This is a genomic window from Prosthecomicrobium pneumaticum, assembly GCF_014199915.1.
GTDB classification, from domain to species: domain Bacteria; phylum Pseudomonadota; class Alphaproteobacteria; order Rhizobiales; family Kaistiaceae; genus Prosthecomicrobium; species Prosthecomicrobium pneumaticum.
Genome location: NZ_JACHOO010000008.1, coordinates 108,440 through 163,804, shown reverse-complemented (window position 1 = coordinate 163,804; position 55,365 = coordinate 108,440). Strand labels below are relative to the sequence as shown.

Below are 55,365 nucleotides of genomic sequence, written 5' to 3'. Positions count from 1 at the left end.
CATGGTGACGGGCATGATGTTCCGCTACCACCCGGAGATCTGGTGGCCGCTCGGTTTCCTGCTCTCGGTCGGCATCGGCGCCGGGCTCGGTCTCCTCAACGGCGTGCTGGTGACGGTCTTCCGGCTGCCGGCGATCATCGTCACGCTCGGCACGCTCAATCTCTATCGCGGCCTCACCTATATCGTCTCCGACGCGCGGCAGATCGACCGGCAATATGTGCCCTCGGCGCTGAAGGCGATGTCGCAGACCTCGCCGATCTTCGGCATCCCCTGGATCATCTTCATCAGCTTCGCCGTCGTCTTCGCGACCTGGTGGTTCCTGATGCACACCCGGCTCGGCCGGCAGATCTACGCGCTCGGCTCGAACCCCGTGGCGGCGCCGCTGCGCGGCATCGACGTGACCGGGGTGACGCTGCTCGTCTTCACCATCTCCGGCGCCCTGTCGGGCCTCGCCGGCATCCTCTATGCGAGCCGCTGGGGCTTCGTGAACCCGTCGAACACCGGCGCCGGCTTCGAATTCCAGGTGATCGCCGCGGTCGTCATCGGTGGCGTGTCGATCAATGGCGGCGTCGGCACGGTGCTCGGCACCTTCTTCGGCGTCATCCTGCTCGGCTGTGTCGCCGCGGCGTTGCCGCTCCTCGGCATTGCCGGCACGACGCAGAATGCGATTTACGGCGCCGTCATCATCGTCGCGCTCCTGATCGACCGCACCGTGCGCCGACAGGGCGTCAAGAGCCTCGCGAGGGCCCGCGCATGACGACGGTCGAACGACGCTCGGTCGCCGCGGGCCGCGAATCCGCACCGCCCCGGCCGCTCTGGCACACCGTGCTCGTCCGGCCGGAGACGATGACGCTCGTCCTGCTGGTCGTCGCGGTCTTTGCCGCGAGCGCGCTGTCGCCCTATTTCCTCGATCTCTCCTACATCCTGCGCAGCTTCACCCTTTCCGCCGAGTTCGCGATCGTCGCGCTCGTGCTGACGATGATCATCATTGCCGGCGAGATCGACCTGTCGCCGGCGGCGAACATGGCGCTCTCCGCCTGCCTCTTCGCCTATGCGCAGGCGGCCGGCGTGCCGATGCCGCTCGCCATCCTGATCGGCCTCGGCGCCGGCGTGCTGATGGGTGTGCTGAACGGGCTGATGGTCATCGGCCTGCAACTGCCCTCGATCATCGTGACGATCGGCACGATGATCTTCTACCGCGGCGTCGCGCAGGTGATCGCCGGCGACAAGTCGATCCGTGTGCCGGACTGGTTCATCGGCATCAACAATGTGTTCATCGTCGGCGTGCCGGTCCCGGTCGTCGTCTTCATCGTGCTGTCGATCGTGCTCGGTCTCGTGCTCGGGGTGACCGTCTTCGGCCGGCAGATCTATCAGATCGGCACCAATGAGATCGCCGCCCGGCACGCCGGCATCCGCAGCCGGCGAATCAAGATGATCCTCTTCATCCTGATCGGCTTCGTGAGCGCCGCCGCCGGCCTGATGACCGCCTCGCGGCTCGGTTCGGTGCGCTACGATCTCGGGCTCGGCGGGGAATTGCAGATGGTGCTGATGGCGATGCTCGGCGGCACCTACATCTTCGGCGGCCGCGGCACCATTCTCGGCACGTTCCTCGCCGCCTGGCTGCTCGTCATCGTCTCGACCGGCATGACGGTCGCCAATCTCCTGCCGGCGACGCAGCTCACCGTCCTCGGCATCCTGCTCATCGTGTCGATCATCGCGACCAACGCGATCTATTCCCGCGCCCAGAGGTAGCGGCAAACCAACCGGAAGACCGGACCAACCAGGAGGAAAGCAATGCTCAGGAAGACCCTTCTCGGCCTCGCCGCCGGCGTCGCCATGACGACCGCCGGCTTCGCATCGGCCGCCATGGCGCAGGACGCGCTCAAGATGGTGTTCATCGGCAAGAACACCGGCAATCCCTATTTCGACAGCCTGACCAACGGCTTCGTCGAAGGCTGCAAGGCGCTCGGCTGCGAGTTCGAGTTCGTCGCGCCGGCGACCGCCGAGGCGACCTCGCAGATCCCCTTCATCGAGGCGCAGATCCAGCGCGGCGTCGACGTGATCGCCATTTCGCCGAACAGCCCGGACGCGCTCAACCAGGTGTTCGACGATGCCCGCTCGAAGGGCATTCTGGTGCTGACGGTGAACGGCGACATCACCGGCAATGAGAGCCACCGCGACGCGACCATCCTGCCGACCAATTTCGACAATGTCGGCAAGGACCAGGTCGAGATGGTCGGCTCGCTGATCGGCTATGAGGGCGAGATCGCCATCCTCTCGGCGACCACCGAGGCGCCCGATCAGAACAAGTGGATCGAGGGCATGAAGGCGACCCTCGCCAGCGACGCCAAATATGCGAAGATGAAGCTCGTCGCGACCGTCTATGGCGACGACCAGCCGGAGAAGTCGACGACGGAGATGGAGGCCCTCCTGTCGAACTATCCGGACCTGAAGGGCGTGATTGCTCCGACCACGGTCGGCATCGCCGCCGCCGCTCAGGTCGTGCAGTCGCGCGGCATCGCCGAGCAGGTGAAGGTCACCGGCCTCGGCCTGCCGAGCGAGATGCGCGACTTCGTCAAGGACGGCACGGTGACCGCCTTCCAGCTCTGGTCGCCCTATAACGAGGGCTGGCTCGCCGCCCATTTCGCGAAGGGCGTCAAGGAAGGCACGATCAAGAACGAGGTCGGCTCGACCTTCGAGGTGCCCGACCTCGGCACCATCACGATCAATCCCGGCAATTCGATCAACACCCAGGCCGCGCTGACCACCTTCAACGCCGGCAATATCGACGACTTCAACTTCTGATCCGGACGGGGCGCCGCGCGTCGGCGCCCCGCTCCTGCAATCGCGGCACGGACACCGACCATGAACAGCTACGACTTCGAAAACCGCGTCGCGATCGTCACCGGCGGCGGCCAGGGCATCGGCCTCGCCGTCGCCGAGCGCATGCTCGCGAGCGGCGCCTCCGTCTCGGTCTGGGACCGCGACCAGGCGCTGCTCGATGCGCTCGCCGGCAAGTCGGACCGCCTGCAGACCGTCAATGTCGACATCGGCGATCTCGCCTCGGTCGAGAACGGCGTCGCGGCGGTGAAGGACCGTTTCGGCAAGATCGACGTGCTCGTCAACAATGCGGCGATCGTCGGCCCCAACGCCAACACTTGGGAATACCCGCCGCAGGCCTTCATGGACGTCGTCCATATCGGGCTCGTCGGCATGTTCTTCTGCTGCCGCGCGGTGGTGCCCCACATGATCGCGCAGAATTACGGCCGCATCGTCAATCTCTCCTCGGTCGCGGGCAAGGAGGGCAATCCGAAGGCTCCCGCCTATTCCTCGACCAAGGCGGCGGTGCTCGCGCTTACGAAGTCGCTCGGCAAGGAACTCGCCGCCTATGACATCGCGGTCAATGCGGTGACCCCGGCCGTCGCCAAGACCACGATGGCGCTGAGCCAGGAGCCGGAGTTCCTGAAGATGATCCTCTCCAAGATCCCGCGCAACCGCATGCTCGAGCTGACCGAGGCGGCCTCGATGATCTGCTTCCTCGCCTCGGCGGAGAATTCCTTCACGACCGGCGCCACCTTCGACCTGTCGGGCGGCCGGGCCACCTATTGAGGCCGTTCCGGCCTGCCTCGAAGGGCGGGCGCGAAGCCGCGCCGGCCGTTCAATCGGCCGGTGCGAAGCCTCGTTCGTCCCAGCGATAGAGCGCATAGAAGTCGAGCCGGGCGTCGCCCTTGGCGTCGAACGAGACAGGACCGATCAGGGTCGGCGTCTCCCCCGCCGCGAGCGCCGCGGCGAGAGCCGGACCGTCGCGCGCCGGCGCGGTCGCCGCCGCGGCGGCGAAGAGCTGCACCGCGGCATAGGCGGGCAGGACGTAACCTTCCGGCTCTGTCCCCGAAGCCCGGATCGCCGCGGCGGTCACCGCGGTGCCCGGCGCGGTCCGCCAATCCCTAAAGAACGAGAACAGCGTGCCGGCGACCGCTTCGCCGGCCGCCACCCGGTATTCGCTGGTCGCGAGGGCGTCGCCACCGATCACCACCGCCTTCGAGCCGCGGACCCGCAGCGCTTCCACGATCAGCGCGACATCGTTGTGCCAGCCGCCGATCATGACGGCGTCGATCGCGTCGTCGACGAGGCGTCCGGCGAGCGCCCGATAGTCGCGCGCGCCGGGCTGATAGGTCTCGACGAGCGCCTCGCGCTTGCCCGCAGCGTTCATCGCCGCCCGCGTCGCCTCCGCGAGCCCCTTGCCGTAACTCGATCCGTCGTCGAGCACGGCGACGCGCCCGTCGGCAAAGCGGCGGGCGAGCTCCGCGCCGAGGAAAGCACCCTGGCCGTCATCGCGCGCGGCGAGGCGGAAGACGGTCGGCCCGGCACGCTCGTCGCTGAGGCCGTTCGCCGTCACGCCCGGCGTGATCGCGAGTGTTCCGCTCTTCGCATAGACGGCGGCGGCGGCCTCCGCCGCACCGGCGCAGAGATGGCCGAGCACGAACACATCGCCGCGGCCGATCGCCCGGTTCGCCGCCGCGACCGCGTCGTCCGCCCGGCAGGCGTCGTCCTCGACATCGAGCACCAGCCGATCGCCGCCGATCCCGCCGGTGGCATTGATGTCCGCCACCGCCTTTTCGGCTCCGGCGCGGAGCTGCGCGCCGAGTATGTCATAGGGACCCGTCATCGGCCCGATGACGGCGATGCGGAGATCGGCTGCGGCCGGTCCGGATGCGCAGAGGGCGAGAAGCGGGAGGAGGCGGACGAGGGCAGGGCGCATGCGGATCGGCTTCGGTTTCGACGGCGGCGCCATCATGGCAGAGCCGGGCCGCGCTGTCGCCCGGCGCCGGCCGGCCGAAAAAAGAACGCCCGCCCCGTGGCAACGGGGGCGGGCGTCGCAGCCGGATAGTCCGGGCTTATTCGAGCTCGGTGTAGGTGATCTTGCCGTCGGCGTTCGCCTTCCAGACATACATCACATAGTCCGGACGGGTGATGTCGCCCTTCTCGTCATAGCCGATCTCGCCGATCACGGTCGACCACGGGCCGCCCGACTTGATGGTCTCCGCGACCTTCTGGGCGTCGTTGGTGCCGGCCTTGGCGGCCGCCTGCGCGAGGATCTGCACCGCGGCATAGGAGTAGAGCGTATAGGCCTCCGGCTCGAAGCCGGCGTCACGGAACTTCTTGACGACCTCCTGGGCGGCCGGGTTCCTGCGCGGATCGGGCGCGAAGGTCATCAGCGTGCCTTCGGTCGCCGGCCCGCCGATCGAGGCGAACTCGTCGGAGGTGATGCCGTCACCCGACATCAGCACGGCCTTGAGGCCCTGCTCGGCCGCCTGGCGGACGATCAGGCCGGCCTCGGTGTGCAGGCCGCCATAATAGATGACCTCGACATTCGCGGCCTTCATCTTCGAGATGAGCGCCGAGAAGTCCTTCTCGCCGACATTGATGCCTTCATAGAGCGCCTCGGTAACACCGGCGGCGTTCATCGCCTTCTTGGTCTCGTCGGCGAGGCCCTGGCCGTAGGGGGTCTTGTCGTGGATGACGGCGACCGCCTTGCCCTTCAGATTGTCGACGATGTATTTGCCGGCGACCGCGCCCTGCTGGTCGTCGCGACCGCAGGTGCGGAACGTGTTCCACAGGCCGCGTTCGGTGTAGGTCGGGTTGGTCGAGGCCGGGGTGATCTGGACAATGCCGTTTTCGGCATAGACTTCCGAAGTCGGGATCGAGACACCCGAATTGAAGTGGCCGACCACCCAGGTGACGCCGTCGCCGACGAACTTGTTGGCGACCGAAACGCCCTGCTTCGGATCGGAGACGTCGTCGCCGAGCGACAGCGAGATCTGCTCGCCATTGACGCCGCCCGCCGCGTTGATGTCGGCGATCGCCTGCTCGGCGCCCTTCTGGAGCTGCGCGCCGAAGGCCGCGTTGGCGCCGGTCAGCGGACCCGCGACGCCGAGCTTGATCTCGGCCTGGGCCGTGCCGGCCATCGCCAGACCCGCCACGAGGGCGAGACCGGACAAGAGATGCTTCTTCATGGATCGTCTCCCGTTTGTACTGGAAGGTGGATCTCGATCCCCCGAGATCCCATCGGCGGATGACAGGCTCGCCTTGTCCGGCATCTTGCCGATTTCTGTGAGGCTGTCATCCGGATTCGCATGGTGTCGCCCGGCCTCATCTTCCGCTCAGGCGACGATCTGCTTATCGCGCCAGGAAAACGGACCGGATCTTTCGTAGAGCCAATAATACTGGTCGACCATCTGGTTCGTCCGCGTGAAACGATAGCCGGCGATGCCGATCACGAGCAGGATGACGAGGTCGACGACGAAGTACTGCGGCGCGATCAACGTTCCGCCGAACAGCGAGAAATGGATGAATCGCACCGCGCAGGCGAGGATGACGAGATAGACGAGGAGCGAGCCGAGCGGCCTCCACGTCAGCGCGCAGGCCCGGCCGGTCATCCAGGCACCGAGACCGCCGAGAACGAGGGTGACGAAGAGGAAGACGCCGAACGACGCCTCCTCGTAGAGAACGCCCTGCATCAGTGCCGCCCCCCTTCGAGATAGGCCGCGCGGATCTCCGGCTTCTCGAGCAGTTCCCGCCCCGTGCCGCTCATCGTGATCAAGCCGTTCACCATCACATAGCCGCGATGGGCGAGGCGGAGCGCATGATAGGCATTCTGCTCGACGAGAAAGACCGTCAATCCCTCGGTCCGGTTCAGTTCGTCGATCGCCTCGAAGATCTGCTTGACGATCAGCGGCGCGAGGCCGAGCGACGGCTCGTCGAGCATCAGCAGCTTCGGTCGCGTCATGAGCGCCCGGGCGATGGCGAGCATCTGCTGCTCCCCGCCCGACAGCGTGCCGCCGCGCTGCCCGATGCGCTCCTTGAGCCGCGGGAAGAGGGTGAACACCCGTTCCACGTCCTGGTCGAAATAGGCGAGCTTGTCGAGCGCCGCGCCCATCTGCAGGTTCTCGAGTACGGTCATGCGCGGGAAGATGCGCCGCCCCTCGGGCGACTGGGCGATCCTGAGCCGGGCGATCTCGTGCGTCGGCATGCGCGTGATGTCGCGGCCCTCGAAGGTGATGGAGCCCTCGCGCGCCTGGGGGCTGCCACAGATCGTCATCATCAGCGTCGACTTGCCGGCGCCGTTGGCCCCGATCAGGGTGACGATCTCGCCGCGCTTCACGTCGACGTCGACGCCCTTCAGCGCGATGATCTTGCCGTAATAGGTCTTGACGCCGCGCACCTGCAGCAGCGGCCCTTCCATGGTCGCGCTCACGCCTGCGCCTCCTCGGCGATCTCGTCGAGCGTCTCCTCGACCTTCCCGACCTCTTCGTCGTCGACGCCGAGATAAGCGGCGATGACGCGCGGATCGGCCTTCACCTCGGCCGGTGCCCCATCCGAGATCTTCACCCCATATTCGAGCACCACGACGTGATCCGAAATCTCCATCACCACCGACATGTCGTGCTCGATCAGCAGGATCGAGGTCTTCTCGGTCTCCCGGATCGACAGCAGCAGCGCGTTCAGCTCCGCCGATTCCCGCGGATTGAGGCCGGCCGCCGGCTCGTCGAGGCAGAGCAGTTCGGGCTGGGTACACATTGCGCGGGCGATCTCGAGCCGACGCTGCGCGCCATAGGGCAGGTCGCCGGCCGGGTCGTCGGCGCGGGTGGTGAGGCCGGTCTTGTCGAGCCAGTAGCGGGCGCGATCGATCGCCGCCTTTTCGGCTTGGTGAAAGCTCGGCACGCCGAGAATGCCGAGGATCGACCAGCCCGAGGCGGCCATCAGGCGGTTGTGCTGCGCGACGAGGAGGTTCTCGAGCAGCGTCATGCCGGAGAACAGGCGGATGTTCTGGAACGTGCGCGCGACCTTCGCCTTCGCCGAGATCTTGAAGTCCGGCATGCGCTCGAGAAGGTAGCGGTCGCCGTCGGCATGGGTCAGCGTCAGCATGCCCTGCGTCGGCTTATAGAAGCCGGTGATGCAGTTGAAGACCGTGGTCTTGCCGGCGCCGTTCGGGCCGATCAGCGCGGTGATCTCGCCGCGGCCCGCCTCGAAGGAGAGATCGCGCACGGCGACGAGGCCGCCGAAGCGCATCGAGACGTGGTCGACCCTGAGCACGGGGTCGGCCTGCCATGTCCTGCCGCCCACGGGGGCGGTCGCGAGGGCGTGAGCCATCAGCCGTGCCCCTCCTTCACGAGCGAGCCGGAGATCGCCCTGCGCTCGGTGAGGAAGACGGTCGGCTGGCGGGCGGAGACGAAGCCGCGCGGGCGCCAGATCATGATGGAGACCATGGCGAGGCCGAAGATCAGCATGCGGAATTGATCGGGGTTGAAGTCGTTGCCGAACACCGCCTTCAGGAAGGTGAGCTCGCGCAGCATCTCCGAGCCGCCGATCATCGCCACCGCGGCGACGGCGACGCCGATCAGGGAGCCCATGCCGCCGAGCACGACGATCGCCACGATGATCGCCGATTCCATGAAGATGAAGGATTCGGGGCTGACGAAGCCCTGGCGGGCGGCGAAGAAGGAGCCGGCGAAGCCGCCGAACATGGCGCCGATCGCGAAGGCGGTCAGCTTGGTGATGGTGGTGTTGATGCCGAGCGAGCGGCAGGCGATCTCATCCTCGCGGAGCGCCTCCCAGGCCCGGCCGATCGGCAGCCGCCGCAGCCGGATGGTGACGAAGGCGGTCAACAGAGCGAGCGCCAGGATCAGATAATAGAGGAAGATCTTGTAGTGCGTGCCCGACATCGGCAATCCGAAGGACTTCGCGAAATTGTTCGGCGCGCTGACGTCGAAGGAATAGAGGCCGAACAGGGTCACCTTCGGGATCGAGGAGATGCCCGCGGAGCCATTGGTCAGCTCGCGGAAATTGATGAGCACGAGGCGGATGATCTCACCGAAGGCGAGCGTCACGATGGCGAGATAGTCGCCGCGGAGCCGCAGGACCGGGAAGCCGAGAATGATGCCCCAGAGCGCAGCGAGAATTCCGGCGAGCGGCAGCAGCAGCCAGAAGGACAGGCCGAAATGCGTCGCGAGGAGCGCATAGGCATAGGCGCCCACGGCATAGAAGGCGACATAGCCGAGATCGAGCAGGCCGGCGAGGCCTACGACGATGTTGAGGCCCCAGCCGAGCATCACATAGATGAGGATCTGGATGCCGAAATTGTCGACCCATTTCAGCGAGCCCTGCAGGCCGAAGAGGCTCAGCATCAGGGCCGGATAGACGATGAGGAAGACGAGGCCGGCGGGCGGCAGGAAGCGGCCGACCGTCTGGCGCAGCGCGCCGGGCTCGCCGGCCGCCGGCCGGTCGCGCAGCTTGCGGTCGGCGAGCGCCGGCCAGATCACGGTGCGCAACAGGAAGCGGCCGACGACGACGATGCCGACGATGACCGCCACCGTCACCCAATGCAGCTCGAGCACGACCTCGTTGCGCATGTTCTGCTCGGTCCTGAGGCCGACCAGCGGGCCGAACAGGCCGAGGGCGATGACGCCTGCGAGCAAAGCGTCCTTGACGGCGGCGCCGATGTCGGAGCCGGCCGTGGCACGAGAGGGGGCGCTCATCTCACACCTTCTCGACTTCGGGTCGCCCGAGAATGCCCTGCGGCATGAAGATCAGCACGATCGCGAGGATCGAGAAAGCCGCGACATCCTTGTAATCGATCGAGAAATAGCCCGACCAGAAGGTCTCGATGAGGCCGATCAGCAGGCCGCCGAGCACAGCGCCGGGCAGCGAGCCGATGCCGCCGAGCACCGCCGCCGTGAACGCCTTGACGCCGGGAACGAAGCCGTCGGCGAAATGCACGACGCCGTAATACATCAGATACATGGAGCCGGCGACGGCGGCGAGCGAGGCGCCCATCACGAAGGTGAGCGAGATCGTCCGGTCGACATTGACGCCGAGCAGCGCCGCCATCTTGCGGTCCTGCTCGCAGGCGCGCTGCGCCCGGCCGAGCGGCGTCTTCTGCACCACATACCAGAAGGCGGCGAGCAGCACGGCGGTGACGAGCACGATGATGATCTGCTTGTACGAGACCGTGACCGCGAAGCCGTCGCGCTCCATCAGGTCGATCGTGCCGTTCACCATCGGCGGGACCGGCTTGTTGCGCGGGCCCTGCGCCACCTGGATGAAGTTCGACAGCACGATCGACATGCCGATCGCCGAGATCAGCGGGGCGAGCCGGAACGAACCGCGCAAGGGCCGGTAGGCAACCCGCTCGATGGTCCAGGAGAGCAGGCCGGTCAGCACCATGGCGAGGATCATCGCCAGCAGAAGCGCGATGATCGGCGTGCCGATCCCCAGGATCGTCATGAACAGGAGGAAGAAGATCAGCGCGAAGAAGGCCGAGACCATGAACACATCGCCATGGGAGAAATTCACCATGCCGATGATGCCGAACACCATCGTGTAGCCGATGGCGATCAGGCCATAGATCGAGCCCAGCGTGACCCCATTGATCAATTGCTGGAGAAAGATTTCCATTCAAGATCCCCACGAAGCGGTGGCTTTGCGCCGCTTACCCCGGAGCCCGCTTTTTGTTCGGCTCCTAGTTTGAACCTCTGGCTTAGCAAGTCGCCACGCACAAAACAACAGCATCGAAAGTCGGAGGGGCCGGCGGGGCCGTCGGCATCGCCGCTTCCCCGCCGGTCCGCCGGCGCCTATCTAGGGGTCGGCGGGGCCGCGTCGCGTCCCCTTGCGCGGCCGCGGCCGCCGGTCGCGTTCCCCCGACGCGGCCGGGCCGCCTGAGGAGAGAAGCAGGCCTTGCCGGTCGACAACCGAACAGACGCCCGCGGCGGCGCTCCGAACGATGAGGCGGAGGACGCCGATCTCGATCCCGGCATCTTTCGCGAGGCGATGAGCCGGGTCGGCGCCTCGGTGCACATCGTGACGACCGCCGGCCCGGGCGGGCGGATCGGCGTCACCGTCTCGGCGGTCACCTCGGTGTCCGACCGGCCGCCGCTCGTGCTCGTCTGCCTCAACCGGACGAGCCGGTCGCACGCCGTCTTCGCCGCCAATCCGGTGTTCTGCGTCAACACGCTGTCGGCGGCCGACACCGCGCTCGCCGATCTGTTCGCCGGCAAGGGCGGCGCGTCGATGGACGAGCGCTTTTCCGCCGCCGCCTGGCTGACCCTCGCGACCGGCGCGCCGGCGCTCGAACGGGCGCGCGCGAGCCTCGACTGCCGGGTCGAGCGGATCGTCGAGGCGGGCTCCCATGCCGTTTTCTTCGGCCGTGTGGAAGCCGTCCGCGTCGGCGGCCTCACCCCGCCGCTCTTCTATGTCGACCGGGCGTATCGGAGCTGAGGGGTGTGTGGTCAAGGCGGGACGTAACCTCGACGTGTGGCGGCGTCCCGATACAGCATATGTTGCGCGGGGATTGCCTTCTTCTCCATAATCGTCGCGCTGGAGGGGGCGATGAATGATAGGCTCATAACGACCACAGATCGAGAGGAGCAGCTCTCTAGGATCTATGTCGACGCTGTTGCGGCGGCTGCTGGCTACGTTGTTGCGAAGCAGGACTTCGACAGAGATGGTGTCGATGTCCAGATTCGGGCTGGCGCCCCAATGCGTCCGTCCTTGGATGTCCAGCTGAAGGCAACCATAAACCTCGGTCGTCCGAATGGCGGTGTATTTCGGTATGCTTTGAAGCGGCGGAACTATGATTTTTTGCGAGAACAGACTTTAGTGCCCCGTATCTTGGTCGTCTTGGATCTCCCGCGCGATGAGGTTCAGTGGCTGACCATTACGCCAACCGAACTGATTCTCCGCCGGTGCGCTTATTGGACAAGCCTTCTCGGTGCGCCCGAGACGGAGAACGCGGGAACTGTTACCATTCCAATTAGCCATCAGAATCGCTTCGATATCGAGGGTTTGCGTCGATTGATGGATCTGGCCCGCGTGGGTACGCCAATATGAAAGCACAAATTCTAGACGGAGAGTCTCTGCGGGCCATATCGCCTGCGGCGTTAGCCGCATTCGCTCGCGCCGAAGGGTGGCAGAAGGCGGAGCCCTACGGAATGCATGCCGATGTCTATAGCGCGAATCTGAAGCCAGATATCATTCTTCCAAGAACCGATCGGCTCGCAGATTATGCGTCAATTGTTTCTAGGCTGATACATATATTTTCTGAGGACACAGAGAAGGACGAAATTTCGACCTATAGGGACTTGGTCGGGGCCGACCGAGATATCATTAGAGTGCGTGCTTTGGGCGCGGATGATGATGGCTCCCTACCGCTAGATACTGGCGTGAAGCTCATCGAGAGGGCCCGTGACATGCTGCTCGCAGCAGCGTGCGCTGTTCGAGCGCCTCAGCCGCTCTATAGGGCCGGCGCAAATCGAGAAGCAACGGAGTACATGCGGAGGGTAAAGCTGGGCCAGACGGAGCATGGGAGTTTTATTGTGACTTTACTCTCTCCCGTGCCTCCAAAACTAGGCCAAACTCAGCTGGCCTTTAATTCCGAGTGGACCCCGATCGAGGAGGAGCCCATTGAGCGGCAGGTAACCCGGCGGCTTGTCAACGCTCTGGAAGCCTCCCGGAATGCGGCGGAACTGGCCGCCGCCGGAAACCCTTTGGCATTTGAAGAAGCGGTTGCCGCTGGAGTGAGTGCGAACCTTTGCGAGGCCGTTGCCGATCTGATTGATTTATCGCAGGGGCTTGATGTCAGCGTAGCGTGGGCTCGAACGCGACCTGTGCCCGAGCCTCAGCGCAAGGTTCGCTTTTCACAGAACGATGCGGAAATTCTAAGAGAGGCCAGCAGGACGTTTCGCCTCCGTGTGCCTGAGCCAGACGTTACTCTCTATGGAACTGTTCATAAGCTGAAGCGCGATCATGATGAAGTGGAGGGTATTGTAACCCTGAAAGCGATTGTCAATGATAAAACGCAATCCGTGAAGGCCGTTCTCGATCAGGAGAATTATAGGATTGCAGTTCAAGCTCACGAAAAGAAGGCGCCTGTCATCTTGACAGGCGATCTGGAGCGGGTGGGTGAACGTTGGCAACTTAGCCGTGTTTCAGTTATTCGGCTGATTTCTACAGACCACGACGAGGACGGTGAGTAGCGTCTATTCACCCCCTCACAAAATCGACAAACGCCCTCAACCCCGCCGGCATCAGCCGGCGTTCCGGATAATAGAGATACGGTCCCGGGAACGGTTCGCTCCAGGCGTCGAGCGTGGTTTCGAGGCGGGCGGCGGCGAGGTCTTCGAGGACGTAATCCTCGAAGGTGAACCACAGGCCGAGGCCGGCGAGGCAGGCGGCGCGGGCGGCGGCGGGCTCCGTCGTCGCGAAGGGGCCGCCGCGCGGGTCGAGCGTCACGGCGCGGCCGTCGCGCTCGAGCAGCCAGGCCGCCAGGTTGCCGCGCGGAAAGATGTGGTTGAAGCAGCGGTGGCGGGCGAGATCGGCGGGCGTCTGCGGCCGGCCATGGGCGGCGAAATAGGCCGGCGCGCCGACGATGCGGAAACGCTGCGGCCCGCCGAGCGGCACGGCGATCATGTCCTGGTCGAGATGCTCGCCATAGCGCACCCCGGCGTCGAAGCCGGCGCCGACGATGTCGACGAAGGATTCGTCGGCGACCACTTCCACGCGCATCTCCGGCTGTTCGGCGAGGAAGCCGAGCACATAGGGCATCAGCCGGTGTTCGAGCGCCGGGCGCGGCGCGTTGATGCGGAGCGTCCCCTTCGGCGCGGCGGAATGCGCGCCCACCGCGGCGACCGCATCGCCGATCGCCGCGAGCGCCGGGCCGACGGCATCGAGCAATGCGCGGCCCGCCTCGGTGAGCGCGACGCTGCGCGTCGTCCGGTTGAAGAGGCGGACGCCGAGCCGGGCCTCGAGCGCGCGGATGCGCTCCGACAGCGCCGGTGCGGAGAGGCCGAGCTGATGCGCCGCGCGGCGGAAGTTGAGATGCCGCGCCACCACGGCGAAGAGCTGCAGCCCGTCGAGATCGTCGACACGCATTGTTCGCCTCGGCCGAATGAGCCATGCGGGATTATCGGGATTAATCCTAACAGAGCGAGCGCCTAGTTTCCACGTCATCGGCGGCGGCACGGACCCCGAGCGTCTCTCGGGGCTCCGGCCGGCGCGCAAGGCGAAGGAAGACGATCATGGAACGACGCAGACTGGGGAAGACCGGACCGGAGGTCTCGGCGATCGGCCTCGGCGCGATGGGCATGTCGGGCATGTACGGGCCGTCCGACCGGGCGGAATCGATCGCCACGATCCATGCCGCGCTCGACGCCGGCATCGACCTCATCGACACCGGCGATTTCTACGGCGCGGGCCACAATGAACTGCTGATCCGCGAGGCGCTCGCCGGCCGGCGCCGCGACGAGGTCGTGCTGTCGGTGAAGTTCGGCGCGCTGCGCGATCCCGCCGGCGGCTGGGCGGGGTTCGACGCGCGCCCGGGCCATGTCAAGAACGCGCTCGCGCAGACGCTGCAGAAGCTCGGCACGGATTATGTCGACATCTACCGCCCGGCGCGGCTCGACCCGGACGTGCCGATCGAGGAGACGGTGGGGGCGATCGCCGAGATGGTGGCGGCCGGCTATGTGCGCCATGTCGGCCTCTCCGAGGTGTCGGCCGAGACGGTCGCCCGCGCCGCCGCGGTGGCGCCGATCGTCGACCTGCAGATCGAATATTCGCTCGTCTCGCGCGGGCTCGAGGACCGCATCCTGCCGCGGCTGCGCGATCTCGGCGTCGGCGTCACGGCCTATGGCGTGCTGTCGCGCGGGCTGATCTCGGGCCACTGGTCGAAGGCGCGCGGCGGCGCGGGCGGCGATTTCCGCGATCACAGCCCGCGCTTCCAGGGCGAGAATCTCGACAGGAACCTCGCCCTCGCCGAGGCGCTCGGCCGGCTCGCGGCGGAGAAGGGGGTGACGACGGCGCAACTCGCCATCGCCTGGGTGGCGGCACAAGGGGCCGACATCGTGCCGCTCGTCGGCGCACGCACCCGGCCGCGCCTCGCCGAGGCGCTCGGCGCGCTCGACATCGTGCTCACGGCCGAGGACATGGCCGCCATCGAGGCGGCGGTGCCGAAGGATGCGGCGGCCGGCGACCGCTACAACGCGCACGGCATGGCGACGCTCGACAGCGAGCGCTGACCCGAGCGAGCCGACCCGGACCCTCCCGCGCGCGAAGCGGGGGAGGGGCCGCTCAGGCGGTCGCCTCGGCGATCGCGGCGAACAGGGCGTGCAGCGCGTCGCGGTGGCCGGTGCGGGCCGAAGGGTCGTCGGTCGAGGAGGTCATGGTGACGACGAGGCCGCGCTCCGGCGCGATATAGAGCATCTGTCCGCCGAAGCCCCAGGCATAGCGCACCGGCGTGCCGCCGAGCTCGGTGAGGAACCAGCCATAGCCATAGCCGTCGCCGTTGAAGACGGAGCGGGTGCGCGGCGTCCAGGATTGCGCGATCCAGGCTTCGGACACCAGCCGGACGCCCGCTTCCGTCGTGCCGCCGCGCCGATAGAGCTCGCCGAAGGCGGCGAGCGCGCGCGGGCTCATCGCCATCTGGTTGCCGCCGAAATAGATGCCCTGCGGGTCGCGGTCCCAGCTCGCGATGGAAAACCCTTCGAGGGCCCCGAGCCAGTCGCGGGCGAGCGCGAGCGTCGAGCGGCCGGCCGTCCGCGTCAGGATCGCCGAGAGGAGGTGGGTCGAGCCGGTCGAATAGAGCATGCCGCCGCCGGGCGCATCGACGAAGGGCTGCGCGAGCGCGGCACGCACCCAGTTGCGGCTCGCCACCCAGCGGCCGTAATTCGGGCCGGACGTGCGGGCGAGGCCGGCCTGCATCGACAGGAGATGGCCGATGGTCACGGTGGCGAGAAGCGGATCGGGGTCCTCCGGCAGGTCGGCGGCGAGGAGCGGCGCGATCGGCTGCTCGGTGCCGTCCAGCACGCCCTTGTCGATCGCGATGCCGACCAGCGCCGAGACGATCGATTTCGAGGCCGATTTGATGTTGGTCGGGTCGCCGGGCCGGTGGCCGCGATAGCCGCGCTCGGCGAGCCGCGCGCCATCCTTCGCGACGAGCACGGTTTCGAGGGGGCCGAGCGCCGCGGCGCGGTCGAGCACGGCGTCGAGGTCCGCCGGTTCTTGCGCCCGCGCGATCGCCGGCAGGGCCAGAAGGGCGGGGGCTGCGAGGAGGGCGCGGCGGCTGATCGGTCTGTGCATCGCCGGCAAGTGGGCGCCGCGATCGTCCCCGTCGAGGGCCGGCCGCGACGGCTCGCGACAAAGTGAGCCGCCGCCGCCCTCCCGGGCCGGTCGGGCGGCCGGTCACATGCCCGGATAGTTCGGCCCGCCGCCGCCTTCGGGCGGCACCCAGGTGATGTTGCCGTTCGGATCCTTGATGTCGCAGGTCTTGCAGTGGACGCAGTTCGCCGCGTTGATCTGATAGCGCGGTCCCTCGGGCGTCTCGAGCCATTCATAGACGCCGGCCGGGCAATAGCGGGCGGACGGTCCGCCATAGACGCCGAGCTCGGAGCGGCGCTGCAAGTCCGGATCGGCGACCTTCAGATGGACCGGCTGGTCCTCCTCGTGCGCGGTGTTCGAGATGAACACCGAGGACAGTCGGTCGAAGGTGAGCACGCCGTCCGGCTTCGGGTAGGCGGGCGCCTTGTGGCGGTCGGCCGGTTCGGTCGCCGCGGCGTCGGTCTTCCTGTGAGCGAGCGTGCCGAGCCGCAGGCCGAGCGTCTCGAGCCACATCGCGGCGCCGCCGAGCGGGATGCCGAGGAGCGTGCCGAGCCGCGACCATAGCGGCTTGACGTTGCGCACCGGCGCGAGGTCGCGGCCGATCGGCCCGGAGCGCCATCCGGCCTCATAGGCGGAGAGGCTCGGCGGCGCCGCGCCGGCGAGCGCCTCGACCGCGGCATCCGCCGCCTCGATGCCGGACTGCATCGCGTTGTGGCTGCCCTTGATGCGCGGCACGTTGACGAAGCCGGCCGCGCAGCCGACGAGCGCGCCGCCCGGAAAATCGAGCCGCGGCACGGACTGCCAGCCGCCCTCGGTGATCGCGCGCGCGCCATAGGAGAGCCGCGTGCCGCCCTCGAACACCGGGGCGATCGCCGGATGGGTCTTGAAGCGCTGGAACTCCTCGAAGGGCGAGAGATGCGGGTTGCGGTAGTCGAGATGGACGACGAAGCCGACAACGACCTGGCCGTCCTCGAGGTGGTAGAGGAAGGAGCCGCCGCCGGTCGACGCGCCGAGCGGCCAGCCGAAGGAGTGCTGCACGAGGCCCGGCCGGTGCTTCGCGGGGGCGACGCGCCAGAGCTCCTTGAGGCCGATGCCGAATTTCTGCGGCGAGCGGCCTTCCGACAGGCGGTAGCGGGCGATCGCCTGCTTCGACAGCGAGCCGCGCGCCCCTTCCGCGAGCAAAGTGAGCCGCGCCCGAAGCTCCATGCCGGGCGTGAAGTTCGCGCCCGGGCTTCCGTCGCGCCGCACGCCCATGTCGCCGGTCGCGACGCCGGCGACACGGTCGCCCTCGAAGAGCAGTTCGGCTGCGGCGAAGCCGGGATATATCTCGACGCCGAGCGCCTCCGCCTTCTCGGCCAGCCAGCGGCAGACCTTGCCGAGCGAGACGATGTAATTGCCGTGGTTCGACATCAAGGGCGGCATCAGGACATTCGGCAGCCGCACCGCCCCGGCGGGCCCGAGATAGAGGAAATGGTCCTCCGTCACCCTCGTCCGGATCGGGGTCTCCTCGCGCCGCCACTCCGGCAGCAGCCGGTCGAGCGCGGAGGGGTCGATCACCGCGCCGGAGAGGATGTGGGCGCCGACTTCGGCCCCTTTCTCCAGCACCACGACGGAGAGGTCGGGCGCACGCTGCTTGAGCCGGATCGCCGCGGCGAGGCCCGCCGGGCCGGCACCGACGATCACCACGTCGCATTCCATCGCCTCGCGTTCGGTCCCGCTCATGCCGCCTCCGCCTCGCCCCCCGTTCGCGCCGCGCCGGCTCATCTGTTACATTCGACCCCTCGCTTTCAAGACCGTTTCTCAACAAGCCGCGGCAACCGCCTGAGATGACCCCCGAACCGCCGACCCGCGAGGCGCTCGCCGCCCTCATCGCCTGGTATCAGGCGATGGGCGTCGACGCGGCGATCGAGGAGGAGGCGGTCGACCGCTTCGCGGCCGCGGCGGCCGTTCCCGTCGCCGTGCCGCCGCCGGTCCCGACGGCACCCGCGCCGGCCATCCCGCCGCGGACCTTGGAAGCGGCAGCGACCGCAGCGGTGGATGTCGAGACCGTGCGGGCGCTCGCCCGCTCCGCGCCGACGCTTTCCGCGCTTCGGGCGGCGCTCGAAGCCTTCGAGGGCTGCGGCCTTTCGAAGACGGCGAACCGGCTGGTCTTCGGCGACGGTGCGCCGGGCGCGCGGCTCATGCTGGTCGGCGAGGCGCCGGGCCGCGAGGAGGACCTGCAGGGCCTGCCCTTCGTCGGGCCGTCCGGCCGGCTGCTCGAACGGATGCTCGCGGCGATCGGCCTGTCGCGCGAGGCGGTCTACATCGCCAATGTCGTGCCTTGGCGGCCTCCCGCCAACCGCAAGCCGACGCCCGAAGAGACGACGCTCTGCAAGCCCTTCCTCGAGCGGCAGATCGAGCTCGTCGATCCCGATGTCCTCGTCTGCCTCGGCGACGCGGCGGCGAAGGAGATCCTCGGCGTCCGGGAAGGCATATTGAGCCTGCGGGGGCGCTGGTTCGATTTTCCGACCGGCCGGCGGACCATTCGTGCGGTGGCGACGCTCCACCCCGCCTATCTGCTCCGCCAGCCGCTGCAGAAGCGCCTCGCCTGGCGCGATCTGCTCGCCGTCAAGGCGGCGCTCGACGGAGGATAGCCGCGGCCGCCCGGCTTTCAGAACCGGACCGCGGAAAAAGGGGCGGGGTCGACGAAGGGCATTTCGCGGGTGATCAGCTCGGCGAGCAACCGTCCGGTCGCCGGCCCGAGCGTGAAGCCGAGATGGCCGTGGCCGAAATCGAGCCACAGGCCCGGATGGCGCGGCGCCGGCCCGACGATCGGCAGCGAATCGGGCAGGCAGGGGCGGGCGCCCATCCAGGGTTCCGGCTCGACCGGCTCGCCGAGCGGGAAGAGCGCGCGGGCCTGCGGCACGACCCGGGCGATCTGCACCGGCGTCGGCGGCGCGTCGCGGCGGGCGAATTCTATGCCCGTGGTGATGCGGTAACCCTGGCGCATCGGCGTCAGCACATAGCCGTGCGCCATGTCGACCACCGGGCGGGCGAGCGCGGCATCGCCGCGGGCGCGGAAATGCTGGTGGTAGCCGCGCTTGACCGCGAAGGGAAAGCGGTAGCCGAGCGGCCGCAACAGGTCCATCGACCACGGGCCGAGCGCGACGATCACGTCGGGGGCGGTCGCCGCACCGTCGGCGAGTTCGACCCGCCACAGCTCGCGTTCGTGCCGCAGGGTGAGCGCGTCGCCGTGCGCGAACGCGCCGCCCATCGCCTCGAAGAGGCGCGCATAGGATTTTGTGACGCCGCCCGGGCTCGATACCGACACCGTCTCGGGCAGGAAGAGCGCGCGGGCGAACACCGGGGCGAGGTCGGGCTCGAGATCGGTCACGTCGTGGCCGTCGAGCACCTCATATTTGACGCCGTAGCGCTCGCAGGCGGCGATCAGCGGCGCCGCCTCGGTCGCGAAGGCCTCGCGCGAGCGCCAGCCGCGCAGCCAGCCCGTGCCGCGGAAATACTCGACGGCGCGGGCCTTCGCGGCCATCTGGCCGTGCTCGGCGGCGGCGTGCGACAGGATCGGGTTCATCGCCTCGCCATATTCGGCGAGGCGGGCGGGCGCCGATTGGGCGCGCAGCTTCCAGAGAAAGCCCGACACGGCCGGCAAATGGCCGAGATGATAATGCAGCGCCGGCTCGTCATTGCGGGCATAGCGCATCAGCGCCCCGAGCCGGCGCGGGAAGACGATCGGATGGAAGCCCTCCCGCTCGACGACGCCGGAATTGCCGTAGGAGGTCGCCTCGCCCGGCTCGGCGCGGTCGACGAGCAGCACGCTCCTGTGCCGCCGGAACAGATGATAGGCCGCCGAGACGCCGACGATTCCGGCGCCGAGGACGATGGCGTCATAGCGCCGGGCTTCGGGAATCGCGGACAAAGGGGGCCTCCGGCGGCGGAGTGTGCCGATCCCGGCCGGTCGAGGCAATTGCCTCCTCCGCGGGCGCGTGCTAGGGGCGCCCGAGCCTCGCATCGGGAACGCCATGACGATCATCGCCCCCTCGATCCTTGCTGCGGATTTCAGCCGGCTCGGCGAGGAGGTGCGCGCCATCGACGCAGCCGGCGCCGACTGGATCCATCTCGACGTGATGGACGGCCATTTCGTCCCCAACATCTCGTTCGGCGCCGACATCGTGAAGGCGCTGCGGCCGGCGACGGCGAAGCTGTTCGACGTCCATCTGATGATCGCGCCGGTCGATCCCTATCTGCCGGCCTTCGCCGCCGCCGGCGCCGACCGTATCACCGTCCACGCCGAAGCCGGTCCGCATCTCCATCGCACGCTGCAGGCGATCCGGGCGCTCGGGCTGCGCGCCGGCGTCGCGCTCAACCCGGCGACGCCGGAAGCGGCGATCGGCTACGCGCTCGACCTCGTCGACCTCGTGCTCGTGATGAGTGTCAATCCCGGCTTCGGCGGCCAGGCCTTCATTCCGGAGGCCGTCGACAAGGTGTCACGGGTGAAGGCGATGATCGGGGCGCGCGACGTGCTGATCGAGGTCGATGGCGGGGTGACCGCGGAGACGGCCGCGCCGCTGATCCGCGCCGGCGCCGATGCGCTCGTCGCCGGCTCGGCGGTGTTCAAGGGCGGCCCGGCGACCTATGTCTCCGCCATCGAGGCGATCCGGAACGCGGCGGCCTGACCCCCGCGCTCCGATGAAGGAGGACAGGATGCGTGCGGTTCTTTCGGCGGCGGTGCTCGCCCTCCTCGCCGCATGGCCGGCGCGGGCCGGCGATATCGCCGACCGCGCCTTCCTCGGCTTCTCGCCCGACGGCAGCCGCTTCGCCTTCGAGGAGTTCGGCGTCCAGGACGGTTCGGGTTTCCCCTATGCGAGCGTCTTCGTGATCGACACGCACGCCGATGCATGGATCCCCGGCTCGCCGGTCCGGGTGCAGCTCGATCAGGACGGGGCGACCGTCGCCGAGGCGCGCAAGGCGGCCGAGGAGAAGGCGTCCGCCATCCTGACCGGCATCGTCCCCGGCGGGCGGCTCGTCGCCTCGAGCCCGGTGACGGAGCTGTCGAGCGATCCGCACCATCTGCGCTTCGTGCCACGGCCCGCCGTGCCGCCGATCGACCAGCCGCTCGAGCTGGCGATCGAGGAATACCCCCTCGCCGTGGCCGACGCGCCGGAGGGCCAGGAGATCAAGGGCTTCCGGCTCACCCTGTCGAGCAATGCCGGCGAGCGGCTGCTGCACGAGGACAGCGAAATCCCGCAGAGCCGTGGCTTCCCGACCGAATACCGGATCTCCGACGTCGTCGCCTATTATCCCCGCTCCGGCCGGCCCGTGCTCGTCACCCTCGTGATGATGCTCGTCTACGGTTTCGAAGGCCCCGACGGCCGCTACATCGCCGTGACCACCCGGCTGTAGGCGTGCAGCGCGCCGAACGGGTCATGACGCTCGACCGCCCGCAATAGACCGGCCGGCCGCGGCGGCTGGCCCTGCTCAGCCTTCGGGCGCCGCCGCCTCTCCGGCCTCGATCGCCCGGACGAGGTCGACCGCTTCGGCGAGCCGGTCGAGACGGTGAAAGCGCGCGGCGTTCTCCGGCGGCTCGGCGTGTTCGAGCGCGAAGGTCAGCTCGTGCGGCACATGGGCTGCGAAGGCGCCGGCGGCGAGCGCCGGGAGGACGTCGGAGCGCAGCGAGTTGCCGATCATCAGCGCCCGCTCCGGCCCGGCGCCGTGGCGCGAGAAGACGGTGCGGTAGGTTGCCTCGGTCTTGTCGCTGACGATCTCGATGGCGTGGAAATAGCCGCCGAGGCCCGACTGGGCGAGCTTCCGCTCCTGGTCGAAGAGGTCGCCCTTGGTGACGAGCACCAGACGGTGGCTGCCGGCGAGCCGTTCGAGCACGGTCTCGGCATCCGGCAGCGGCTCGATCGGATGGGCGAGCAGCTCGCGGCCGAAATCGAGGATGCGGCCGATCACCTCGGCGGGCACCCGGCCCTCGGTGATCTCGATCGCCGTCTCGATCATCGAGAGCGTGAAACCCTTGATGCCGAAGCCGTAGAGCGCGAGGTTGCGGCGCTCCGCCTCGAGCAGGCGGGCGCTCGTCATCTCGGCGGCGGCGTGGTCGGCGAGAAGCTCGCCGAAGCGTGCCTCGGTGAGCCGGTAATAGCGCTCGTTCTGCCACAGCGTGTCGTCGGCGTCGAAGCCGATCGCGGCGAGCCGCTCGCCCATGCCATTCCTCCTCGCGCTGGCCTTTGTCTGCGGAGCCTGCGCCGAAACGGCCGCCGCGCCAAGCCGTCGCCGCGGCAGGCATGACCGACCGCCATCTTTCCCGCCCGCCGAAGCGCCTTCGCGCTCTTTGCGGGCGGTGCGGCATCTCTATAATGCGGTGCGTCCGGCCCGGCCGGAAGCCCGCCGCCTCCGAAGGACATGCCATGATCGCCCTGCCGCAATCGATCGACGCCACGCTCGCGCTCCTCGAGGCGGGCGGCTATGTGCCGGACCGGTCGCTCGCGACCGTGCTGTTCCTGGCGCTCCGGCTCGAGCGGCCGCTTTTCCTCGAGGGCGAGGCGGGCGTCGGCAAGACCGAGATCGCCAAGGTGCTCGCCGCCGGCCTCGGCCGCAAGCTGATCCGGCTGCAGTGCTATGAGGGGCTCGACGTCGGCTCGGCCGTCTATGAATGGAACTATGCGGCGCAGATGGTCGAGATCCGCGCCGCCGAGGCGACCGGTTCCGTCGACCGGGCGACGCTCGTCGAGGACGTCTTCTCCGATCGCTTCCTGATCCGCCGGCCGCTCCTGCAGGCGCTCGAGCCCGACACCGCCGGTCCGCCGGTGCTGCTGATCGACGAGCTCGACCGGGCCGACGAGGCCTTCGAGGCCTATCTGCTCGAAGTGCTCGCCGACCATCAGGTGACCGTGCCGGAACTCGGCACGATCCGCGCTGCGGCCGCGCCGATCGTCGTCGTCACCACCAACCGGACGCGCGAGATCCATGACGCGCTGAAGCGCCGCTGCCTCTATCACTGGGTCGATTATCCCGATGCGGCGCGCGAGCTCGCGATCGTTCACCAGAAGGTGCCGGGCGCCGGCGCGCGGCTGTCGGCGGAGGTTGTCGGCTTCGTGCAGCGGCTGCGGCGGATGGAGCTGTTCAAGAACCCCGGCGTCGCCGAAACGCTCGACTGGGCGACGGCGCTCGCCGAACTCGACCAGGTGGCGCTCGATCCGACCGTGGTGTCGGATACGCTCGGCGTGCTCCTCAAATATCAGGACGACATCGCCAAGATCGAGGCGAGCGCCGTCAAGCGGCTGATCGAGGAGACGCGCGCCGGCCTCGGCGCGGCGGCGTGAGCGGGCGATGAACGACAGCGCGCAGGGCTCGGGCGGGCGGCTCGACGAGAACATCGTGCAGTTCGGCCGGGTGCTGCGGCGGGCCGGGCTGCCGGTCGGGCCGGCGGCGATCGTCGAGGCGATCCGCGCCGTCGAGGTTTCCGGCATCGCCTCGCGCGACGATTTCTACTGGACGCTGCACGCCGTGCTCGTGAAGAAGCGCGAGGAGCGGGCGGTGTTCGACGAGGCGTTCCGCCTGTTCTGGCGCAGCCGGCAGCTCGTCGAGAAGATGCTCGCCATGCTGTCGCCCGCGGCGACGAAACGGCCGAAAGAGCCGCCGCGCGCCGCGGCATCGCGTGTCGCGCAGGCGCTGTTCGCCGAGCAGAACCGCGAGCGTCCGCCCGTCGAGGAGGTCGAGCTCGACGCGCGTCTGACGGTGTCGGGCGAGGAGGTGCTGAAGACGCGCGATTTCGCGCAGATGACGGCCGAGGAGCTCGCCGCCGCCGAACGCCGGCTCGCCCGGCTCGCCATGCCGCTCGACACCGTGCCGACCCGCCGCTTCACCGCCGCGCCGCGCGGCCGGATCGACGCGCGCCGGACACTGCGCGCCGCGATGCGGAGCGGTGGCCGGCTCGTCCTGCCGAAATTCCGGCAGCGTCGCGAGCGGCATCCGCCGATCGTCGCGCTTGTCGACATCTCCGGCTCGATGAGCCGCTACAGCCGGGTGCTCCTGCATTTCCTGCACGCCCTGTCGGCCCGGCGGCGCGTGCACGTCTTCCTGTTCGGCACGCGGCTCACCAATGTCACCCGCTCGCTCCGTATGAAGGATCCCGACGCCGCGCTCGCCGCCTGCTCCGGCGCTGTCGCCGACTGGTCGGGCGGCACGCGCATCGCCGCCGCGCTCGCCGCCTTCAACCGCGACTGGTCGCGCCGCGTGCTCGGCGAGGGGGCGATCGTGCTCCTCGTCACCGACGGGCTGGAGCGCGAGGGCGGCGAGGAACTGGCGCGCGAGGCAGACCGGCTGCACCGCTCCTGCCGCCGGCTGATCTGGCTCAATCCGCTGCTGCGCTTCGACGGCTTCGAGGCGAAGGCACGCGGCATCCGGGCGCTGCTGCCGCATGTCGACGAGTTCCGCGCCGTGCACAATCTCGACGCCGTGGCCGATCTCGTCACCGCCCTGTCGGGCGATGGGCGCCGAGCCGATCCGCGCCGCTTCCGCGAGGCGGCGGCGTGAGGCGGCAGGCATGAGGGGGCCGGCATGAGGGCGATGGTGCTGCGGGCGATCGGCGCGCCGCTCGTCGCCGAGGAACGGCCCGAGCCGCAGCCCGGACCGGGCGAGATCCGCGTGCGGGTCGAGGCCTGCGCCGTCTGCCGCACCGATCTCCATGTCGTCGACGGCGAACTGCCGAACCCCAAGCTGCCGGTCGTGCCGGGGCACGAGATCGTCGGCATCGTCGATGCGGTCGGTCCGGGCGTCGCGCTGCCGGCGGTCGGCACGCGGGTCGGCGTGCCCTGGCTCGGTCATGCCTGCGGCCACTGCGCCTATTGCGGCAGCGGCCGGGAGAACCTCTGCGACGATCCGCTCTTCACCGGCTATACGCGCGACGGCGGCTTCGCCACCCATGTCGTCGCCGACGCAGCCTTCTCCTTCCCGCTCGACGGCTTCGACGATCCGGTCGCTGCCGCGCCTCTGATGTGCGCCGGGCTGATCGGCTGGCGCTCGCTCAAGATGGCGGGGCCGGCGGCGCGGATCGGGCTCTACGGCTTCGGCGCCGCGGCCCACATCATCGCGCAGGTCTGCCGCTTCGAGGGGCGCGAGGTCTATGCTTTCACCCGCGCCGGCGACACGGCGGCGCAGGCGATGGCGCTCTCCCTCGGTGCCCGCTGGGCCGGGGCGTCGGAGGAGAAGCCGCCCGAGCCGCTCGACGCGGCGATCCTCTTCGCGCCGGTCGGGGCGCTGGTGCCGGCGGCGCTCGCCGCGGTCGCGAAGGGCGGCCGCGTGGTGTGCGGCGGCATTCACATGAGCGACATTCCGCCGTTTCCCTATCGGCTGCTCTGGGAGGAGCGGCAGGTGCTGTCGGTCGCCAATCTGACGCGGGCCGACGCCTCCGAGTTCCTCGCGCTTGCGCCCCGGGCCGGGGTGCGGACGACGACCCACACCTATCCGCTCGCCGCGGCAAACGAAGCGCTCGCCGATCTGCGCGCCGGCCGCTTCCAGGGCGCCGCCGTTCTCGTGCCCTGACGCGGCTCTTCTCTTCGATCTCGGCCGGGTCTAATGTTGTCACCGACAACATGAACGGGGGCGCCGATGGACACGGTCGAGGAAGTCCGCAGCTTCAACCGCTTCTACACCCGCGAGATCGGGCTCCTGCGCCCCCGTCTGCCGGCGAGCGACCTCACCCTCGCCGAGGCGCGCGTCGTCTATGAGCTCGCGACGGCCGGTGAGCAGACCGCTGCCGCGCTCGGCCGCCGGCTCGGCATGGACAAGGCGCATCTGAGCCGCATCGCCGGCCGGCTCCGCGCCCGCGGCCTCGTCGAAAGCCGCGTCAGCCCGGACCACGGCCGGCAGAAGCCGCTCTCGCTGACGCAAGCCGGCCGCGCCACCTTCGCCCGGCTCGAGTCCGGCACGCGGGCGCAGCTCGAGACCCTGCTCGCCCCCGTCGACGGCGCGGCGCAGGCGCGCATGGTCGAGGCGATGGCCGCGATCAGGACTGCCCTCGGCGAGGATGCGGAGAAGCAGGTCGCGCTCCGCGGCCTCGAGCCGGGCGATCTCGGCTGGATCACGCACCGCCAGGCGGTGCTCTATACCCGCGAATATGGCTGGGACTGGACCTATGAGGGGCTCGTCTCGACGATCCTCGGCCGCTTCGTCGAGACATTCGATCCGGCCCGCGACGATGCGTGGGTGGCGACGCGCGGCGGCGCGATCGTCGGCTCCGTCTTCCTCGTCCATGGCGACCGGCCGGGCGAGGCGAAGCTGCGGCTCCTCTATGTCGAGCCCTCGGCGCGCGGCCTCGGCGTCGGCCGGCGTCTCGTCGAGCGCTGCATTGCCCGCGCCACCGAGCTCGGCTATCGCCGCCTCGTCCTGTGGACGAACGACGTGCTCGTCGCCGCCCGCCGCCTCTACCAGACGGCCGGCTTCCGGCTCGTCGAGGAGGCGCCGCATCATTCCTTCGGCAAGGATCTCGTCGGCCAGACCTGGGCGCTCGATCTCCATCCGGCGGAGGCCGGATGAGGCGTGTTGCCCACGGCCGGAAACCGGCTCATCATTGGCCGCAATCCGGAGGAAGCGATGAGCGACGCCACCACTGCGGTCATCGACCATGATGTGCTCGCCACGGCGGAAGGCTGGGCGCGGGCCGGGCGAGGGGTCGCGCTCGCGACCGTCGTCGAGACCTGGGGCTCGGCACCGCGGCCGGTCGGCAGCCATCTGGTGATCGATGGCGAGGGGAATTTCGAGGGCTCGGTGTCCGGCGGCTGCGTCGAGGGCGCGGTGGTCGGCGAGGCGATCGAGGTGATCGGCGAGGGCCGGCCGCGCATGCTCGAGTTCGGCGTCGCCGACGAGACGGCGTGGCGGGTCGGCCTCTCCTGCGGCGGCCGTATCCGCGTCTATGTCGAGAAGGTCGCCTGACCGATGCCCTCGCTCGAACTGCTCGCCGCCTTCGCGGCGGCGACCCTCCTCTTCGCCTTCTTCCCCGGCCCGGCGCTCCTCTATACGGCGGCGCAGACGCTCGCCCGCGGTCGCCGTGCCGGTCTGATGGCGGTGCTCGGCATCCACACCGGCTGCTATGCACATGTGCTCGCCGCCACGCTCGGCCTCTCGGCGGTGTTGACCCATGTGCCGGAGGCCTATCTGGCGCTGAAGCTCGCCGGCGCCGTCTATCTCTGCTGGATGGGCGTGCAGATGATCCGCAGCAAGGCGGAGGGCGCCGCGGCGCCGCAGGTCGCGGTGAAATCGGCGCGGCGCGCCTTCGTCGAGAGCGTGCTCGTCGAGTTGCTCAATCCGAAGGCGGCGCTGTTCTTCGTCGCTTTCCTGCCGCAGTTCGTCGACCCTGCCGCCGGCCTGCCGGTCTGGGCGCAGTTCCTGATCCTCGGCGTCGTCGTCAACCTGACCTTCTCCTTCGCCGACATCGTCACCGTCTTCGCCGCCTCGACGATCACCGGCCGGCTGCGGCGGTCCGGCCGGGCGATGCGGGCGGTGCGCTATCTCGGCGGCTCGGTGCTCGTCGCGCTCGGCGCCCGGCTCGCCATGGAGCGCTAGGATGGACCTCTCCCTGCTCGCGGAACTGAACGCGATCCGCGCCGCCCGCCGCGCCGCAATCGTCGTCACCGATCTCTCGACCGGCGCCGGCCGGCTGGTGCGCGAGGAGGCGGCCGCCGCCGACCCGCTCGCCGAGGAGCTTCTCGCCCGCTTCCGGTCGGGCAAGTCGGGCCTCGCCGAGAGCGCGGCGCAGGTGTTCCTCACCGTCCATGTGCCGCCGCCCCGCCTCGTCGTCGTCGGCGCGGTCCATATCAGCCAAGCGCTCGCGCCGATGGCGCGGATCGCCGGCTTCGACGTCGCGATCATCGATCCGCGCACCGCCTTCGCGACGCCGGAGCGCTTTCCCGACATTCCGCTCTTCGCGGAATGGCCGCAGGACGTGCTGGCGCGGATGCCGCTCGACCCCTTCACCGCGCTCGCCGCCGTCACCCACGATCCGAAGATCGACGACCACCCGATCGCCGCGGCGCTTTCGGCCGGCGCCTTCTATGTCGGCGCGCTGGGCAGCCGCAAGACGCATGCGAAGCGCCTCGAGCGGCTCGCCGCCATGGGCGTCCCGGCCGAGGCGCTCGGCCGCATCCGCGCCCCGATCGGCCTGCCGATCGCCGCGCAATCCCCGGCCGAGATCGCCGTCGCCGTCCTCGCCGAGGTGATCGAGGCGCTCCGCAAGCGCGGCGCCGTGGCACGGGAGAAGGCGGCGTGAAGTTCGGCCGAATCGCGCTCTCCGAGGCCGAAGGCGCGATTCTCGCCCATTCGGTCGAGGCGGGCGGCCGCACGCTGAAGAAGGGCACGCGGCTGACGGCCGCGCTGGTCGAGCGGCTCGCCGCTGCGGGGCTCGACGGCGTCATCGCGGCGCGGCTCGCTCCCGAGGATGTGCACGAGGACGAGGCGGCCGGCCGGCTCGCCGCCGTGGTGGCAGGGGAGGGGGTCGCCGTCGCCGCGCCCTTCACCGGCCGCTCGAACCTGCACGCGTCGTCGGCCGGGCTCCTCGTCGTCGACCGGGCCGCGATCGACGCCTTCAACCGGATCGATCCGGCGATCACCCTCGCCACCCTTCCGGAATTCGCCCGCGTCGAGGCGGGACGGATGGTGGCGACCGTCAAGATCATCCCGTTTTCCGTGCCGCAGGCGAGCCTCGCGCGGGCCGAGGCCGCGGTGCGGGCCGCACCGCCGGTACGGATCGCGCCGTTCCGGCCGATGCGCGTCGGCCTCGTTGCCACCAGGCTGCCGAGCCTCAAGCCGAGCGTGATGGAGAAGACCGCGCGCATCACCGCTGCGCGGCTCGCACCCGCCGGGGCGACCCTGCTCGCCGAGCGCCGCGTGCCGCACGACGCGGCGGCGGTCGGTGCCGCGCTCGCCGGGCTCGCCGCGGAGGGGGCCGATCTCTCGATCGTCTTCGGGGCATCGGCCGTCGTCGATGCGGAGGATGTGATCCCCGCCGGCATCGCCGCGGCGGGCGGCCGCGTCATCCATCTCGGCATGCCGGTCGATCCCGGCAACCTCCTCGTGCTCGGCGAGGTCGCCGGCCGGCCGGTGGTCGGTGCGCCGGGCTGCGCCCGCAGCCCGAAGGAGAACGGCTTCGACTGGGTGCTCGACCGGCTGCTCGCCGGCCTGCCGGTCGGACCCGACGAGATCACCGGCCTCGGCGTCGGCGGCCTCCTGATGGAGATCGTGTCGCGGCCGCAGCCGCGCGAGGAGCGGCCGGCGCCCGGCCGGCGGGTCGCCGCAGTCATCCTCGCCGCCGGGCTCGGCAGCCGGATGGGCGGGCCGACCAAGCAGCTCGCGACGATCGGCGGCGTGCCGCTCGTGCGCCGGGCGGCGGAGGCGGCGCGGGCGAGCGGTGTCGACGAAATCGTCGTCGTGCTCGGCCATCGCGGCGAGGCGGTGCGGGCGGCGCTCGGCGGGCTCGCCGTGCGCTTCGCCGACAACCCCGATTATGCCGCCGGCCTCTCGACATCGCTGCGGGCCGGCATCGCCGCGCTCGCCGGCGGCGCGGCGGACGGGGCGCTCGTCATGCTCGCCGACATGCCGGCGATCTCGGCGGAGGTGATCGACCGGCTGATCGCCGCCTTCGACCCGGCCGCAGGCCGGATGATCGTCCTGCCTACCGCGGAGGGACGGCGCGGCAATCCGGTGCTGTGGAGCCGGTCGTTCTTTCCCGATCTCCTCGCCATCCAGGGGGATACCGGCGCGCGCCATCTGATCGGAGCCCATGCCGATGCGGTCGCGGAGGTCGAGATCGGCGCCGCCGCGGCGCTCGACATCGACACGCCGGAGGCCCTCGCGGCGGCCGGCGGAATGCTGTCCGATTAAGCCCGAAGGCGCGGGCCATCGCGGCAGGCGGAGCACCCGCCGGGGCAGGCTTCCCGCCCGGCTTGGCAGCAGTCCGCCGGCTATGCTGCTAAAGTATTGGAAGCGCTGAACAATCTGCGATTTGGGCGTTGAAATCAAGGCCTCTTCCGGAGACCATTTCCATGGTCCCCGCGGGGACCGGAGCGCAACCGACCGCGAGGTTCAGCATGGCGTCCATCGTCCTGTCGCGTCAGCTCGAGGGCTACGGCCTCACCACCGCCGAGATCCTCTACCGCCTTCCCGACCATCCCGAGTTCCTGCAGAGCTATACGTGGCAGGACTATGATCTCTTCCCGCACTTCCCCGAGCTGAAGCGGTTTCTCGCTTTCTGGCGCCGCGAGCTGGAAGGGCCGCTCCATTCCGTGCGCGTCGCGCACAACCGGCTGATCGGCGCAGCCGAATGCCGCATGGTGGCGCAGGAATTCGCGATCAATTGAGGGGCGTAGCAGCCGGCAGTCCGTAGGGCGGCGCCGGGATCGCCTGGTGGGCGGCGCGCAGCGCCGCCGACCAGCGCTCCCGCAGGTCGAGGAAATAGCCGTCTGTCCGGTCGATCCGGTGCGCGATCTCGACGGTGATGCCGTCGCGCCGGATGACGGCGATGTCGATCGGCATGCCGACGCCGAGATTCGACCGTATGGTCGAATCCATCGAGATCAGGCCGAGCTTCAGCGCCTCGGGCAGATCGGTGTCGAAGGTCACGGCGCGGTCGAGGATCGGCTTGCCGTATTTGTGCTCGCCGATCTGCAGATAGGGCGTGTCGGCCGTCGCCTCGATGAAGTTGCCGGCCGAATAGACCATGAAGAGGCGGAGCCTGCCGCCCTTGACCTGTCCGGCGACGAGCAGGGTGACGTCGAAGCTCGCCTGGCTGTGCTCCATCGCCTTGCCGTGCAGCCGATAGACTTCGCGGATCGCGCGGCCGACGAACTGCGCCACCTTGAACATGGTCGGGAAGGAGAAGATCGTCTCGACCTCGCCCGTCTCGGGGTGCTCCATGCCTTCCTGCAGCAGGTTGATCACCGACTGGCTGATGCCGAGATTGCCCGCCGTCGCCACCGTGATGACGCGCTCGCCCGGCCGCTCGAAGAGGTGCAGCTTCTTGAAGGTGGCGATGTTGTCGAGCCCGGCATTGGTCCGCGTGTCGGCGATCACGACCAGACCGTTCCGCACCAAGAGGCCTACGCAGTAAGTCATGGTTCTATTCCAGCCCGCGGCAACCGGCGCGGGAGTCTCGGGGTTTCGTCGATTGTATGCAACTAAGCGGGCCGGTCCGTCCCCTGCCTCTTTGACGCAGCCGCGTCGGCGACGCTGACGCGGACCGACGGCGCCACGACGACGCCGTCCGCCGCGCCGCGGGCCGGCGCCGCGCCGAGCGCATCGAGACCGACGGCGAGGCGGACATAGCGGTCGGTCGGGCAGAGATTGGCGCTCGGGTCGAAGCCGATCCAGCCGATCGAGGGCACGTGTGCCTCGGCCCAGCCGTGCTCGCCCGCGGCTGCCTTGTCCGCTGCCGGCTCGTAGAGATAGCCGCTCACATAGCGGGCCGGGATGCCGATCAGCCGTGCACCGGCAATGAAGGCGTGGGCGATGCCGCGCGCCGTCCCGGCGCCCGCGGCGACCGTGGCTGCGGCAGTCTCGTCTTCGGCCGCGGCCCGCGCGCAGCGCTCGCGGATCGACGCCATCAGCCGGTGCAGCCGGGCGAGCGGCTCGGGACCGGCCGCCTCTGCCGCGCCGCGGGCGAGGCGGGCGAGCGCGGCCGAGGGCTCGGTGAGGGGTGTGTCGCGCAGGAAGACGGTCGGCTGGAAGCGTTCGCGCGTGCCGCGCACCAGCCCGGCGAGGTCCTGCGTCTCGATCTCGCCGAGCGCCGTGACGGTCAGCGTGTCGATCGGCCCGGCGATGGTGAAGGCCTGGACGAGATTGCCGAACGGGTCGGACGAGCCCTCCAGCCGGCAATCCTGGTCGACCTCGATTCGCCAGCCGGTGACGAACTGGCCGTCATGGCCGCGCGGCGTCAGGCGCAGCGCGTTGATCGCCCATTTGGCGGGCGGGTCGTAGCGATAGACGAGTTCGTGGACGATCCGCAGACGCACCGCTCCGGCCCCTCAGACGAGATACTGGTCGGTGATCGCCTGGCCGAGCCGGCCGTTCTCGCCGATGAACTCGGTCAGGAACTCGTGCAGGCCGGACTGGAAGATGCCTTCCATGGTCGCGTTCTGCAGCCGGTTGCGCGTCGATCGGGCGATGCGCTGCGCCGGACCCTGCCTGCCATAGGCCTGCGACAGCTCGTCGAGGAAGGCGGCGATGTTGTCGTAGCAGCTCGCGAGCGAGCGCGGCAGCTGATCGTTGAGGACGAGCAGGTCGGCGACGAGCCAGGGTTTCAGGCTCTCGCGGTAGACCCAGTGATAGGCCGTGTTGGCCGAGACAGAGCGCAGGATCGACGACCACTGGAAATAGTCGAGGCCACCGCCGACATTGCTCTCCGCGGGCAGCAGCACGTGATACTTCACGTCGAGGATGCGGGCGGTGTTGTCCGCCCGCTCGATGAAGCTGCCGAGGCTCGAGAAGCAGAAGGCGTCGTTCCGCAGCATCGTCCGATAGGCGGAGCCGTCGAAGCGCAGCGATGCCTCCTTCACGAAGGAGAGGAATTCGTTGAGCCGGATGCGGTCGCGCCGCACGCCGTCGAAGCGCTTCAGCCCGAGCCAGGCGCCGTTGATCGAGTCCCACATCTCGCCGGTCAGCGCGGTGCGCACGGCGCGCGCATTGGCCCGTGCCCGCTCCAGACAGCTGCGGATCGAGGAGGGGTTGTCCGGCGAGAAGGCGAGGAAATCGACCACCGCCTCGGGCGTCGCCTCGGCGTGCAGGCTCTGGAAGCCGGCGGCCGATCCGGTCGCGGCGACGGCGGATTCCCACTCGTTCGAACCGCCGGCATAGGAGATCGGGATGGCGGCGAGCCGGTTGGCGGCGTCGAGAATGCGCGCGGTGTTCTCGGCACGCTCCACATAGCGGGCGAGCCAGAAGAGGTTTTCGGCGGTGCGGCTCAGCACGGACGGGTGCTCCGGAGTTGAAGAAGACCCGCGTCCGATCTGCCCGCGCCGGCGCAGGCAGGCCTCGGACGCTTCCGGCCGCGAGCGGCGGAAAGGGCGAGGACGATCGTGGCGGTCTCAGGCATCGAGCACCCAGGTGTCCTTGGTGCCGCCGCCCTGGCTCGAATTGACGATCAGCGACCCTTCCTTCAGCGCCACGCGGGTGAGGCCGCCCGGCACGATGCGCACCCGGTCGGCGCCGGTCAGCACGAAGGGGCGCAGATCGACATGGCGCGGCGCGATCCCGGCATCGACGAAGGTCGGCGATGTGGAGAGGGCGAGCGTCGGCTGGGCGATGAAGTTGTCGGGATCGGCCTTCAGCTTCTCGGCGAAGAGGTCCCGCGTCTTCTTGTCCGACGCCGGGCCGATCAGCATGCCGTAGCCGCCCGAGCCGGCGACTTCCTTCACCACCAGCTCCTCGAGATGCTCGAGCACATATCTGAGCGAATCGGCCTCGCGGCAGCGATAGGTCGGCACGTTCTTGAGGATCGGCTCCTCGCCCAGATAGAACTTCACGATCTCGGGCATGTAGGAATAGACCGCCTTGTCGTCCGCGACGCCGGTGCCGACCGCATTGGCGAGCGACACCGTGCCGGCGCGATAGGCGTTCATCAGGCCGGGACAGCCGAGCATCGAATCGGGCCGGAAGGACAGCGGATCGAGGAAGTCGTCGTCGAGCCGGCGATAGATGACGTCGACGCGCTTCGGCCCTTCGGTGGTGCGCATGTAGACGACATTGTCGCGCACCATCAGGTCGCGCCCCTCGACGAGCTCGACGCCGAGCTTGTCGGCGAGGAAGGAGTGCTCGTAATAGGCCGAGTTGAACGGGCCGGGCGTCAGCAGCGCGACGGTCGGGTCGCCGGGCGCGGTCTTCGGCGCCACTGACTTCAGCGTTGCGAGCAGCGCGTCGGGATAGTTGTCGACCGGCGCAATGCGGTGCTCGGCGAAGAGATCCGGGAAGAGGCGCATCATCACCTCCCGGTTTTCGAGCATATAGGAGACGCCGGACGGCGTGCGCGCATTGTCTTCGAGCACGTAAAAGGTGTCCGGGTCGACGCGGACGATGTCGATGCCGCCGATCATCACATAGATGTCGTGCGGCAGGCGAAGCCCCGCCATTTCGGGCCGGTAATAGGGGTTCCGATAGACGAGATCTTCCGGGACGATCCCGGCCTTCATGATCTCACCTCTCGAATAAACGTCGCTCAGGAAGGCGTTGAGCGCCTTGACGCGCTGTTCGAGGCCGCGGGCGAGATGCGTCCATTCCGAGCCGGTGATGATGCGCGGAATGATGTCGAACGGGATCAGCCGTTCTTCCGCTTCGGCTTCGCCATAGACCGCGAAGGTAATGCCCATCCGGCGGAAGAGCAGCTCGGCCTCGGCGCGGCGGTGGCCCAGCAGTTCGGGTGTCGTTCCGTCGAGCCAGCGTTTCAGAACTTCGTATCCGGGGCGGCACGCCGTGTCCGTCCCGCTCATTTCGTCGAAAGCGACCACCATCGGCGCGCCGATCCCCATTTCCGGTCCCTGCTTCTCCCGGCAAGGCCCATGCCAACGCAGCGGCTCGCAAGACGCTGCGCGCGCTCATTGCATACGAAGCGGGCAGGCTTGGAAAGAGAGAAATTTCGCGCCGCTCCGCGGCCAAAACTTGGGCAGGGGAGGCTCGAGGCCCGCCTCGCGTGACGCCGTCCCGGCAACCCGACCGCGGAAGCTTGCCGGGCCGCCCGCGGTTCTCCTATGAAGCCGGCGGGGAGCGGGATCGGTCATCGACGGAATCACGGCGCACAGGTCGCCATGCGCGAACGAGAGAGACGTATGCCCCTCATCACGCGGAGGGCCGCCCGCCATTTGGCGCCCCTCGTCCCGGGCCTCCTCCTCGTCCTCCTCGTCAGCGCGCCGGGCACCTGGTGGCGTGTCCTCGACTACAATGTCGACGAGGGATTCAATCTCGGCAAGGCGGCCCTCTACAATGCCGGTTTCGATCTCTATCGCGACGTCTGGAACGATCAGCCGCCGATTCTGACGGTGCTGCTCGCCGCGCTGCAAAGGGTCTTTCCCGACAGCGTCGCTGCGGGCCGGACGCTCGTGCTCGTCATGGCGGTCCTGCTCCTCGCCGCGTTGTTCCGCGTCACGCGGCGGCTGCAGGGGTCCGGTGTCGCCTGGATCGCCACGCTTCTGCTCGCCTCGGCCGCGCTGTTCCAGGATCTCGCCGTCTCGGTGATGATCGGCCTGCCGGCGATCGCGCTCACCGTCGTCGCCCTCGATCTCCTGACGCGGCGGTCCATCCGGCCGTGGCGCGACGGACTCGTCGCCGGCGGCATCTACGCCGTGGCCCTCCACACCAAGCTCTTCGTGCTGCCGATCCTGCCGGCCCTCGCCCTCGCGGCCTGGATCGCCGCAGCGGGCGAAGGGCGTCGTGCCCGGCTCGCCACCTTCCTCGCGGCGACGGGCGCGGTCTATGGGCTGATCGCGCTGATCCTCGACATTCCGATCGGCGGAGCGCTCGTCGGGCCGCATGTGACCCCGGCGCTTCGCGCGACCTATTCCTTCGCCGCCAATCTCCGTCAGTTCGTCCGCGGGCTTAGTGATGTCGCGCTCCTCATGCTCGTCGCGCTTGCGGCCTGCGCCTGGATCGTGGCCCGCCGCCGCGGTGGGGCGGACTGGATTCCGGTGCTCTGGCTTCTCCCGGCGTTCCTCGTGCTGGTGCTGCACACGCCCCTCTGGACCCATCAGTTCCTCCTCCTGGTCGTTCCCGGAACGTGGTGCGCGGCCATCCTCCTCGACGCCGCCCGGCAGGAACTCCGGACGGCGCCCCCTCGGGTGAAGGGTGTGTCGGCTGCGCTCGCTCTCGCCGGCCTCGTGCACATCGTCGTGGTGCAGGTCGAAACCTGGCGGGGGGGCGCTCGCGCGGCGCTCGCCGCATCGGTCGACACGGAAGCGATCCGCCGCCTCTGGCGCGCCGGCGACTGGACCTATTGCGACCGCGCGATCGACTGCTTCCGCGTCGGCGCGCTCGTGCCGCCGGAGACGGTTGTCAATTCCGGCAAGCGCGTCACCGCCGGTAATCTGCCGGAGGACCTGCTGATCCGTATGCTCGAACGGCGCGCCCCAGCGCAGCTCGTCTTCCGCAACGGCATCGTCGAGCCGGCGCTCCGCTCGGCGCTGCGGCCCGGCTATGTCGCGCTTGCCGACATGGCCGGGATCGAGCACTTCGTGCGCCGCGACCGGCTCCTGCAGACCGCACCCCCCGTCGACCTTCCGGCAGCGATCGGTGCGCTCGAAGGCATGACGACCGCTCTCGAAGCGGCGATGGGCGGCACGGTGCTCGGCGGCGTGGCCGACGCCGATGGTGTCAGGACCGAACGCGACCGCGCCCCCCGGCCGCTTGGGCCGGGCCAGGTTGTCGCCCGGCCACCCCATGCGGCGCCGAAGGCCGGCGCGTGCCTGCTCGCCGTCGGCACGCGCGCGGGCAACGCCGCACTCTCGGCCGCTGCGCTGCGCACCGCGCGCGCCGTCGCCTGCGCGCAGCTGCCCGGCGGCGGTTGGGCGCGCGTTTTCGGTAGCCCGGGCTGCGCGGCCGGCGGCCCGCCCGCGGTTCCGCCGCCGAAGCTGCCGCGCGCCTCGCTCGATGAAGGCGCGCCGGCCGACGCGATCGCCTTTCTCCTCGACGCGACGGCCATTGCGGCGCCGGACGATCGCGTCCTGTTCGAGGCGGCGGCGCGGCGCGGGCTCGACTTCTATGTCGCCGCACAGGCGCCTTCGGGCGGCTGGCCGCAGATGGTGCCGCCCTCGGAGGAGAAGTTCGAGCGCCATCTGACGCTGAATGACGGGGTGACGACGAAGGCGATCGCCATCCTCCTGCGCGGCTGGCGGGTCTTTGGCGACGAGCGCTACCGTGCCGCTGCAGAAGCGGGCGGCGATTTCCTCATCCGTGGCCAGGATCCGGCGACCGGCGCCTTCGCGCAACAATATGACGAGACGCTCGCACCCGCCCCGGCGCGGGCCTTCGAGCCGGCGGCGCATGCCAGTCTCGAGACCGGCCTCGCCGTGCTCGCGCTCGCGGATCTCTACGGAGCGACGGGGGAGGGGCGCTTCCTCGCCCCTCTCGGCAAGGCGCGCGACTGGCTGCTCGGCCGTCAGATCGCCCCCGGCGTCTGGTCGCGCCTCTACGCGATCGAGGACGATCGACCGATCTATATCGGCCGCGACGGCCGTGTGAAGCACGCCCTGCGGGACATCCCGCTCGAACGGCGCACCGGCTATCGCTGGCAGGGCGCGTTTCCGGAGGTCGAGCGGGCGCTCGGCGTCGCAGCGGCCGCCGGTGGCGGCACGGCGGCGATCGAGGCCGTGCGCCGCGACTTCGAGGCGGGCCGCCGGGCCGACGATGCGCTCGTCGCGCGGATGCGACTCTCCGCCCTGCCCAGCGGCGAGGGGGGAGTGGTCGCAGGGCGTCTTGCGACCGCCGATCTCATCGACGCCTGCGAGGCCGTGCGAACCCTGCTGCGGAGCGATCTCAGATCAGCTTCAGACCCTTGAAGCTCGCATGGCCGGAGCGGCCGACGATGATGTGGTCGTGCACGACGATGCCGAGCGGGGCTGCGATGTCGACGATGGTCTTCGTCATCTCGATATCGGCGCGCGACGGCGTCGGATCGCCCGAGGGGTGATTGTGGACGAGGATGACCGCCGTGGCGGAGAGTTCGAGCGCCCGCTTCACCACCTCGCGCGGATAGACCGGCGTGTGGTCGACGGTGCCGACCTGCTGCCGCTCGTCGGCGATCAGCGCGTTCTTGCGGTCGAGGAAGAGGATGCGGAACTGCTCGCGTTCCTCATAGGCCATCGCCGCCCGGCAATAGTCGAGCACCGAGCTCCAGGAGGAGAGCAGGGGCCGCCCCTTGATCGGTTCGCGCGCATAGCGCAGCGCCGCGGCATGCACGACCTTCAGATGCGCCGCCACCGCCGGGCCGATGCCGTTCACTTCCATCAGCCGCGCCTCGGGCGCGGCGAGCACGTCGGAGAACGAGCCGAAGCGGGCGAGCAGGCCCTTGGCGAGCGGCTTGACGTCGCGCCGCGGCACGGCGGGGAAGAGCAGCAGCTCGAGCAGCTCGTAATCCGCGACGGCGTCCGGCCCCGCCTCGCGAAACCGCTCCTTCAGCCGCTCGCGGTGACCGAGGAAGTGGGGCGGCGGGCTGGCGTCGTCGTCGAAGCCGCTCATCGCCCCCTTCCGGCCTCCGTCGTCACGCCGCTGGCGGATAGGGCGGCTTGTCGAGGCCGGCCGGGGAGAGGGTGAAGATCTCGCAGCCCTCTTCGGTGACACCGACGGTGTGTTCGAACTGCGCCGACAGCGAGCGGTCGCGCGTCACCGCGGTCCAGCCGTCCGACAGGATCTTCACCTGCGGCCGGCCGAGATTGATCATCGGCTCGATGGTGAAGATCATGCCCGGCTTCAGCACCGCGCCTTCACCGGGTGAACCGTAGTGCAGGATGTTCGGCGCATCGTGGAACAGCCGGCCGACGCCATGGCCGCAGAAATCCCGCACCACCGAGCAGCGTTCCGCCTCGGCATAGGACTGGATGGCGTAGCCGATGTCGCCCAGCGTCGCCCCGGCCTTCACGGCGGCGATGCCCCGCATCATCGATTCGTAGGTCACCTCGACGAGCCGCTCTGCCGCCCGCTTCACCTCGCCCACCAGGTACATCCGGCTCGAATCGCCGTGCCAGCCGTCGAGCACATAGGTGACGTCGATGTTGACGATGTCGCCGTCGCGCAGCGGCTTGTCGTTCGGGATGCCGTGGCAGACGACGTGGTTGATCGAGGTGCAGGTCGCCTTGGTGTAGCCGCGATAGCCGAGCGTCGCCGGCAGCGCGCCGTGATCCATGCCGAACTCGTAGACGAAGCGGTCGATCGTGTCGGTCGGCAGGCCTGGCGCGACGATCCTGGTCAGCTCGTCGAGGCACTGCGCGGCGAGCCGGCCGGCGCGGTGCATGGCCTCGAAGGCGTCCCGGCCATAGAGCCGGATCTGACCGTTGTTCTTCGGCGGCGCCAGTTCGGCGTCGATATAGGTGACCATCGGGGCCTCGGTTCGCGTGCGGCCAGCAGAGCACTCCGGCCGTCCGGCAACAAGGGGGCGCGGCGCGTCGCCGCCGGTTTTCGGCGGATGTGGCGCATCAGGCCGGGAAGTGCAACCCCGGCGCGGCGCTCAGCGGCGATCGGCCTCGATCTCGGCGAGGATGGGGCCGGTCAGGATTTCCTCGAGCCGGGCGAGGGCGCGGGCCGCCACCGCGCCGTCGAGCACCCGATGATCGAAGACGAAGCGCACGATCGTCGGGCCTTCGGGGGCGATCACCCCGTAATTGAGCAGCACCGTCATCGGCGAGCGCACATGGGTCACGTCCGCGCCGAGCGAGGATACGACCGAGATGCCGAAGGTGCCGATATGGTGCCCCCGCCAGCGCCCGACATTGAGCGCCATCCACCAGATCACGGCGCGCAGCGGCGCGGGCAGCCGGGCGATGAGGAGCAGCTTCCTGAACGGCCGGATGGTCTCGACCGGCGCGCTCGCGGCATGGCGGATCGCCGCACCGATCAGTCCGAGCGAAAGGGCCTCCGGCGCGCGGATGCGGGTGACGAAGACACCCGGCTCGCCGCGATAGTCGCGCTCCACCGCAATGCTCGCGACGCTCTCGCCATATTCATAGAGATGCGCCGTCGGGAAGCGGACATAGGCGCGCCGCAGCACCGGCATTTCCGCCGCCGTGAGCGCATAGGCCTTCATGAAGATCGCCGACCAGGGCAGCCGCTCGCGCGCCGCGTCGCGCGCCGCGACGAGGCGGCCGAGCGCCATCGGACGTTCGATCGGGATGGTCGGCACGTCGCGCGACATCCGCATGAAGTCGCAGACGATCCGCCGGGTCGGCGACAGCGGTATGCAGCGTCCGCGCATCGTCGTCTTCTTCCTCCCTCGTGCCCCGCCTCCTAAACGGGCGTGTCGTGCCGCGTCAACCCGCAGGCGCCGGTTGAGGCCGCGCCACGGTCGCGCTAAAGCCACACGATCGAGCGGAGGACGGGCGAGATGAGCGGCGAGACCGTGGACGGTGTCGTGACGGCAGCGGTGCTGGTGATCGGTGACGAAATCCTGTCCGGCCGGACGAAGGACGTGAACATCGGCTTCATCGCCGAATACTGCACGGCGATCGGGATCGACCTGCGCGAGGCGCGGATCGTGCCGGACGTCGAGGCCGAGATCGTCGCCGCGGTGAACGGCCTGCGCGCCCGCTACGATCACGTCTTCACGACCGGCGGCATCGGCCCGACACATGACGACATCACGGCGGATTGCGTCGCCAGGGCCTTCGGCGTGCCGCTCCTTCTCGATCCGCGCGCCGTCGCCCTCCTCGAGGCGCACTATCCGCCGGGCGGCCTCAACGAGGCGCGGCTGCGCATGGCGCGGATCCCCGAAGGCGCGACGCTGATCGAGAACGCCGTCTCCGCCGCGCCGGGCTTCACGATCGGCAATGTCCACGTCATGGCCGGCGTGCCGAAGATCATGCAGGCGATGTTCGACGTCGTCACCGGCCGGATCCCGACCGGACGGAAGATGCTGTCGCGCACCGTGCACGCCCCGGTCGGCGAGAGCCGCATCGCAGCCGGCCTCGCCGCGATCCAGGCGGATTTCCCCGATCTCTCGCTCGGCAGCTATCCGAAGATGGCCGACGGCCGGTTCTCGACCGACCTCGTCATCCGGGGCCGCGATGCGGCGCGGCTCGATGCGGCCGAGGCCGCGGTCGCCGCCATGGTGGCGGCGGTGGTCGGGGCGGCGTCGTGAGCGGAGAACGCCCCTTTACCGCGAGGCGCGGCTGTGGCAGGTCCGCGCTCGCGACAGAGGCCGAGGCGGGCAGGCGATGAACGAGGCACAGCAGAAGGCGTTTCCGGTCTCCTGGGACCAGTTCCACCGCGATGCGCGGGCGCTGACATGGCGCCTGTCCGGCCATGGCGACTGGAAGGCGATCGTCTGCGTCACGCGCGGCGGCCTTGTGCCCGCGGCGATCGTGGCGCGCGAGCTCGGCATCCGGCTCATCGAGACGGTGTGCGTCGCGTCCTACCACAACTATGCCGACCAGGGTGAGCTGAAGGTCATCAAGAAGGTGGCGCAGGACGTGGTCGACCTCGCCGAGGGCGAAGGATCGGCGATCCTCGTCATCGACGACCTCGTCGATACGGGCAAGACCGCACGCCTCGTGCGCGAGATGCTGCCGAAGGCGCATTATGCCACGCTCTACGCGAAGCCCCTCGGCCGGCCGCTCGTCGACACCTTCATCACCGAGGTGTCGCAGGACACCTGGATCTATTTCCCCTGGGACATGGGCCTGGCGTTCCAGCCGCCGATCGTCCAGGGCACCGCCGGCTGAGGCCGCGAGCGAGGAGACCGCAATGAGCGACGGCAACGGCGCGTTCGAGGACGACGACGACCTCGAAGCCTTCCGCGAGGAGTATGAGGAACACCGCGAGGCGCTGTTCCAGCTCATGACCGATTACGCCGATGAGAAGCAGCTCGACGACGGCCTGTTCGCCGCGCTCGTGCTCGACATCGCGGTGTCGACCCGCATGCTCGGCTACGCCTACTCGGTCGAGAAGCCGTCGGTCGCCGGGCTGCGGCTCGAGCTCGACCGCTTCGCCAAGGACGCCGCCGAACATGTCCGCGAAGTGAAGGCCGGCGCCGAGGAGTTCATCGCCGAGGTGAAGGCGAATCGCGACGCCGAGTGACGTCGCGGGGCCGCCTCGCCGGGTGCGGGGCGGTTTCTCGCCGCGACGGCGCGCCTTCCGTTCGGGAAGGACGCCGGAAAGTGGTCATCGCGCCGCCACGATCCGCCGCTAACCCCGCCTCCGCTCCACGCCGACAGCGATGGACGAGGCCGAACGGGCGAGGGCTGGGCGCCGCGACGGCTTGCTCCATGCCGCCAGCCGGCAGTCGCCATCATGGTCGTCCATTCCGATTCCGTCGCCGCGCAGCGTCTGGCCCGACTGCGGCTGCGCGCCGCTCATCTCGTGGCGCGCCACCGGCCGCTCATCGGCCGCGTCGCGTTCCTCCTCGTCGTCCTCCTCGCCGCCGCGACCATCACCAATCTCCTCGACGAGATCGTCTGGTCCGATCTCATGGACGCGCTCGGCGCGATGCCGTTGTGGCGGCCGATCGCGGCGGTGACGCTGACGGCGGTGAGCTTCGTCGCCCTCTCGGCCTATGATTTCATGGCGCTGCGCTTCGTCGGCCACCGGATCGCGGCGCGCAGCGTCGTGCTCACGAGCTTCTGCGCCTATGCGGTGGGCAATGCGGCCGGATTCGGACCGCTGACCGGCGGCGCCATCCGCTTCCGCTTCTACGGGCCGCACGGCGTGCCGCCCGAAGACGCCGCCCGAATCGTCGGCTATGTCACCGCCGCCTTCGGCATCGGCCTCGCCGCGCTCACCTCGCTCGGCCTGCTCATCGATGCCCGCCATCTCTCCGAGACGATCGGCGTGCCCTCGCTCGTCCTCCGCCTCGTCGGCATCGTCATCCTGGTGCTCGTCGTCGCGCTGCTCGCGCAATCGCTGCAGCCGCATCGCGGGCTGAAGCTGCGCGGCACCGTCGTCCGGCTGCCGCCGGCACGCGACATCCTCATCCAGCTCGTCGCGACCCTCGTCGACGTCGCCGCCGCCGCCGGCACCCTGTGGGTGCTGCTGCCGCCCGACACCGTGCCGCTGCCGGCCTTCATCGCCATCTATGCCGTGGCGGTCGGCGTCGGCATCGCGAGCCATGTGCCGGGCGGGCTCGGCGTGTTCGAGACCGTTGTGCTCGCCGCGCTCGCCGGTGCCGCGCCGCTCGAATCCGTTCTCGGCGCGCTCGTCCTCTACCGCATCGTCTACTACGTCCTTCCGCTGCTCGTGGCGGTCGTCCTCGTTGCCGTCGCGGAACTCCGCCGCTTTGCGCGCGACCCTTCCGCGGCCCTCGTCGCCGAGGCGGGCGCCGCCCTCGCGCCGCTCGTGCTCGGCACGCTGATGCTCGTCGTCGCGACCATGCTGATCTTTTCCGGCGTGACGCCGAGCGACGATGCCGGCGAGGCGCTGCTCGCCCGCTTCGTGCCGCTCGATCTCGTCGAGGCCGCGCATTTCGTCTCGAGCATTCTCGGCGTCTTCCTGCTCCTCGTCGCGCGCGGCCTCGTCCACCGGCTCGACGGCGCGTGGTGGGCGGGCGTCGTCACCCTCGCCGTGGCTTTCGTCTTCGCCTTCCTGAAGGGGTTCGCCTATATCGAGGCGACGCTGATCGCCGTGCTCCTGGTCGCGCTTCTCGCCAGCCGGCGCGAGTTCCGCCGACCGGCCTCGCTGCTGCACCAGCGGCTGACCCCGGCCTGGTGGCTCGCCGTCGCGACCCTCGTCATCGCCGCCGTCACCATCCTGATCTTCGCCTACAAGGACGTCGAATACACCCATCGGCTGTGGTGGCAGTTCGAGTTCGGCGCCGATGCGCCGCGCTCGCTGCGCGCGCTGCTCGGCATCGCGCTCGCGGTCGCCGCAGGCGCCGGCTGGCTGCTCCTGCGTTCGCCGAAGATCCCCGTTCCGCCGCCGGGCGCGGAGGAGATCGCCCGCGCGGTGGCGATCGTCGCCGAACAGCCGGTCGCCGATGCCAATCTGGTGCGGATGGGCGACAAGTCGCTGATGTTCTCAGAGGACGGCCGGGCCTTCATCATGTATGGCCGGCGCGGCCAGTCCTGGATCGCGCTGTTCGATCCGATCGGCCCGCGCGACGCCTGGCACGATCTCGTCTGGCGCTTCGTCGAGACGGCGCGGGAGGCGGGCGGCCGGGCGGTCTTCTATCAGGTCGGGCCGCAGAGCCTCTCGCTCTACGCCGATGCCGGCCTGTCGGCCTTCAAGCTCGGCGAGATGGCGCACATCCCGCTCGAGGGATTCGATCTCAAGGGGAGCAAGCGGTCGAGCTTCCGCCACGCGGTCAACCGGGCGGAGCGGGACGGCGTGCGCTTCGCCATCCTCTCGCCGGCAGAGGCCGAAGCGGCGATGGCCGAGCTCCGTGCGGTCTCGGACGCCTGGCTCGCCCATCACGCGGTGCGCGAAAAATCCTTCTCGCTCGGCCATTTCGATCCGGCCTATCTCGCCACGCAGCCGGTCGCGGTGCTGAGCGTCGAAGGGCGCATCGTCGCCTTCGCCAATATTGCGACGGGCGGCGACAAGGCGCAGGTGACGGTCGATCTGATGCGCTTCTCGCCCGACGCGCCGAACGGGGCGATGGAGACGCTCTTCGTCCACGTGCTGATGCACTACAAGGCCGAGGGCTATCGCGAGTTCGTGCTCGGCATGGCACCGCTCGCCGGCCTCTCGGAGAGCCCCGTCGCCCCGCTCTGGCACCGGGTCGGACGCGCCGCCTTCGAGCACGGACGCGCCTTCTATAACTTCCACGGCCTCAGGGCCTTCAAGAACAAGTTCCAGCCGGTCTGGGAACCGCGTTACATGGCGGTGTCGGGGGGCATCAATCCGGTGCTCGCCCTGCGCGACGTGACGGCGCACATCAGTCGCGGCATGCACGGTCTGGTGTCGAAATGAGACGCTCTTTTCTTTTCCTGATCGCCGCCGCGGCGACGGCCGCCGCAGCGGCCATCGCCTATGTCCAGACTGCCCGCGCGATCCGCTTCGAGGCCGATCTCCTGCCGCGGCCGCACGTCCTGATGCCCTCCGGAGCGCCGTCGGGCGTCGTCTTCCTCGTCTCCGACGCGAAGGGCTGGCAGGCGGAGGATCAGGCCCTCGCCGAGCGGCTTAAGGGCCGCGGCGCCGCCGTGGTGGCGATCGACCTGCCCTCCTGGCTCGCCAAGGCGACCGCCGCCGTCGACCCGAAGGACGACGACTGCACCTATCTCACCGCCGATCTCGAGGATCTGAGCCATCGGATCCAGCGCGCCGGCGGCGCCTCGGTCTATCGCCTGCCGGTCGTCGCCGGCCGCGGCGCCGGTGGCGCGGTGGCGCTCGGCGTCGTCGCGCAGAGCCCCTTCGCCACGATCGGACGCACCGTTGTCGTCGACCCGCAGGCGGCGGTGCCGATGAAGACCGTGCTGTGCAGCCAGGCACCGCGCAAGCCCGAGGCGGGCGGCGTCGTCTACGGCCTGCAGCCCGGGCCGCTGCCCGATCCGGTTGACGCGATCTTCACCCCGGCCGCCGACGCGGCCGGCCGCGATCATGTCGATCAGCTGGTCCGCGAGGGCTTCGCCCTGTCGGTCTCGGCCGCCGGCGGCTCGCCGCTCGCCGCGCTCGAAGCCGGCATCGATCGGGCGCTCGCCGCGGTGCAGGCGCCCGCAGGGAATGGCGATCTCTCCGACCTGCCGATCGTCGAAGTGCCGGCGAAGGGCCATGCCGGCAGCGGCACGATGGCGATCATCCTGTCCGGCGACGGCGGCTGGCGCGACCTCGACCGCCAGATCGGCGACATGCTGGCGGCGAAAGGCGTGCCGGTGATCGGCCTCGATTCGCTCAAATATTTCTGGTCGGAGAAGCAGCCGCCGCAGATCGCCGCCGATCTCTCCCGCATCATCGATCACTATGCGGCTCGCTGGCGCGCGCATCAGGTGATCCTCGCCGGTTATTCCTTCGGGGCCGACGCCATCCCGGCGAGCTACAACCGGATGAAGCCGGAGGACAAGGAGCGGATCGCCGAGATCGCGCTGCTGGCGCCATCGGCGAGCGCCGATTTCGTCTTCGAGGTCACGAGCTGGTTGAGTTCGTTCGGGCTGGGCGGCGATGACGGGGTGCCGACCCTGCCGGAGATCGCCAGGATCGAGCCGGCGAAGCTGCAGTGCTTCTATGGCGTCGACGACGACGAATCGATCTGCCCGCAGCTGAAGGGGAAGGGGATCGAGATCATCTCGACCGCGGGCAGCCATCATTTCGACGGCGATTACCAGAGGCTCGCCGACCGTATCCTCGCCGGTCTCGCAGGCCGCGGTACGCCCGCCCGGGCGACCTCGGGGGCGGCGGCTTCCGAAGGGGCTTCGGAGACGACGGCGGAGCGCTGAAGCCCGGATCCGGCCGCTCTACGGCACCGCCGCAGCGCCCCGGCTATCGCCGGCCGGCCGGACATGGCAAAAGGCTCCCCGCGCGGGCGTGGCGGAACCGGTAGACGCAACGGACTTAAAATCCGTAGGGCATCGCTCGTGTGGGTTCGAGTCCCACCGCCCGCACCATCCTTCCCGCGCTCGGTGGACGGCGCATCGGGCGGCCTGTGAAGAAGCGCTCGACAAAGCCGTTCCACCCGCCAAGATGGTGGCGCAATGGCCGCCGAATCTCCCAAGCGCCCGCGGCGCGTCTCCGCACGCCTGCTGTTGCTCGCCCTCGTCGGCGTGCTGGTGGGTCCGGGGCTCGTGTTCACCGCGCTCCTGATCAGCCGCTATGCGGCCTCCGAGCGCACGCGCTACGAGGCGCAGGCCCGCTCGCTGGCCGAGCAGGTCAAGAACGCGGTCAACAGCGATCTCGCCGGGCTCCGCTCGACGCTGCAGACGCTCGGCACGTCGACCCGGCTCGCGGCGGGGGATGTCTCCGGCTTCTACGATCAGATGGTGACGGTGAAGAGCTTTCTCGGCGCCGACATCGCGCTCCGCGCAATCGACGGCCAGCAGCTCGCCAATACCCGGCTGCCCGGTGCGCACGATCTGCCGAAGACGCCGCTCGACGTCGACGCCGCGGCGATCGCCACCCGCCGGCCGGTGATCAGCGGCGTCTATGTCGGCGCCATTGCCCAGCGTCCCGTGATCGCCATCGCGCTCGCCTGGCCCGAGGTCGGGACACCCCGCTATCTGCTGCACGTCAATTTCTCGACCGACCGGATCGCCGAGATCATCCGCCGCGACCTTCCGCCGGGCTGGATCATCAGCGTCGTCGATCGATCGGGCGTCGTCGTCGCCCGGTCCGAGCGCCACGCCGAGATCTCCGGACAGCCCGGCCTGCCGGAGTTCATCGCCAAGCTCGACGGCCCCGGCGGCACCTTCACCAATGTCAACCGCTTCGGCGAGGAACTGCTCGTCGGCTATACGCGCTCGACGAGCTCGGGCTGGAGCGTCACGGCGAGCATCCCGGAGGCGCTGGTCCGTGCACCCCTCCTTCGTGACCTCGCCCTGCTGATCGGTTTCGGTGCGCTCGCCTTCGCGATCTCCGGCGGCCTCGCCTATTGGCTGTTCGGGCTGATCGCCCGGCCCCTCGCCGCCCTCACAAGGGCGAGCCGCAATCTCGGTTCGGAGGATGCGCGTTTCGACGTCGACACGCCGATCCGCGAGATCGCCCGGCTCGGCGATGCGCTCGGCTCGGCCTCCGACGAGCTCGCCCGCTCGATCGACCGGGCGCGCCGTTCCGACGAGGCGCTGCAGAGGGCGAACGAGCGCCTGGAGCAGAGGGTGCGCGAGCGGACGCGCGAGCTGACCGCGGCGAACGAGGCGCTGCGCACCGAGGCGCTCGCCCGCGAAGCGGCGGAGCTGCAGCTCCGGCAGGCGCAGAAGATGGAGGCGCTCGGCCAGCTGACCGGCGGCATCGCGCACGATTTCAACAACATGCTCGCCGTGGTGATCGGCGGGCTCAATCTGATGCGGGCGCGGCTCGAACGCGGCGACACCGATGTCGGCCGCTTCCTCGACGCCGCGATGGAGGGCGGCCGCCGCGCCGCGGAGCTCACCGCGCGCCTGCTCGCTTTCGCCCGCCAGCAGCCGCTCGCGCCCGAGCCGACCGACGGCAACCGGCTGATCGGCGGCATGGCCGATCTTCTGAACCGGACGCTGCGCGAGGATGTCAGGCTCGAAACGGTGCTCGCCGCCGGGCTCTGGCGCATCCATGTCGATCCCGGCCAGCTCGAGAACGCGCTGCTGAACCTCGCCGTCAATGCGCGCGACGCGATGCCCGAGGGCGGCCGGCTGACGATCGAGACCGGCAACGGCTTCATCGACGAGGCCTATGCCCTCGAACACGGCCTCTCTGCCGGCCAGTATGTCATGATCGCCGTCAGCGACACCGGAACCGGCATGCCGCCGGAGGTCGCGGCGCGCGCCTTCGATCCGTTCTTCACGACCAAGGATGTCGGCAAGGGGACCGGGCTCGGTCTGTCGCAGGTCTATGGCTTCGTGCGGCAGTCGAACGGCCATGTGAAGATCTATTCGGAGCCGGGCGAGGGGACGACGGTCAAGATCTATCTGCCGCGCTGGTATGGCGCCGAGGAGCGGCCGGGCCGGGCGGCCACCGCCGCGGATGTCGCCCGGGCGGCGGATGGCGAGACGGTGCTCGTCGTCGAGGACGAGGAGCGCGTGCGGATGATGACCTGCGAGGCGCTGCGCGAGCTGGGCTACCGCGTGCTCGAAGCCGACGGGGCGGCGGGCGCGCTCGCTTTGCTCGATGCGGGCGACACGGTGACCCTCCTCTTCACCGACATCGTCATGCCCGAGGTGAACGGCCGCCGCCTCGCCGAGGAGGCGCTCCGCCGCCGCCCGGGCCTCAAGGTGCTCTTCACCACCGGCTTCACCCGCAATGCGGTGGTGCACAACGGCGTGCTCGATCCGGGCGTCAACTTCCTGCAGAAGCCCTTCACGCTCGACCAGCTCGCCGCCCGGGTGCGGGCGACGCTCGACGGCTGAGGCGCCCGAGGAAGGCTTTGCCAAACCTCCGCGCGAGTGCCACAGTGCACTGCACCGCAGCTGCGATGCGGTGTCGCATCGGGGCGGTTGCGGCGCAGCGCGCGAAGTAGGGGCACATCATGACGATTCTCCTGGCGCTCTTGATCGGCGTCGTCGCCGGCTTGCGGGCGATGACCGCGCCGGCCGCGGTCGCCCTCGCGGCCTATCTCGGCTGGATCGATCTCTCCGGCGGCTGGCTCGCCTTTCTCGGCTCGCTTTGGGCCGTGCTGATCCTCGCCGTTCTGGCGCTCGTCGAACTCGTCACCGACCAGCTGCCCTCGACGCCGAGCCGCAAGGTGCCGGTGCAGTTCGGCGCGCGGATCGTGATGGGCGCGCTCACCGGCTATGCGCTCGGCTTCGCCGGCGGGGCCGCGCTCATCGGTCTCGTCGCGGGCATCGTCGGCGCGGTGATCGGCACGCTCGGCGGCTATGAGGCCCGCAAACGCCTCGTCGCGGCGACCGGCGGGCGCGATCTGCCGATCGCCCTTCTCGAGGACGCGATCGCCGTCGGCGGCGCGCTCCTGATCGTCGCCGCCGCCGCCTCGGGCGGCGCGCCGCTGCCGCCGGCCGTCTGATGGCGGCGGAGCGCTTCGACGCGATCGTCGTCGGTGCCGGCCAGGCCGGGCCGTTCCTCGCCGCCCGGCTCGAAGGTGCGGGCATGAAGGTCGCGCTCGTCGAGCGCGAGGCGCTCGGCGGCACCTGCGTCAACACCGGCTGCACACCGACCAAGACGCTCGTCGCCAGCGCCTATGCCGCGCATCTCGCCCGCCGTGCCGCCGAGTATGGCGTGACGATCGGCGGGCCGGTCGGCATCGACATCAAGGCCGTGATGGCGCGCAAGGATGGGATCGTCGCCAAGTCGCGCGGCGGCCTCGAATCCTGGCTCGGCGGCCTCGCCGGGCTGTCGATCCTCTCCGGCCATGCCCGTTTCGTCTCGCCGACCGAGATCCGCGTCGGCGAGCGCCTGCTGACGGCGCCGCAGATCTTCCTCAACACCGGGGGGCGGGCGGCGATTCCGGATTTCCCGGGCGTCGGCGAGATCGACTATCTGACGAATACGTCGATCCTCGCGCTCGACACCGTGCCACGCCATCTCGTGGTGATCGGCGGCTCCTATATCGGGCTCGAATTCGCACAGATCTTCCGCCGCTTCGGCGCCGAGGTCACAGTCGTCGAGAAGGGGCCGCGCCTCGTCGCGCGGGAGGATCCGGAGATTTCCGAAGCGATTCGCGGCTTTCTGGAGAAGGAAGGCATCCGCGTCCGCACCGGGGCCGAGTGCATCGCCTTCGCGCGCCGGGCGGACGGGATCGGCGTCTCGGTCTCCTGCACCGCCGGCGCGCCGGAGGAGATCGGCTCGCACGTGCTCCTCGCGGTCGGCCGCAAGCCCAACACCGACGATCTCGGGCTCGAGCACGCCGGCATCGAGACGGATGCGCGCGGCTTCATCCCGGTCGACGATCAGCTCCGCACGCGCGTTCCGGGCATTTTCGCGCTCGGCGACTGCAATGGCCGTGGCGCCTTCACCCACACCTCCTACAATGATTTCGAGATCGTCGCGGCGAACCTTCTCGACGGCGCGTCCCGCCGCGTCAGCGACCGCATTCCGGTCTACGCCCTCTATACGGACCCGCCGCTCGGCCGGGTCGGCATGACGGAAGCGGAGGCGAAGCGCACCGGCCGTCCGATCCTCGTCGGCCGCCGGCCGATGACGCGGGTCAACCGCGCGGTGGAGAAGGGCGAGTCGGAAGGGCTGATGAAGGTGGTGGTCGATGCGGAGACGAAGGCGGTGCTCGGCGCCGCCATTCTGGGCGTCGGCGGCGACGAGGTGGTGCACGGCCCGATCGACACGATGTATGCGGGCGCGCCCTCGACCACCGTCCAGCACGCGGTGCACATCCACCCGACCGTGTCGGAACTGATCCCCACCTTGCTGTCGGAACTCGCCCCGGCCGACTGATACCGGGCCCTCGTCACCCCAATGCACCCGTCACTCCGGCCTCCGTGCCGGGGTCCATATCGTGCCGCCGAGCCGCCCGGGCGCCGGGTCCACCCGTTATGCTCGCGCGCCCGCCCCGCCCCCTCTCCCGCTCGGCGGGAGAGGGTAGGGTGAGGGTCTTCCGCCGGCATGACGAGGGGTGGGGCGGTGCGAGAGAACGGCAGAACGGGTTGAATGGAACGGCGCGAGTCGAGGACGCAGAGCGCCGGTGTCTTCACGAGCACCCGTCACCCCGGCCTCCGTGCCGGGGTCCATAATCGTGTCGCCGGGCGGGCCACACGCCGCCGCCCCGTCATCCTCGCGAAAGCGAGGATCCATCACGCGGGCCGACCTCTGTTGCATCGGATCCCGCCTTCGCGGGAAGGACGGGTGGAGGAAGACCTCCCCGGAGCGGTGCCGGCCCGCCTCTCATCGCGCACCTACGGCGCCGCTTTCGCCGGTGCCGTGTAGCGCCGTTCGATCATGGCGCGCACCGCCTGGCGGCTCGCCAAAGCGTCCCGCTCTGTTTCGATCGCCTCAGCCTCGCCGGCGAGCGCGTCGTCCTTGATGATGTCACGGAACCAGCGGGAATAGTCGCCGCGACCGAGATGATAGAGCCAGGTCGCGTCGTCGACGCCCTCCGCCATCTGGACGAAGAGGGAGAGATTGTGGGCGCGCAGGTTCAGGCGGCCGTCCGGACCGCGGAAGTAGAAGCTGTCGCGCGCGGGAATGCTGCCTTCCGCATACTTCCGGGTATGACGCCGGTGTTCCTGCACCGGCCGGTCGACCTCGACCCAGCGCGGTGGTCTGTCCGAGGCGCGGTTCCAGAACAACACGGTGTCGTCGCCGTCGGCCGCGGGCAGGGGCGGCAGCGCGATCCCTGTCGCGCCGCAGAAAGCGGCGATGACATCGGCCGCCTTCGGGCCGACGCCGATCACCGTTTCGACGCTGGAAAGCGCGCTGGGCCGCATCTCTTCGGGATGGACGGTGATATAGATCGCCGACGAAAGGGCCGCCGGGACGCCCGCCTCGGCGGTCTCCGAGCGCGCCGGCAGCATGTGGTGCGCCTCGTCGATCAGCAGCCAGTGCGGCCGGGCGGTGCGGGCGCGCAGGTCGCGGACGGCCGACAGCAGCGCAGCGAAGAAGCCGGGCCGATCCTCGAGCTTGAGGCCGAGCATGTTGACGACCAGCGCTGCGGCAGCCGGCTTTTCGAGCACGTCGAGCACTTCGGATTCGAGCGGGGGCCGCTTCGCGTCGCCGAGCACGATCGCGTTCTGCAAGTGATCGTAATCGCCCTCAGGGTCGAGGACGCAGACCTGAAAGCCTTCGGCCGCCAGCTTCTCGATCGCCATCGTGGCGAGGGTCGACTTGCCGATCCCCGACGAGCCGGCGATCAGCACCGAGCCGTGCTGCGGCCGGATGACGAGATCGGGCTCGGCACCCAGCGCCACCCGCCGTCGTTCGGCGGCCCGGTCGATGTAGAAGCACTCGTCCTCGAGCAGCCGGTCGATCGTCTCGGTGACGCCGCCGCCATGATCGCGCGCGGTCACCACATCGGCCGTCGCCTTCACCGCGTCGAGCGCGTTGGCGACGGCGACCGCGCAACCGCTCGCCTGCAGAAGCGCGTGATCGTTCTCGGCGTCGCCGATGGCGAGCACGTTGAGCGGCGAGAGGCCGAGCGCCTGGAGGGCGGCGGCGAGGCCGCTCGCCTTGTTGACGCCGGGCGGCAGGAGCATCACGGCGCCCTTGTTGAACACGATCTTCCATTCGAGGCCGAGGTCACGGATCGCCTCGAGCGCGGCGGTCTCGTGCGGACGCCAGGTGGCGAGGATGCCGCGGCCGACCGAGAGCGGCGCGACGCCGCGCGCCGCAAGCGCCGCGACGAGGGCGGGCGGCGGCTCGGCACCGACGAGTTGCTGTTCCTGCGAGGCGGGGAAATAGAGAAGGGCGCCGTTCTCCGCGACGACCGCGTCGAACAGGTCGAGCCGGTCGAAGGTGCGCTTCAGATCGGGCAGTTCTCTGCCCGTGACCATCAGCAGCCGCCGGCCGCTCGCCTTCAGCCTCTCGAGCGCCGCCAGCGTCTCGTCCGCGACCCGGCCGTCATGGGCGAGCGTCCCGTCATAATCGGTCGCGAAGGCGATCAGGTACATTGATGTCTCTTGCGTCCTCTGGCGTCCGTCGCGCATGAAAAAAGGCGGCGCGTTGCCACGCGCCGCCCTTCCGTCCTTCAGACTGCGTCGGTCATCGCCGCGAGCTGGCGAGCAGCATGCCGAGCAGCGCGATCGCGCCCGCGGCGACGAGCACCGCCGTCCCCGGTCGCTCGCGCGCCTGCGCGGTCAGCATCCGCGCCGCGCGCTGGCCCTGCGCGTAGAGTTCGGAAGCCTCGTCCGAGGCCGTGTCGAAGAAGCGGCTGCCATGCTTGGAGGCGCTCGCGCTGAGGCGCGCCACCTCCTTGCGCAGGGTCGCGATCTGGTCGGCGAGGTCGTCCCGCAGATGGTCAGCGTTGTTGGCCATGTCCCGGCTCCTTTTCCCTGACGTGTGGGAAGGGAAGTCGCCGGCCGGGTTTTTGTTCCCGGCCGCCGCTCGACCGGGCCTGCGGCAATTAGGCAGCCTGGCGCTGATAGTCCTTGATGTCGCTCGCCGTGATCTGCGGCCAGCGGTCGAGATCGTAGCGCAGCTCGAAGGCCGAGGGCGCGAGGAAGACCGGGGCGCCGTCGAGATCGGACGCCATCTGCGAGCGATGCCGCTCGACGAACTCCTCGAACTTCACCGGATCATCCGAGGTCACCCAGCGGGCAACCGTGAAGCGTGCCGGTTCGAAATCGACCGGCAGGCCGTATTCCGCCTTCAGCCTTTCCTTGAGCACGTCGAGCTGGAGCGCGCCGACGACGCCGACGAGCGCCGGCGAGCCGTCATGCGGCGTGAAGATCTGCACGACGCCCTCCTCGGCCATCTGCTGCAGCGCTTCCTTGAGCTTCTTCGCCTTCATCGCATCGCCGAGCCGGACACGGCGCAGGATCTCCGGCGCGAAGCTCGGCACGCCGCGGAAGACGAGATCCTCACCGTCGGTGAGCGTGTCGCCGATCCTGAGCGTCCCGTGGTTCGGAATGCCGACCACATCGCCGGCGAAGGCCTCGTCGGCGATGTGGCGGTCCTGCGCGAAGAAGAATTGCGGCGCGTTGAGCGGGATCGGCTTGCCGGTGCGCACCAGCTTCGCCTTCATGCCGCGCTCAAGGCGCCCGGAGCAGACGCGCAGGAAGGCGATCCGGTCGCGATGATTGGGGTCCATGTTCGCCTGGATCTTGAAGACGAAGCCGGACATCTTGTCCTCGGTTGGCTCGACGGTCCGGCCCTCGGCGGCCTGCGGGCGCGGCGAGGGGGCGAAGGCGTCGAGCGCGTCGATCAGGTCGCGCACGCCGAAATTCCGCAGCGCCGAGCCGAAATAGACCGGCGTCAGATGGCCCTCGAGGAAGCCGTCGAGTTCGAAGGGCTTCGCAACGCCTTCGACGAGCTCGATCTCCTCGCGGAAGGCGGCGACGGCGCCCGGCTTCGCCATGCCGTCGATCGCCGGGTCGTCCGGCCCGGAGACCTTGACGGCCTCGCCGGAGGAATCGATCAGCCGCACCTGCCTGCGGGCGATGTCATAGGTGCCGACGAAGTCGCGGCCGCGGCCGATCGGCCAGGTCATCGCCGCGGTGTCGAGCGCCAGCGTCTTCTCGATCTCGTCGAGCAGTTCGAAGGGCTCGCGGCTCTCGCGGTCCATCTTGTTGATGAAGGTGAGGATCGGAATGTCGCGCAGCCGGCAGACCTCGAAGAGCTTCCGCGTCCGCGCCTCGATACCCTTCGCCGCGTCGATCACCATGACGGCCGAATCGACCGCGGTGAGCGTCCGGTAGGTGTCCTCGGAAAAGTCCTCGTGGCCCGGCGTGTCGAGCAGGTTGAACACCGTGCCGTCGACCTCGAAGGTCATCACCGAGGTCACGACCGAGATGCCGCGCTCGCGCTCGATGTTCATCCAGTCGGACCGCGTCGCCCGGTCGCGCTTGCCGCGCACCGCCCCGGCGAGCTGGATCGCGCCGCCGAAGAGGAGCAGCTTTTCGGTGAGGGTGGTCTTGCCGGCGTCCGGATGCGAGATGATCGCGAAAGTGCGGCGGCGGCCGGCGGGTCCCGCTGGGCGTTCCATGGGCGTCCTGAGAAGAATGTTCGGCCGCACAGATAGTCCAGCCGGCCGCCGATTGCCAGCGGAAGCGGCGGCCACGGCCCGGGTTCGGCCCGCCTGGACCCGCTCAGGCCGCCTTCGGCCCGCGCAGCATGGTGACGAGCGCGGCGAGGGTGACGCCGAGCCAGCCGAGAATCATCGTCGTGCCGCCCGCCGGCGCGCTCATCGGGAAGAAGGCCGAGCCGGCGATGTCGTGATAGGCGAGGCTGCCGCTGAAGAGCAGGAGGCCGAGCGCGATGATCCAGCCGGAAAGCACCAGCCCGCCGCCGCCGCGCCGCGATCCGTAGAGCGCGATGGCGAGGAGGGCCGGCGCATGCGCGAGCGCCATCTGGGCGGCGATGGCGAGCCGCGCC

Annotated in this window: 51 protein-coding genes, 1 tRNA gene and 1 pseudogene (2 of these 53 only partly in view); 30 read left to right on the top strand and 23 right to left on the bottom strand. The window is 69.5% G+C overall.

Features of this window, described 5'->3' with window-relative positions:
* The 4 genes in view from GGQ63_RS17765 to GGQ63_RS17750 are tightly spaced (at most 60 nt apart) and all read left to right on the top strand, a layout consistent with a single transcriptional unit that may run on beyond the window.
* A protein-coding gene (locus tag GGQ63_RS17765; protein WP_183857945.1) for an ABC transporter permease crosses the window boundary here: on the top strand, positions 1-757 show its 3' portion. Its footprint begins 230 nt before the window's first position; 757 of the gene's 987 nt are visible here — the last part of the coding sequence; its start codon lies off the left edge, out of view; the stop codon is at positions 755-757.
* On the top strand, positions 754-1,752 hold the full coding sequence (locus GGQ63_RS17760) for an ABC transporter permease (RefSeq protein WP_183857944.1): 999 nt from the start codon (positions 754-756) through the stop codon (positions 1,750-1,752). The genes GGQ63_RS17765 and GGQ63_RS17760 overlap by 4 nt, the downstream gene beginning before the upstream one ends.
* A 42-nt stretch (positions 1,753-1,794) precedes the next feature.
* The gene (locus GGQ63_RS17755; protein WP_183857943.1) at positions 1,795-2,805 is read left to right on the top strand and encodes a substrate-binding domain-containing protein; all 1,011 of its coding nucleotides are present in this window, start codon (positions 1,795-1,797) and stop codon (positions 2,803-2,805) included.
* A 60-nt stretch (positions 2,806-2,865) separates the two neighbouring features.
* Positions 2,866-3,609: an SDR family NAD(P)-dependent oxidoreductase gene (locus tag GGQ63_RS17750; RefSeq protein WP_183857942.1), complete on the top strand. Its 744-nt coding sequence runs from the start codon at positions 2,866-2,868 to the stop codon at positions 3,607-3,609.
* Between the two features lie 49 nt (positions 3,610-3,658).
* Here GGQ63_RS17750 and GGQ63_RS17745 read toward each other — a convergent pair whose 3' ends face one another.
* From GGQ63_RS17745 to GGQ63_RS17715, 7 genes and pseudogenes are all read right to left on the bottom strand, one after another.
* Complete coding sequence (locus tag GGQ63_RS17745) at positions 3,659-4,759, bottom strand: branched-chain amino acid ABC transporter substrate-binding protein (RefSeq protein WP_183857941.1); 1,101 nt, start codon at positions 4,757-4,759, stop codon at positions 3,659-3,661.
* 136 nt (positions 4,760-4,895) lie between these two features.
* Positions 4,896-6,014, bottom strand: coding sequence for a branched-chain amino acid ABC transporter substrate-binding protein (locus tag GGQ63_RS17740; protein WP_183857940.1), 1,119 nt, complete (start codon positions 6,012-6,014; stop codon positions 4,896-4,898).
* 147 nt (positions 6,015-6,161) lie between these two features.
* Positions 6,162-6,518: a DUF6867 family protein gene (locus GGQ63_RS17735; protein WP_183857939.1), complete on the bottom strand. Its 357-nt coding sequence runs from the start codon at positions 6,516-6,518 to the stop codon at positions 6,162-6,164.
* The gene (locus GGQ63_RS17730) at positions 6,518-7,243 is read right to left on the bottom strand and encodes an ABC transporter ATP-binding protein (protein WP_183858004.1); all 726 of its coding nucleotides are present in this window, start codon (positions 7,241-7,243) and stop codon (positions 6,518-6,520) included. The genes GGQ63_RS17735 and GGQ63_RS17730 overlap by 1 nt, the downstream gene beginning before the upstream one ends.
* An 11-nt stretch (positions 7,244-7,254) precedes the next feature.
* Positions 7,255-8,151, bottom strand: a pseudogene (locus GGQ63_RS17725) (ABC transporter ATP-binding protein); the annotation flags it as partial.
* A complete protein-coding gene (gene livM / locus GGQ63_RS17720) occupies positions 8,151-9,536 on the bottom strand; it encodes a high-affinity branched-chain amino acid ABC transporter permease LivM (protein ID WP_183857937.1) in 1,386 nt (461 codons plus the stop codon). The gene livM and the pseudogene GGQ63_RS17725, both read right to left, overlap by 1 nt.
* 1 nt (position 9,537) lies before the next feature.
* Entirely contained in the window at positions 9,538-10,455 is a 918-nt protein-coding gene (locus tag GGQ63_RS17715; protein ID WP_183857936.1) for a branched-chain amino acid ABC transporter permease, read from the bottom strand.
* Positions 10,456-10,734: 279 nt separating this feature from the next.
* Here GGQ63_RS17715 and GGQ63_RS17710 point away from each other — a divergent pair, with 279 nt between their 5' ends.
* The 3 genes from GGQ63_RS17710 to GGQ63_RS17700 all read left to right on the top strand — a co-directional run bounded on the left by GGQ63_RS17710 (position 10,735) and on the right by GGQ63_RS17700 (position 13,031).
* Positions 10,735-11,274, top strand: a complete 540-nt coding sequence (locus GGQ63_RS17710) for a flavin reductase (protein WP_246429853.1) — start codon at positions 10,735-10,737, stop codon at positions 11,272-11,274.
* A 111-nt stretch (positions 11,275-11,385) separates the two neighbouring features.
* A complete protein-coding gene (locus GGQ63_RS17705; protein ID WP_183857935.1) occupies positions 11,386-11,886 on the top strand; it encodes a DUF4365 domain-containing protein in 501 nt (166 codons plus the stop codon).
* Between the two features lie 101 nt (positions 11,887-11,987).
* The gene (locus tag GGQ63_RS17700; protein ID WP_210308564.1) at positions 11,988-13,031 is read left to right on the top strand and encodes a hypothetical protein; all 1,044 of its coding nucleotides are present in this window, start codon (positions 11,988-11,990) and stop codon (positions 13,029-13,031) included.
* A gap of 7 nt (positions 13,032-13,038) precedes the next feature.
* Here the strand turns inward: GGQ63_RS17700 and GGQ63_RS17695 are convergent, their stop codons facing one another.
* Positions 13,039-13,926, bottom strand: coding sequence for a LysR family transcriptional regulator (locus tag GGQ63_RS17695; RefSeq protein WP_183857933.1), 888 nt, complete (start codon positions 13,924-13,926; stop codon positions 13,039-13,041).
* A gap of 146 nt (positions 13,927-14,072) precedes the next feature.
* On the opposite strand from GGQ63_RS17695, the gene GGQ63_RS17690 reads away from it, so the two are divergent.
* A complete protein-coding gene (locus tag GGQ63_RS17690) occupies positions 14,073-15,068 on the top strand; it encodes an aldo/keto reductase (RefSeq protein WP_183857932.1) in 996 nt (331 codons plus the stop codon).
* A 52-nt stretch (positions 15,069-15,120) separates the two neighbouring features.
* Here GGQ63_RS17690 and GGQ63_RS17685 read toward each other — a convergent pair whose 3' ends face one another.
* Positions 15,121-16,128, bottom strand: a complete 1,008-nt coding sequence (locus tag GGQ63_RS17685) for a serine hydrolase domain-containing protein (protein WP_183857931.1) — start codon at positions 16,126-16,128, stop codon at positions 15,121-15,123.
* Positions 16,129-16,230: 102 nt separating this feature from the next.
* Positions 16,231-17,868 carry an electron transfer flavoprotein-ubiquinone oxidoreductase gene (locus tag GGQ63_RS17680; RefSeq protein WP_183857930.1) on the bottom strand — a complete coding sequence of 546 codons (1,638 nt, stop codon included), beginning with the start codon at positions 17,866-17,868 and terminating at the stop codon, positions 16,231-16,233.
* A gap of 104 nt (positions 17,869-17,972) precedes the next feature.
* Here GGQ63_RS17680 and GGQ63_RS17675 point away from each other — a divergent pair, with 104 nt between their 5' ends.
* Positions 17,973-18,779: a uracil-DNA glycosylase gene (locus tag GGQ63_RS17675; RefSeq protein WP_183857929.1), complete on the top strand. Its 807-nt coding sequence runs from the start codon at positions 17,973-17,975 to the stop codon at positions 18,777-18,779.
* A 17-nt stretch (positions 18,780-18,796) separates the two neighbouring features.
* Here GGQ63_RS17675 and GGQ63_RS17670 read toward each other — a convergent pair whose 3' ends face one another.
* A complete protein-coding gene (locus GGQ63_RS17670) occupies positions 18,797-20,059 on the bottom strand; it encodes an NAD(P)/FAD-dependent oxidoreductase (RefSeq protein WP_246429852.1) in 1,263 nt (420 codons plus the stop codon).
* 103 nt (positions 20,060-20,162) lie between these two features.
* Here GGQ63_RS17670 and rpe point away from each other — a divergent pair, with 103 nt between their 5' ends.
* Both rpe and GGQ63_RS17660 read left to right on the top strand, forming a co-directional pair.
* Positions 20,163-20,816, top strand: a complete 654-nt coding sequence (rpe, locus tag GGQ63_RS17665) for a ribulose-phosphate 3-epimerase (RefSeq protein WP_183857928.1) — start codon at positions 20,163-20,165, stop codon at positions 20,814-20,816.
* Between the two features lie 28 nt (positions 20,817-20,844).
* Complete coding sequence (locus GGQ63_RS17660; protein WP_210308563.1) at positions 20,845-21,543, top strand: DUF2259 domain-containing protein; 699 nt, start codon at positions 20,845-20,847, stop codon at positions 21,541-21,543.
* Between the two features lie 75 nt (positions 21,544-21,618).
* On the opposite strand, the gene GGQ63_RS17655 is transcribed toward GGQ63_RS17660, so the two are convergent.
* Positions 21,619-22,347, bottom strand: coding sequence for an HAD family hydrolase (locus tag GGQ63_RS17655; protein ID WP_183857926.1), 729 nt, complete (start codon positions 22,345-22,347; stop codon positions 21,619-21,621).
* A gap of 203 nt (positions 22,348-22,550) precedes the next feature.
* Between GGQ63_RS17655 and GGQ63_RS17650 the strand changes: the two genes are divergently transcribed.
* From GGQ63_RS17650 to GGQ63_RS17610, 9 genes are all read left to right on the top strand, one after another.
* The gene (locus tag GGQ63_RS17650) at positions 22,551-23,465 is read left to right on the top strand and encodes an AAA family ATPase (protein WP_183857925.1); all 915 of its coding nucleotides are present in this window, start codon (positions 22,551-22,553) and stop codon (positions 23,463-23,465) included.
* Positions 23,466-23,472: 7 nt separating this feature from the next.
* Positions 23,473-24,678: a vWA domain-containing protein gene (locus GGQ63_RS17645; protein WP_183857924.1), complete on the top strand. Its 1,206-nt coding sequence runs from the start codon at positions 23,473-23,475 to the stop codon at positions 24,676-24,678.
* Positions 24,679-24,702: 24 nt separating this feature from the next.
* A complete protein-coding gene (locus tag GGQ63_RS17640) occupies positions 24,703-25,686 on the top strand; it encodes a zinc-dependent alcohol dehydrogenase family protein (RefSeq protein ID WP_183857923.1) in 984 nt (327 codons plus the stop codon).
* A 66-nt stretch (positions 25,687-25,752) separates the two neighbouring features.
* Positions 25,753-26,679 carry a bifunctional helix-turn-helix transcriptional regulator/GNAT family N-acetyltransferase gene (locus GGQ63_RS17635; protein WP_183857922.1) on the top strand — a complete coding sequence of 309 codons (927 nt, stop codon included), beginning with the start codon at positions 25,753-25,755 and terminating at the stop codon, positions 26,677-26,679.
* Between the two features lie 57 nt (positions 26,680-26,736).
* Positions 26,737-27,075: an XdhC family protein gene (locus GGQ63_RS17630; protein ID WP_183857921.1), complete on the top strand. Its 339-nt coding sequence runs from the start codon at positions 26,737-26,739 to the stop codon at positions 27,073-27,075.
* A gap of 3 nt (positions 27,076-27,078) precedes the next feature.
* Positions 27,079-27,705 carry a LysE family translocator gene (locus tag GGQ63_RS17625; RefSeq protein ID WP_183857920.1) on the top strand — a complete coding sequence of 209 codons (627 nt, stop codon included), beginning with the start codon at positions 27,079-27,081 and terminating at the stop codon, positions 27,703-27,705.
* 1 nt (position 27,706) lies between these two features.
* Positions 27,707-28,408, top strand: coding sequence for an XdhC family protein (locus tag GGQ63_RS17620; RefSeq protein WP_183857919.1), 702 nt, complete (start codon positions 27,707-27,709; stop codon positions 28,406-28,408).
* Complete coding sequence (locus GGQ63_RS17615; RefSeq protein WP_183857918.1) at positions 28,405-30,018, top strand: NTP transferase domain-containing protein; 1,614 nt, start codon at positions 28,405-28,407, stop codon at positions 30,016-30,018. The genes GGQ63_RS17620 and GGQ63_RS17615 overlap by 4 nt, the downstream gene beginning before the upstream one ends.
* Positions 30,019-30,224: 206 nt before the next feature.
* The gene (locus GGQ63_RS17610) at positions 30,225-30,494 is read left to right on the top strand and encodes an usg protein (protein ID WP_183857917.1); all 270 of its coding nucleotides are present in this window, start codon (positions 30,225-30,227) and stop codon (positions 30,492-30,494) included.
* On the opposite strand, the gene GGQ63_RS17605 is transcribed toward GGQ63_RS17610, so the two are convergent.
* From GGQ63_RS17605 to GGQ63_RS17590, 4 genes are all read right to left on the bottom strand, one after another.
* A complete protein-coding gene (locus GGQ63_RS17605) occupies positions 30,487-31,248 on the bottom strand; it encodes a proteasome-type protease (protein ID WP_183857916.1) in 762 nt (253 codons plus the stop codon). The genes GGQ63_RS17610 and GGQ63_RS17605 overlap by 8 nt on opposite strands.
* 62 nt (positions 31,249-31,310) lie before the next feature.
* A complete protein-coding gene (locus tag GGQ63_RS17600; protein ID WP_183857915.1) occupies positions 31,311-32,144 on the bottom strand; it encodes a transglutaminase N-terminal domain-containing protein in 834 nt (277 codons plus the stop codon).
* A gap of 12 nt (positions 32,145-32,156) precedes the next feature.
* Entirely contained in the window at positions 32,157-33,098 is a 942-nt protein-coding gene (locus GGQ63_RS17595; protein ID WP_183857914.1) for an alpha-E domain-containing protein, read from the bottom strand.
* Between the two features lie 117 nt (positions 33,099-33,215).
* Positions 33,216-34,634, bottom strand: a complete 1,419-nt coding sequence (locus GGQ63_RS17590) for a circularly permuted type 2 ATP-grasp protein (RefSeq protein ID WP_183858001.1) — start codon at positions 34,632-34,634, stop codon at positions 33,216-33,218.
* A 315-nt stretch (positions 34,635-34,949) separates the two neighbouring features.
* On the opposite strand from GGQ63_RS17590, the gene GGQ63_RS17585 reads away from it, so the two are divergent.
* A complete protein-coding gene (locus tag GGQ63_RS17585; protein ID WP_183857913.1) occupies positions 34,950-37,670 on the top strand; it encodes a pectate lyase in 2,721 nt (906 codons plus the stop codon).
* Here GGQ63_RS17585 and radC read toward each other — a convergent pair.
* From radC to GGQ63_RS17570, 3 genes are all read right to left on the bottom strand, one after another.
* A complete protein-coding gene (gene radC / locus GGQ63_RS17580) occupies positions 37,648-38,349 on the bottom strand; it encodes a RadC family protein (RefSeq protein ID WP_183857912.1) in 702 nt (233 codons plus the stop codon). The genes GGQ63_RS17585 and radC overlap by 23 nt on opposite strands.
* A gap of 22 nt (positions 38,350-38,371) precedes the next feature.
* Complete coding sequence (gene map / locus GGQ63_RS17575; RefSeq protein ID WP_183857911.1) at positions 38,372-39,205, bottom strand: type I methionyl aminopeptidase; 834 nt, start codon at positions 39,203-39,205, stop codon at positions 38,372-38,374.
* Between the two features lie 129 nt (positions 39,206-39,334).
* The gene (locus tag GGQ63_RS17570; RefSeq protein WP_183857910.1) at positions 39,335-40,078 is read right to left on the bottom strand and encodes a hypothetical protein; all 744 of its coding nucleotides are present in this window, start codon (positions 40,076-40,078) and stop codon (positions 39,335-39,337) included.
* A gap of 129 nt (positions 40,079-40,207) precedes the next feature.
* On the opposite strand from GGQ63_RS17570, the gene GGQ63_RS17565 reads away from it, so the two are divergent.
* The 9 genes from GGQ63_RS17565 (at position 40,208) to GGQ63_RS17525 (ending at position 50,775) form a co-directional block, all read left to right on the top strand.
* Positions 40,208-40,960, top strand: a complete 753-nt coding sequence (locus GGQ63_RS17565; RefSeq protein WP_183857909.1) for a competence/damage-inducible protein A — start codon at positions 40,208-40,210, stop codon at positions 40,958-40,960.
* Between the two features lie 76 nt (positions 40,961-41,036).
* A complete protein-coding gene (gene gpt / locus GGQ63_RS17560) occupies positions 41,037-41,543 on the top strand; it encodes a xanthine phosphoribosyltransferase (RefSeq protein ID WP_183857908.1) in 507 nt (168 codons plus the stop codon).
* 22 nt (positions 41,544-41,565) lie between these two features.
* Positions 41,566-41,898, top strand: coding sequence for a hypothetical protein (locus tag GGQ63_RS17555; RefSeq protein ID WP_183857907.1), 333 nt, complete (start codon positions 41,566-41,568; stop codon positions 41,896-41,898).
* Positions 41,899-42,111: 213 nt separating this feature from the next.
* Positions 42,112-44,724: a bifunctional lysylphosphatidylglycerol flippase/synthetase MprF gene (gene mprF / locus GGQ63_RS17550; RefSeq protein ID WP_183857906.1), complete on the top strand. Its 2,613-nt coding sequence runs from the start codon at positions 42,112-42,114 to the stop codon at positions 44,722-44,724.
* On the top strand, positions 44,721-46,184 hold the full coding sequence (locus tag GGQ63_RS17545) for a virulence factor family protein (protein WP_183857905.1): 1,464 nt from the start codon (positions 44,721-44,723) through the stop codon (positions 46,182-46,184). The genes mprF and GGQ63_RS17545 overlap by 4 nt, the downstream gene beginning before the upstream one ends.
* An 82-nt stretch (positions 46,185-46,266) precedes the next feature.
* A tRNA-Leu gene (locus tag GGQ63_RS17540) sits at positions 46,267-46,352 on the top strand.
* Positions 46,353-46,439: 87 nt separating this feature from the next.
* Positions 46,440-48,779, top strand: a complete 2,340-nt coding sequence (locus GGQ63_RS22120; RefSeq protein ID WP_183857904.1) for an ATP-binding protein — start codon at positions 46,440-46,442, stop codon at positions 48,777-48,779.
* Positions 48,780-48,898: 119 nt separating this feature from the next.
* Entirely contained in the window at positions 48,899-49,393 is a 495-nt protein-coding gene (locus GGQ63_RS17530; RefSeq protein WP_183857903.1) for a DUF4126 family protein, read from the top strand.
* On the top strand, positions 49,393-50,775 hold the full coding sequence (locus GGQ63_RS17525) for an FAD-containing oxidoreductase (protein WP_183857902.1): 1,383 nt from the start codon (positions 49,393-49,395) through the stop codon (positions 50,773-50,775). Before GGQ63_RS17530 ends, GGQ63_RS17525 begins: the two co-directional genes overlap by 1 nt.
* 458 nt (positions 50,776-51,233) lie before the next feature.
* Here the strand turns inward: GGQ63_RS17525 and GGQ63_RS17520 are convergent, their stop codons facing one another.
* The 4 genes from GGQ63_RS17520 to GGQ63_RS17505 form a co-directional block, all read right to left on the bottom strand.
* Positions 51,234-52,943, bottom strand: a complete 1,710-nt coding sequence (locus GGQ63_RS17520; protein WP_183857901.1) for an HAD family hydrolase — start codon at positions 52,941-52,943, stop codon at positions 51,234-51,236.
* Between the two features lie 91 nt (positions 52,944-53,034).
* Positions 53,035-53,307: a hypothetical protein gene (locus GGQ63_RS17515; RefSeq protein WP_183857900.1), complete on the bottom strand. Its 273-nt coding sequence runs from the start codon at positions 53,305-53,307 to the stop codon at positions 53,035-53,037.
* 88 nt (positions 53,308-53,395) lie between these two features.
* Entirely contained in the window at positions 53,396-54,976 is a 1,581-nt protein-coding gene (locus GGQ63_RS17510) for a peptide chain release factor 3 (RefSeq protein WP_210308562.1), read from the bottom strand.
* 103 nt (positions 54,977-55,079) lie between these two features.
* On the bottom strand, positions 55,080-55,365 hold the 3' portion of the coding sequence (locus GGQ63_RS17505; protein WP_183857899.1) for a DUF423 domain-containing protein. 110 nt of this gene lie beyond the right edge of the window; only the last 286 of its 396 coding nucleotides appear in the window; its start codon lies off the right edge, out of view; it ends in the stop codon at positions 55,080-55,082.

What these genes read in the sequence shown, in the direction of transcription:
- GGQ63_RS17760 (WP_183857944.1), top strand. Translation starts at nt 754, where the DNA reads ATGACGACGGTCGAACGACGCTCGGTCGCCGCGGGCCGCGAATCCGCA.
- GGQ63_RS17755 (WP_183857943.1), top strand. Translation starts at nt 1,795, where the DNA reads ATGCTCAGGAAGACCCTTCTCGGCCTCGCCGCCGGCGTCGCCATGACG.
- GGQ63_RS17750 (WP_183857942.1), top strand. Translation starts at nt 2,866, where the DNA reads ATGAACAGCTACGACTTCGAAAACCGCGTCGCGATCGTCACCGGCGGC.
- GGQ63_RS17745 (WP_183857941.1), bottom strand. Translation starts at nt 4,759, where the DNA reads ATGCGCCCTGCCCTCGTCCGCCTCCTCCCGCTTCTCGCCCTCTGCGCA.
- GGQ63_RS17740 (WP_183857940.1), bottom strand. Translation starts at nt 6,014, where the DNA reads ATGAAGAAGCATCTCTTGTCCGGTCTCGCCCTCGTGGCGGGTCTGGCG.
- GGQ63_RS17735 (WP_183857939.1), bottom strand. Translation starts at nt 6,518, where the DNA reads ATGCAGGGCGTTCTCTACGAGGAGGCGTCGTTCGGCGTCTTCCTCTTC.
- GGQ63_RS17730 (WP_183858004.1), bottom strand. Translation starts at nt 7,243, where the DNA reads ATGGAAGGGCCGCTGCTGCAGGTGCGCGGCGTCAAGACCTATTACGGC.
- livM (WP_183857937.1), bottom strand. Translation starts at nt 9,536, where the DNA reads ATGAGCGCCCCCTCTCGTGCCACGGCCGGCTCCGACATCGGCGCCGCC.
- GGQ63_RS17715 (WP_183857936.1), bottom strand. Translation starts at nt 10,455, where the DNA reads ATGGAAATCTTTCTCCAGCAATTGATCAATGGGGTCACGCTGGGCTCG.
- GGQ63_RS17705 (WP_183857935.1), top strand. Translation starts at nt 11,386, where the DNA reads ATGAATGATAGGCTCATAACGACCACAGATCGAGAGGAGCAGCTCTCT.
- GGQ63_RS17700 (WP_210308564.1), top strand. Translation starts at nt 11,988, where the DNA reads ATGCATGCCGATGTCTATAGCGCGAATCTGAAGCCAGATATCATTCTT.
- GGQ63_RS17695 (WP_183857933.1), bottom strand. Translation starts at nt 13,926, where the DNA reads ATGCGTGTCGACGATCTCGACGGGCTGCAGCTCTTCGCCGTGGTGGCG.
- GGQ63_RS17690 (WP_183857932.1), top strand. Translation starts at nt 14,073, where the DNA reads ATGGAACGACGCAGACTGGGGAAGACCGGACCGGAGGTCTCGGCGATC.
- GGQ63_RS17685 (WP_183857931.1), bottom strand. Translation starts at nt 16,128, where the DNA reads ATGCACAGACCGATCAGCCGCCGCGCCCTCCTCGCAGCCCCCGCCCTT.
- GGQ63_RS17680 (WP_183857930.1), bottom strand. Translation starts at nt 17,868, where the DNA reads ATGAGCGGGACCGAACGCGAGGCGATGGAATGCGACGTGGTGATCGTC.
- GGQ63_RS17675 (WP_183857929.1), top strand. Translation starts at nt 17,973, where the DNA reads ATGACCCCCGAACCGCCGACCCGCGAGGCGCTCGCCGCCCTCATCGCC.
- rpe (WP_183857928.1), top strand. Translation starts at nt 20,163, where the DNA reads ATGACGATCATCGCCCCCTCGATCCTTGCTGCGGATTTCAGCCGGCTC.
- GGQ63_RS17660 (WP_210308563.1), top strand. Translation starts at nt 20,845, where the DNA reads ATGCGTGCGGTTCTTTCGGCGGCGGTGCTCGCCCTCCTCGCCGCATGG.
- GGQ63_RS17655 (WP_183857926.1), bottom strand. Translation starts at nt 22,347, where the DNA reads ATGGGCGAGCGGCTCGCCGCGATCGGCTTCGACGCCGACGACACGCTG.
- GGQ63_RS17650 (WP_183857925.1), top strand. Translation starts at nt 22,551, where the DNA reads ATGATCGCCCTGCCGCAATCGATCGACGCCACGCTCGCGCTCCTCGAG.
- GGQ63_RS17645 (WP_183857924.1), top strand. Translation starts at nt 23,473, where the DNA reads ATGAACGACAGCGCGCAGGGCTCGGGCGGGCGGCTCGACGAGAACATC.
- GGQ63_RS17640 (WP_183857923.1), top strand. Translation starts at nt 24,703, where the DNA reads ATGAGGGCGATGGTGCTGCGGGCGATCGGCGCGCCGCTCGTCGCCGAG.
- GGQ63_RS17635 (WP_183857922.1), top strand. Translation starts at nt 25,753, where the DNA reads ATGGACACGGTCGAGGAAGTCCGCAGCTTCAACCGCTTCTACACCCGC.
- GGQ63_RS17630 (WP_183857921.1), top strand. Translation starts at nt 26,737, where the DNA reads ATGAGCGACGCCACCACTGCGGTCATCGACCATGATGTGCTCGCCACG.
- GGQ63_RS17625 (WP_183857920.1), top strand. Translation starts at nt 27,079, where the DNA reads ATGCCCTCGCTCGAACTGCTCGCCGCCTTCGCGGCGGCGACCCTCCTC.
- GGQ63_RS17620 (WP_183857919.1), top strand. Translation starts at nt 27,707, where the DNA reads ATGGACCTCTCCCTGCTCGCGGAACTGAACGCGATCCGCGCCGCCCGC.
- GGQ63_RS17610 (WP_183857917.1), top strand. Translation starts at nt 30,225, where the DNA reads ATGGCGTCCATCGTCCTGTCGCGTCAGCTCGAGGGCTACGGCCTCACC.
- GGQ63_RS17605 (WP_183857916.1), bottom strand. Translation starts at nt 31,248, where the DNA reads ATGACTTACTGCGTAGGCCTCTTGGTGCGGAACGGTCTGGTCGTGATC.
- GGQ63_RS17590 (WP_183858001.1), bottom strand. Translation starts at nt 34,634, where the DNA reads ATGGTGGTCGCTTTCGACGAAATGAGCGGGACGGACACGGCGTGCCGC.
- GGQ63_RS17585 (WP_183857913.1), top strand. Translation starts at nt 34,950, where the DNA reads ATGCCCCTCATCACGCGGAGGGCCGCCCGCCATTTGGCGCCCCTCGTC.
- radC (WP_183857912.1), bottom strand. Translation starts at nt 38,349, where the DNA reads ATGAGCGGCTTCGACGACGACGCCAGCCCGCCGCCCCACTTCCTCGGT.
- map (WP_183857911.1), bottom strand. Translation starts at nt 39,205, where the DNA reads ATGGTCACCTATATCGACGCCGAACTGGCGCCGCCGAAGAACAACGGT.
- GGQ63_RS17570 (WP_183857910.1), bottom strand. Translation starts at nt 40,078, where the DNA reads ATGCGCGGACGCTGCATACCGCTGTCGCCGACCCGGCGGATCGTCTGC.
- GGQ63_RS17565 (WP_183857909.1), top strand. Translation starts at nt 40,208, where the DNA reads ATGAGCGGCGAGACCGTGGACGGTGTCGTGACGGCAGCGGTGCTGGTG.
- gpt (WP_183857908.1), top strand. Translation starts at nt 41,037, where the DNA reads ATGAACGAGGCACAGCAGAAGGCGTTTCCGGTCTCCTGGGACCAGTTC.
- GGQ63_RS17555 (WP_183857907.1), top strand. Translation starts at nt 41,566, where the DNA reads ATGAGCGACGGCAACGGCGCGTTCGAGGACGACGACGACCTCGAAGCC.
- mprF (WP_183857906.1), top strand. Translation starts at nt 42,112, where the DNA reads ATGGTCGTCCATTCCGATTCCGTCGCCGCGCAGCGTCTGGCCCGACTG.
- GGQ63_RS17545 (WP_183857905.1), top strand. Translation starts at nt 44,721, where the DNA reads ATGAGACGCTCTTTTCTTTTCCTGATCGCCGCCGCGGCGACGGCCGCC.
- GGQ63_RS22120 (WP_183857904.1), top strand. Translation starts at nt 46,440, where the DNA reads ATGGCCGCCGAATCTCCCAAGCGCCCGCGGCGCGTCTCCGCACGCCTG.
- GGQ63_RS17530 (WP_183857903.1), top strand. Translation starts at nt 48,899, where the DNA reads ATGACGATTCTCCTGGCGCTCTTGATCGGCGTCGTCGCCGGCTTGCGG.
- GGQ63_RS17525 (WP_183857902.1), top strand. Translation starts at nt 49,393, where the DNA reads ATGGCGGCGGAGCGCTTCGACGCGATCGTCGTCGGTGCCGGCCAGGCC.
- GGQ63_RS17520 (WP_183857901.1), bottom strand. Translation starts at nt 52,943, where the DNA reads ATGTACCTGATCGCCTTCGCGACCGATTATGACGGGACGCTCGCCCAT.
- GGQ63_RS17515 (WP_183857900.1), bottom strand. Translation starts at nt 53,307, where the DNA reads ATGGCCAACAACGCTGACCATCTGCGGGACGACCTCGCCGACCAGATC.
- GGQ63_RS17510 (WP_210308562.1), bottom strand. Translation starts at nt 54,976, where the DNA reads ATGGAACGCCCAGCGGGACCCGCCGGCCGCCGCCGCACTTTCGCGATC.